Origin of the sequence: Vibrio sp. 10N.247.311.14 (genome assembly GCF_041467715.1) — a bacterium.
Taxonomy (GTDB): Bacteria; Pseudomonadota; Gammaproteobacteria; order Enterobacterales; family Vibrionaceae; genus Vibrio; species Vibrio crassostreae_C.
This window is the reverse complement of record NZ_JBFSVE010000031.1, coordinates 1-57671: the sequence shown is the minus strand read 5'-3', so window position 1 is coordinate 57671 and position 57671 is coordinate 1. Positions and strand designations below refer to the sequence as shown.

Below are 57671 nucleotides of genomic sequence, written 5' to 3'. Positions count from 1 at the left end.
CAGGGCGAACACCTAGTTGAACACGCACATCGAACCATACAAATTGGCGATGAGGTTCGTGACTCAAGCGTCTATCTGATAAAAAACACAGACAGCAAAGGCAACATCGACCTGCGCGTCAAATACAACCCGCAAGAGCTGGATGAAAACGAAAAACTGATCGATGAAATTGAAGAGTTTACGCGCACTGAGTATCGACTAAGAAATTATGCAGAAAGCTTCGATCCATCGTCAGTGAAAGTCAATGAAAAAGACAACGGCGACGTGACCATTAGCTTCAACTATTCGAAATACGGCTTACCACAAGACATCGCCTATTTCCGTTTCTTGAATGTTGATATTGAACTTGTAGGCGGCACACCAAAACGCATGGTAATCACCAACGACAAGCCATTTAATCTTGGTAAGTCAAAAGTCGATACCTATTACCAAGTGATTGATTTCCAAACGTTAGACTCTGGTAAAGTCGTTATTGAACGTAAGACAACTAACATCGAGGGTACGTCTAAAACGAAACCGATGACCATGAGCGCTGTAACTGAACCCGTCGCAATTTATGAAGACGACAACGGCGTTAATGTCCTGCATGAAGAGCGTCTAAAAGAAGTTTCAGATCCTCGTATGCAAGAAGCGAGTGTTAAGTTAGATCGAGTATTCCCTTTAATGGGTGACATGGTGCGTCGTCAAGGTATCGATTTGCCATTACCATTCGGTGTTTCAGTTGCTTATCGCAATCAAGACATGAACCTTCCTATGACCGATTACGTGATTGGCGGTGTGCGCTTGAATGACCTGTTCGACCCTGAAGATAGCGTTGCAACGGTTAAAGCAGAAAGTCTTTCAATACGTGGTGATGTGAATATTCTGCCGTTCTGGAATGTATTCGGATATGTAGGAAAGGTAAACGTTGACGCGAATGTTGATGCCTCTTACACCGGCGCTGCGGGAGAATATCTACAAGATAAACTCAATAACAAATTACCTGGTCTAGGCGACAAACTGTGCGAGGGCGTATCAGCACTGTGTAACAGTGGGCGTTTAAATGTACCACTGCATCTCGAATATGACTTACGCGGTGCGGGTACAACACTATCTGTTGGTTACAAAGAGTTCTTTGCATCACTGACCGGCACCTATTCACAAACCCGTCTGAAAGGGATGGATGATTGGGGTGACGGCATTGTCACGATTCAGCCAATGTTGGGCTACCAATTAGTTGATTATCGCGCTCAATTCTTCGTTGGTGCTGAATACCAAGGTTTAGATTCACGTATGCAAGGTACTGTAAAGACAGACGATATTGAGTTTGATTACGACGTTGGTGTCGACATTAACCAGTGGGCATTTTTAACCGGAGTCAACAAACAGATTGGCAAGCATTACAACATGACCGTGTTGTACAACAAAGGTGAAACTCGTTCGGCTGTGACATTGAACCTTGGCTATCGCTTCTAGAACGTTTGATCTTCTAGACCTAATAAGCTCTTAGCTCATTGAACTCTGATATCGGTGTAAATCTCACGTTTACTTGCGCCGACATCATACCAACGACATTGCGCCCCCTTGTTTTCAACAGAGAGCAAGTGAAATAAACAACCACGTCAAACGCACCAATGATGGAGCGAATCACCTGATGGAAGGACAGGTTTGACGGTATCGATGCGCTGTTCGTTACTTTACCAAATTTTATTGTGGACACCTTTTTTATGACTATTGCATATCGTTCTCTCATCGCGCTCGCTATTGCGGCCGCTCTTGCTGGTTGTGACACAGACGTTGAACCAACGGTTCCAATGCCAGACAAACCTGAACCTCTCGTACCTGCCCCTGCGGAAACCTTTACTATTCAAATCGGCGACGCAAGTATCAAAGCGACCAAAGAAGAGCTGGTTATTACGTCGAATACCGAAGACGACAAACTGGCTTCAGTTGAGTCTTTTAAAGGCATTAAATTTGCCGATGCAGAGCGTTTTGAGCACAGTGAAATGGTTGATCTTGGGAGTGACATTGATGCCACTTCGTTTGGTGATGCATGTCCTCAATTGAAGACCGTTTCACAGACACAATCTGAAGACTGTTTGAACCTTAACATTTGGCGCCCAGTAGGCGTAGATGCTGATGCAGACCTACCGGTTTATGTATTCATTCACGGTGGTGACTTTGAATATGGCTCAGGTTCTGAAGCACTTGTGCACGGTGATACCGTGGTTGCTCAAGGAAGCGACGATGGTAAGCCTTTCATCTATGTAAGCTTTAACTACCGTCTTGGTCAGTTAGGTACTCAATGGATTAAAGGCGCGAACGAAGATGGCAACTATGGCCTAGGTGACCAGAAGCGCGCCTTAGAGTGGGTACATAACAATATCGCTGACTTCGGTGGTAATGCTCAAAACGTAACCGTTATGGGTCAAGGCTCTGGTGCTATGTCTATTGGTTTCTTGCAGCAAGATGACGATATCGCAGGTCAATATTTCCAACGTGCAATCATGCAAAGCAACCCTTATGGGTTCGAGTATCCAAGTTATGACGTTGCTAAGAGCCGCAACAATAACTTCGATGCAGACACTTCGGTCGACGAGATCATGGCGTCGCAAGAAACAGCTTTGGATGGTATTGAACAGCTAAAAAATTGGTTGTTAGGTTCTTTGCAAATCCCAATTCTGAGCCCAGCCGCAGATGAGACGCCAATGTCAAACCTGATGCCTTATGCTCCTTACATATTGTGTGAAGAAACTTTCCTTGGTAGCTGTAGAGAATCAGCAAAATCACCAACGCAAGCAGGCTTATCAGTACCAACTGTCCTAGGTGAAAATGCACATGAAGCGAACAGCTTTGGCATGCTATTTAGCGCTACGTTCTTAATCCCGACGGTCATCGAGTTATTAACAAATGATGAACCTGAACTGCTTACTAACGAAGATCCAACAAAGCTAGCTCTAGCTATGGTTAACTGGTTAGAAGATGAAAACAACATCGTTCTTCTGAAACAAAAACTATCTGAGCAAGCAAGTGATGAAGTTTCAGCAGATCTTGTATTGCCAAGCAGTGCGTACAGCGCAGTAACGGGCTTATTTTATGGTGCCAAGCTAGAAGGTGATCTACTTGAAATGACTGGATGCATTGATACCAACGATATTGCGGGTACCGTAGGTTGCTTGGTCGACATTGTTGAGATCACTAGCCACCAGCAAACCCAAGATATTCTGGCTCTAACTGATTTCTACCCTAACTCAGAATCTAGCTTTGGTGGCGCTCTTGACAACATGAAGCAATTTAAAACCTTGCTAAATGACACCTTGTTCAATGGTCCAGCTCGTCACATGGCAGCAAACAGCGGAGTAGAAGCAACGCTATACCACTTTGAGCACAAACCAAGCTTTAACATGTGGAACTATAAAACAGGTCTAAATGAAGAAACGGGCGAATACGACCAACTGTCAATCATTGATCTATTCAAAACGATTGGTTGCATCAGCGGTGCATGTAACGGTTCAGAACTGCCATTTATGTTCAACAAAGCTGTACGTTTTGATGGAAGCGAAGTAAATCCATCAAGCAAAGATAAAGCCCTTATGAACGAAATGTCGCGTCTTTGGTTTAGCGATGAATTGTTCCAGAGCTACCAGTACAGCGATGCTACCGACAATGTGCTTGTCATTGATGGTGCAGGATTCAGCGACAACAGCACTACCTTCGACTGGGACTATGTCACAAACCCAGGTGTTGATCCTAAGCTTCGTGAAGGTCGCTTAACGGGTCTAACAGAGCAAGGTCTTATGCCTTGGGACTGGTACCTAAACTAAACATATTCAACACCCTTCCTACTTTAACGGCCAGCTCGCTGGCCGTTTCTATATCCAAATTTTATGTTTAAACGCAGGTTAGTTATGACACTTAGCAAACTAAAAACAGCATGCACAATAATGTTGATTGCTTTGGTCACAGGATGTGCCCAACCTTACCCCGATGTTGAACCTGACTTCGAAGCTAACTGGCAAAGCACAGAACATCAAGCCGAAGTCTATTTGATCCCGAGTGCGCCTGAAGCCTTTGCGCGCCGCATTGATCTGGTTCGCCAAGCAAAACACTCGATTGATATGACTTACTTCTCTTGGGAAAACGACACTCTGGGTCTGATGCTGTTAAACGAGCTGAAACACGCCGCTGACCGCGATGTGGCCGTGCGCCTCACACTGGATGACTTGTTGGTATTCAATGACAAATGGCTTGCGGAGTTGGACTCACACGCCAATATTGAGATTCGACTGTTCAACCCTTTTGAGTCACGTAAAGCTGGCTGGATTGGTCGTGCGCTCAACTTCTCTACTCATCAAAAACAGTTAGATAATCGACTGCATGAGAAATACTTTAACGTTGATCACCAATCGATGATCCTCGGTGGGCGCAACATCGGTGATGACTACTTTGGCTACAGCGAAAGTGCCAACTTCTTTGATATGGATGTGCTGTTTAAAGGCGACGTGATTGCTGCTTTCGACCGAAACTACCAAGCGTTGTGGAACAGTGAGCATGTAGTGCCAATTCAAGAACGCATTAAAATCAAAGAGAAAGAGCAATACCAAGCGTTCACCAAAGCGTTGAACAAAGGTGAAAAGAATCAAGCATTGATCACGTCTGAAGTCGAAAGGCAGATAAAGAGCTTAAACCAACCGAAGTTCATTTCAGCCTCTGTCACGCCGGTATTTGACTCACTGGAGAAACTCAATGACAACAAGCCCTACTTTCGCCAACGTATTGAACACTTGATGAAGCAAAAAGTACCGACACCTTCTAAGGTTATTATTTCTACGCCTTATATGGTGCCAAGCGATAACAAGTTTGTATTCGTCGATGCACTTAGAGAGAGCGAAGCCGAAGTCACCTTACTGACGAATTCATCGGCTTCTAATGATTCGGGCTTTGTGCCTGCGTATTACGAAAAACACCGTGAGACTCTACTCGACAAGGGCGTAAGTATCTATGAGTACAAAAGCCAAGCGATCAATGATGATCACTACTTTCATGTTGATACCTACTACCACAACAAGACAGTAATTTTAGATGAGCGTGTCACCTATATTGGCTCTTCTAACTTCGATCCAAGATCAGACTTTCTCAACGTTGAGTTTGGGGTGTTGGTTGACAGTGAAGAGTTTGCGAAGCAAGTGACACACTACTTAACACGTCAGAAAGAGGAGTTGTTCTGGGCTGTGTCGCGAGAACAATCAGGTGACACCATCTGGGCTTCAGAGGAACAAATCCATACTAAGAACCCGAACTACAGCTCATGGAACAAGGTACCTGATTGGTTATTTCGAAAAATGAATGGCGAGTTCGAGCTTTAAGTGTTCAGCTTCGAATCTTAATTTTTAATTTTCTCCAGTCCAAATGTAAAAAAGCCGCGTAATTCGCGGCTTTTTCATGTTTCAAATACACGTATCTGAGCTTATAGACGGTAGGTCATCGCTCTTTGGGCTACGTAGTTCACCATATCAAGCGTTGTGAAGATCGAATTAACATCATTAATGTTGTAATCCACATGTCCACGCTCCACATATTGCTCAGCGAGACGGTAAATATCAACGACACGCTCAGCTACCGCTTCCATAGGATCATCAATAAAAGTGACTGTTGGAAATGCTGTTTCAAGTTGCTTTCTAACCAAAGGAAGTTCCGTGCATCCCCAAATAACCGTATCAACGCCCTTCTCTACGATGGATTGAATCGCTACAGCAAGCAGTGCGGCATTACGCTCAAACTCGCCCGCTTTGATCCCGTTGGTTTCTCGGATTGCTTGTCCACACTCTGTCATCTCACCGGTTACTTCACCATAGATAGCACTATGCACGTTATGCTCTTGCTCAAAGGAATCTGGCTTAACGAACACCAGATTCGCGTCCGTTAGGTAACGATCATAGATTCCCGAATTGTATGTGCCGTTGGTACATAAAATACCAACAACAGATTCAGAGTTCTGCTCTTTGATTTGATCAACGGTGGTTTGAAGCATGTCGACGATATAAACGTTGGTGTGCTTTTGAACCTCAGGTCTAAAGTAATGAGCGGTGTTACAGGTCATTACGCCAAACTGAACATTGGCATGTTCTAAAATGCACGCTGACTCAATCAGTTCAGGCACAGGATCGGTACCGCCTTCGTTAATCACTTCAGATCGATCGGGGATATCTGAGTTTTTCACCACTATCATGGCCATGTGGTCTTAGTCTTTAAGTGCGCCGTGTTCAATTTCTTTCTTGGCGACGATATCTTGGAACAGAGCATCTGCTTCAGGGCCCATATTACCAAATACACCGAATCGTAGCTTTTTCATTGTTTGTACCTTTGTGTTTGCTAAAGCACAAAGGTTATTACGCTCTTTCGATTTACTTGAATCCTATTAGATGGTTCGCATCCTCGCGAGTGCATAAACAGCGTACAAAAATCAGAATTGAGTACCCAAGGAAAAATGAATACGAAATTCGTCGCCTTCAGGCGCATCTAAGCCGTAAGCAAAATCGAGCTTAACTGGCATTAACTGTGAGTTCCAAATCAAACTCACGCCCGTCCCACGCTTCCAATCCGCTTGTTGATCAAATGCATCACCCACATCAAGAAATGCGCCCAACCAAATTGAACGATAGACTTGATGCTGATATTCGAGCCCAGCAGTTAACATATAACGTGCCCCCGTTAGTTCACCATTCTCGTCTCTAGGGGAGATAGATTCGTAACCATAACCTCGCAGGTTTCCATCGCCACCAGCAAAATACCGCAGTGACGACGGCACATCAGATAATGATTTGGCAATGTTGATGCCTACGTTGGAGCGGAAATGGAGCTTCTGCCTGTCACTAATATCCCATGAAAGGACACTGTTTCCTTCCAACCGCAACAGCCTTGAGTCAGAGAACAGACTAGGGTCAGAATACTCGACAGAATAGATGTGTCGATGATTGAGCTCCAACTGATCATTTTTACGATCAACCTGAGAAAAACTGATGCCAGGTAACAGCAATTGCGATTGCTCTTCCTCAGACGCCTGACGGTACTGTTCGTGCAAGTATCTGACATAAATGGTGCTTTGCCAATCACTGTCTAATTGCCAGTAACGTTCGAACTTAAGATCGTTTGTAAAGCTATTGGTGTCTCGATGATCAATTCGTTTCGATTCAAACTGAATACCAAAGTAATCCGTTGTGACTTTCTCTGTGGGGATTTTGTACCCCAACTGAAGTGATTGCTCCTGTTCAGACAAATATGTCTGTGTTTCAAAGCTGTGGCCTCTCCGGTTATACCAAGGCTTTGACCAACTGAGAGAGGCGCGCAAACCGAGATCAGTAGAATAGCCGCCACCGACCTGCACGATATTTCGAGAACTTGGCTCGGCAATGATTTCAATTGGAACTTCTAGGTTGTCATCAAGTTTGTCAAAGTCACCATGTACGATGACACTTCGAAACCATTGAGTGTCTGACAAATCAGATTGCAGTTCACCTAACTTGATGGTGTCAAAGTCATCACCTTTTTTAAAGGTGGGTATTTTCTCGATACGAGTAGGGTCAACCCCATCATCAGGAATACTTATAGAACCGAACTTGTAGCGTGGACCACTTGCAAAATACAAGTGTATATTCGCGATGTTCTCGCTAGGAATAACTTCAATCTTTGACTCGATAAACCTGCCGTCAAAATAACCTTTCCGCTTTGCTAAAGAGAAAATCGCACGCTTAGTTTGGTCGTATTCTTGGTGAGACAAAGTTAAACCTGAGCCTAACTTGCTTTGATTGAGTATATTGATGAACTCCGCATCTAGGCTAGCTTCACCTGTTATTTTTACTATCGATTCTGCGATGCGCATGACAGGACCAGAATCGATGTTAATGATCACGTTATCAGAATCATTGAGGTCGATATCGAGCTGTGGGTGATAATAACCATAAGGGTTGAGTGCATCTTGAATACGTTTAGATAGCTTCGTTTTCGATAGCTGTGATGCAGGAACATCGGCTAAAGGTTCTAAATATAATTCTACATTTTCGGTGAGAGTTTTATTAACCCCTTTAACCTCAAATTCAGCAGCACTAGAAGAGTGTTGGGTAAACAGGAAAAATGAAGTGGCCAGCACTAATTGTTTAATCGAGGTCTTCACGCGGTTACCCAATTGCTCAAAACCCGAACAGGTTATAAGCAAAGCGTTAAATCGCTGAATCTCTTATGTAGGACGCTATCCTTCGAACGGATTATCGGGTTGTTTAACACCGCAACAGTCGTTTATTAACGACTCAAATCCCAGCCCTACAGACACAAAAAAGGCGCAATTAAGCACCTTTTGAATGTCTATTACTTATTGATTTATATGGCTTGCTGACTCAAGATCAGTTGTTGTTCAGCCACACATCTTGGTTTTTTGGAGCTTTCTTCTTCTTTTTCTTCTTGCCAGTACCGGCCGGTGGCGCAACAGGTTTTAGTGCTGCGATCAGTTCAGCTGTCGCTTCGTCATCCACTTCAAAGCCTTCAATTTGCTCACGCTCAAGACGAATCTTGTTCTTCTTCTCGATGATTTTGAAGTGGTGGTAATCTTCGTGATCGATCAGAGATAACGCAAGACCAACTTCACCTGCACGACCACTTCGGCCGATACGGTGCATGTAGTCTGACGGGCTACGCGGTAAGTCAAAGTTGATTACCACTGGAAGCTTCTCAATATCCAGACCACGTGCCGCGATGTCTGTCGCGATCAGAACGTCAATCTCGCCAGATTTGAAATCTTCTAGGATACGAGTACGTGAACCTTGCCCTTTATCGCCGTGGAATACTTCTGCGATGATACCGCGCTTGTAAAGCTTGTCTGCTAGGTGCTCACAGCTGTTCTTCGCATTAACGAAGATCAGAGCTTGGCGCCATTCATGTTGTTGAATTAGGTGTGCGAGTAACGCTGTCTTGCGACCTTTTTCTACTTCGAATACACGTTGAACCAGTGTGCTCGCATTGGCACTTTGAAGTTGAACTTCAATTGGATCGCTTAGAAGTTCGTGAGTCAGCGTTTTAACTTGCTCTGGGAAAGTTGCAGAGAACAACAAGGTTTGTTTTTTGCTCGGCAAGAGCTTCAAGATTGCATCAAGTTCTTCGGTAAAACCTAGGCTTAGCATTCGGTCAGCTTCATCAAGCACTAACGTTTTCACTTTATCTAGTTTGATAGCGTTACTTGAAATAAGGTCAAGCAGACGACCCGGTGTTGCCACCAAAATATCAGTGCCGCCACGTAGCGCCTGCATCTGAGTGTTTACCGATACACCACCAAACACACAAACCGTTTTAATCGCGCCATTGAAATGCACAGCGTAAGACTTAACGCTGTCAGCCACCTGTTTAGCAAGTTCACGAGTAGGAACCAAGATAAGGCCAGAAACAAAGTTACCTTTGCCTGAACGACGGTCCAGAGGGGCATCTTCATGAATCTTTTGTAACAGTGGAAGAGCAAATGCTGCGGTTTTACCTGAACCGGTATTTGCGCCTGCAATTAAATCGCGTCCTGCTAACACACTTGGAATAACTTGCGCTTGGATAGGCGTTGGCTGTTGGTATTCAAGCTCAGATAAACGAGCCATCAAAGGAGAGATTAAGCCAAGATCAGAGAAGTTGGTTGGTGTAGTGGTGTTAGTCATTAATTGCAGGAACTCAAAGCTAAAATAATAGCGCGCTATATTAACGTATTTCAGCAGTATTACGTAACTAAATCGCCCTTTCGCTTCTATTTCACTGATTAATATCCGTCAGAAGCGAAGTTATCGATGTGAGAACCTCGATACTCGCCGTACCAACTTCGTCTAAGAGTATTCCAGCTACACAATTGTCGTGGGTTGCAGTTAGTTCAGCCAACCTGCTACCGTTTGTTCCGGTGCATACGAATTCGGCTCGGTTAACCAAACAGCGACTGCGTCTGGTGTAGCGACAAGTGGCTCAAAATTGATATTAAATTGCCATTCAGACTCACCACGCTGATAACCATCGTAAACCACAACAAAATCATGTTCGAGTTTCTTACCCCTGTTCTCGCCCGCCTTAACGCTGGTGACTTCGTTCATCGCCAGCAAAGCTATATGAGCAACATAATCCCCTTTGCCTTCGTAACTTACGCTGAACGTATCGCCTTTATAGTTGACCGTTAGCTTGGGGTTATTTTGTTGTTTGAGCGAAGGCAACGTTCTGTCTAACCAGTTAAAGTAACCGCGCCACTCTTTTCCATCGACAACAAAGCCGGGTGTGTAAACCCCACTTGTTACTCCATAAGCTTTGTACAAGCGTTGCTTCTGACTAAACGCCTTACTCGCGAACTTGTCGCCCCAACCTAAGTAATCCCAATAATCGACGTGATAGGCAAGCGGAATAACTTGTGTCCACAGTTGTGGGTCATCTTCAAATGTACTTAGATACGCATCAGCGGGAGGACAACTTGAACAACCTTCAGAGGTGAAGAGCTCGATAACCTGTGCGGGCTGGCCTTCATTACTCCAGGTTTGTGCAAGCGACACTGAGGAATAGAAGCCGATCGGTAAGGCAAATAAACAAAGTTTAATCAATGATGAATTGCGTTTGGCGTGTGACATACCGAGATCCTTGTACAAAGCGAATTGAATGACGCTCAAATACAGACCGTTATGCCTAGGTTTTTCTTTCAGGTGCTTAGTTTACGAAGAGATTGAGTTTATTTCAGATACAAAAACGCCAGCTTTAGAGGCTGGCGTTTTCTTAAAATTCTATATTTACATGTTAACGCTGAGATTAACGGTTAATACCGATATCGCGTTGCATGTGACCAGATAGGTCGCTTGCGTAGTAACTACGTGGAGAGTTGTCTACGAAAAGAATATCGAAAATGTGTGCAATCAATCCTTTGAAGTTAACCGAGTAGGTTTTCTTATCCATAGAGTTAGGAACAGCGATAGTATTCATTTGTACTGCTTGAGCCATGATTGCCTCTCTATAAATTTATTAATGTGTTTCGTTCTGATGACAAGAATAATAGGTGATCTTTTGCAGGTTAAAAAATGACTAAAATTAGATTTTGGGATTAGTTTTTCTAATAAAACAAACCATTAACAATGCCACAAAATAGATATGCAGATTATGTGAGTACAAATTCAATATAGTGTTTAAATCATGCATTTAGTACAAATACCCCGTAAACAACAGTGGCCAATATCACAGAAAATTTACATAAATAAATTTTCCACTTCATCAGCCACGTGTTCATTATCGACTTTTCGATAAGTTATATTTGTTTTTAATTTACTTGTTCAATGCCTGGCTTCTTCGCATAAACCGACGCTATAACCGCAATCGTCATCGTAGAAACCAATACCGCCAATGACCAGTAAGTTGGGATAGCCCACTCGCTATCAACCAGAAGCATTTTCACACCAATGAACACCATGATGAATGAAAGCGCGGGTTTCAAATAGATGAACTTGTCCATCATACCTTGCAGTACAAAATACAACGAGCGAAGACCAAGTAACGCAAACACGTTAGCCGCAAGTACCAAGAACGGTTCTTGTGTTACCGCAAAGATCGCAGGGATAGAGTCTAATGCAAACATCACGTCCATGACTGCGATCGCACCGATGACCAACATCATTGGAGTGAATGCCCATTTAGCCCCCTGTTTAACCATTAATGCAGGGCCATGGAAGTCCTCTGTTACCGGCATCACTTTACGAAGTAGCTTTTCAGGCAGAGTATTCACACTCTCCTCTTCGCCCTTGTCTAATGCCAGCTTAATACCTGTACCAATCAAGAACGCAGCGAACACGTAAAGCACCCAGTGGTATTCCGCCAATAGCTGTGCGCCTAGTGCGATCATAATTGCACGAAGCACCAATGCACCAATTACGCCCCAAAGAAGCGCACGAGGTCTTAGATACTCAGGAACTTGGTATTGAGCAAAGATCATCGCAAAAACAAACAAGTTGTCTACGCTAAGGGATTTTTCTAACAAGTAACCCGTAATGAATGACACGGTTGCTTTTTGCGCTGTGTAGTCACTGTTCGGCGCATAAATGTCCCAAAATAGGTAAATCGAGCCAGCAAACAAAAACGCAAGAACAAACCAGAAAACACTCCAGATTGCCGCTTTCTTGATAGTAACGTTACCGCCACGAGTCTGATAGATATCAATAGAGACGAGAATAACCGTTAGCAGGAAAAAGCCCGCATAAGTCGTCATGATTGGCGATGAAAAAAAGGATTCACTATTTGTAGATAATAGAGATTGAGTTGAGTTCATTATTCCTCCGGGCGGAAGAACTGTACAAAGACCTTCCGCAAACAAAGCATATCAAGCTCCATTACGGATCTTGACTGTGATTGCGTTGGTCTCGTTGAAGTGAAATATGGGATTTCACCTTTACATACCGGATAGACTCTTGGCCTAACGAGATGACGATATGTAAACTTGCGCTAACTACTCCCCAAACGCGTGGATAATAATCCTCTGGTTGTGTTTCGTCTATATAAATTTGCACGGAAAAAGCAAAAAAGGAGCAAACGCTCCTTTCTGATTGATGCCACTTTGTCAAATAGACACGCGAATTGATTATAAGAATAAATTCGCAAGTCAAACACACTATTGCACTGCGTAATGAAGTTGCAAAAAGAGCAATTTACAGCCCTGCGGCAGGTATTAAATACACTAACGCTGACCAAACTGATACCCAACCGACAACCGCTACCGCATCTAACCAATCTTTCTTATCCATGCATATCTCCACAAGAAGGCGACCTGCAGAGATAAAGCATAAACAATGCCAATTTTATAAATAACCCAAAGTAATAGTGTTAAATATCAGTATCAGCTTTAGTTATCTAAAACACTCCATGCAATTCAACGGTTCATTGAGGTGAAGCGACTCTGGGTGGTCTTGCAGAAACTCGATGAAGCAGTCTGCCATAGAGTCAGTGGTGACCGTGCCATCACCGATCATATCCAACACAGCGTTATAGCCCTCTTTGCCTTTCATTGTATAGGCTGACGACGCGCCCCGGTAAATACGGTTGCGAGAAACAGCTTGCCAACCTGAATCATCAGAGCGAATTTCTAGATGGTGAATCCTGTGTCCTATAGGCGCTTCTTTGTGGTAACAAAACCTCAAATTATGTGTATAAGGAAAGCTACCTGAACCTGTGCCCACGACACCATTATCAATCGCGTTATTGATTGCACCTTCAAGCATGCCAGCGATCGTTTCACCTTTTACTTCATACACACCAATAGGTACGGCAAACGGTAGTAGTTTTCCGGCAATATCGGCAACAGAGACATCGCCGCTGTTCAGTGAATTTCTTACACCACCGGCGTTGTGAATGGCAAAGTCAACCTGATGCCCTTTCTTGTTCATTAGATGGTGAAATGATTCAGCAACCAAGGGGGCTAGTTGACTCGGGCCTTTAGCATCTGGAATACGTACATGGCGAAGTTTAGTGTCTGCATGAGCAATCACTTGTTGCTGAAGCTTTCGAACTCGCGGCTGGTATTTATCCGTCAGAATGCTCTGCAGCTCAGGATCTTTCTTACACACTGCAATATTAGGGTGATTGTTTAAAAACTCACACGCCATATCGTGGGCATCGTCTTGCCCTACTTCACTCAGTTTCGCGTCTATAAAGAGTCGACGGCCTAATAACAGTTCGTTTTTACCATTGAAGTGCGTCACTTTGCCTTGAGAATCGAACTCGATTTCGCAGTGTCCTAAGCTCATGGCGTGGAAACCCGCTTGCACAACATAGGTATCGCCAATTTTCACACCGTATTCATCATCTTTAACTAAGCCGATATCAGAGAAATCACCTTGTAAGCGATGACTATGACCACCAACGATGACACCAATACCTGTTACGTTGGCTGCTAACTCTAAATCAGCTTCGTAACCAAGATGGCTAAGTAACACAATCTTGTTGATACCTGCTTGATGGATTTGCTCAATGGTCGCTTTTGCTGTTTCCAAAGCATTTTCAAACGGTGTATCGATATCTGGGTTAGCGATGCCTGCCATCTTGTCGATGCTTAAGCCGAATATTGCGACCTTCTCGCCATCAAACTCTTTCGTTATAAAAGAAGCACTTCGTGTTTCAGGCCGATAAGGCTTAACAATGTCGTTGTCCGCTAGCGTATGAGTTTTATTGATATCCTCATTCGATAGATTCCAGTTACCGGCCAACAGCGGGAATTTGATTCTTTTCGCGAAAATCGCAACGGGCTCATTACCCATGTCTAACTCGTGATTACCGAGCGTCATGGCATCTATATTAAGGGCATTCAACAAATCGGCATTGGCTTTTCCCTTGAATAAGGAAAAGTACAACGTGCCCTGGAAGCAGTCACCAGCGTGCAAGAACAAGGTTCCAACCTTCTGACGCTGGGCATCTTGTTCTATTTGTTTGAAGCGTGTTGAAATTCGAGCAAAGCCACCAGCACTGACATAAGGTTCAATGATGTGGTTGTTCATTTTAAGTGATAGCTGTAACGAGGTTGGTTCAAAGTATGAGTGGGTGTCGTTGATGTGTGCCAACACTATTTTTGTCGGCTTATTCTTTTTAGTCATATTTTCTTCTCTCTTTGTCCCTTCATACTAGGTCGAGAATCATGACAGAATCGTGAATTTTATGAAACTGCACTGCAAAAAAATACTCGAGATAGATCAAAAATCTCATTTTGCACCGTATTAATAAACAACGGGTTTTGTGACAGGTGAACATACCGGATTTGGATTTTTCGATTATGATTAAAGATATCTGTTAGCTTTCAAATAATTAGCAGAGCCTTCCGTTAGGAGTAAGCCTATGCAACTAGAAAGAATCGAGATTTCTGGCTTTCGAGGTATCAAGCGCATGTCACTCGCGTTTGACGAGCTAACCACGCTTATTGGTGAAAATACTTGGGGTAAGTCTTCATTATTGGATGCCCTTTCCGTCATTCTGCCCTCAGACGGTGTGCCATATCTCTTTGAAATGACCGATTTTCATGTCGATTACTCTGTTTCACACCCGCAGTCTCAACATCTTCAAATTGTTCTCGCTTTAAAAGCTAACGATAAGAGCGAACTTAACGCAGGTCGTTATCGCAAACTCAAACCTATTTGGGTTCAAGATGAATTTGGCGTATTTCGCATCTACTATCGCATCAGCGCGACGTTAGAACAGTATGAGACAACAACACACTATGCATTTCTTGGTTTGGACGGTAATCCGCTCAAACTCCATCACTCAGAAAAGCTCGCTCAAGAATTAATGACCTTACATCCTGTGATCCGTTTACGAGACGCAAGGCACTTTGATCGCCCTTTCAACGGAAATTCACTCAACCACAATGCTCACCTGCCGACTAATGTTCACGCTAATAACGGTCACGCTAACAATGCAAACGGAAATGGGAACAACAATCCAAATAACGGGCATGGGAACGGACATAATCACACAACCAATGGTCATGGCACGAATGGAAACGCCAGCAACGGCAATGGCAATGGCCGTCAGGCAAGAATAGAAAAGCGCATCGACAACACCTGCCGCCGTCTTATGGCGATACCCGGACATGTTAATAAAGGTGAAATGCGCAGTAGCCTAGAGTCGATGCAAAGTTTGATTGAGCACTATTTTTCTTTCAAAAGTACTTCTCGTCGTAACCCTAGAAAACAGCGAGACGGATTGCTTTATTCTGCGGGTACCAATGATCAGAGTATTCATCAACTCGTCGAAGAGACCAAGAACAAACAAACTCGCTTATTATTCATGGGGTTACTTAACGCTTATCTACAAGCTAAAGGACCAAACGACTTAAGGCGATGTGCGCGCCCTCTGTTGATCCTTGAAGATCCAGAAGGTCGATTGCACCCAACACACTTGGCAAGGGCTTGGAGCTTGATGCAGAAATTGCCCATGCAGAAAATCCTGACCACCAACAGTGGCGACCTACTTGCGGCGGTCCCACTTCAATCGATTCGTCGCTTGGTTCGTCAGTCAGACAAAACCATCGCCAATCAACTCAACATGAACCATTTCAGTAAGGATGAACTTCGACGAATTGGTTTTCATATCCGCTTCCACCGCTCTGGGGCACTATTTGCTCGCTGTTGGCTATTAGTAGAAGGTGAAACCGAGGTTTGGTTGTTCAATGAACTTGCCAACCAATGTGGCTATAACCTAGCAGCAGAAGGTGTGCAGATTATTGAGTTCGCCCAATCAGGACTTAAGGCACTGATTAAGGTCGCGCAAGAGTTTGGCATCGATTGGCATGTGGTAACTGACGGCGATGCGGCGGGTAAAAAATACGCAGCAACGGTGCTATCGAAGCTTGGTAATGATCAGGAAAGACATCGACTCACGGAACTGCCAGATAAAGATATCGAGCATTACCTATATATGAATGGGTTTGAGAGCTTTTTCCGTGACATGGTTAAGATTCCATACGATCACCCTATCCCTCCAAAGAAAGTGGTTGCCAAGGTATTGAAGAAACATGCAAAACCCGACCTTGCACTCGCCATTGTTTCTCATTGCGAGAATCAAGGACAAGAATGCATTCCGCTTTTATTAAGGTGGACATTAAAACGCGTGATCACCATGGCGAATGGAAATACCTAAACATAATTTGTTTTATAGATGCTATCAGTTGCTCTACTGATGAAATATTTATCTAGTCGCCTCAACCAAAAAAGGCACACCAAACGGTGTGCCTGTATAAATCGATATACAAATTAATTGGGGGTTATCTTGCAAGAGTTCACAGTGACTAACTAAGGTTAGGTTAACGAATTAAGCCTTTGCCTGTTTAGCGTGTTGTTCAACAACTTCCGAAGATTGAGTCGATTTCTCGTGAAGCCATAGCCCCGTTGCTTTCATCAAGTATCCAAATACACCACCAAGCAGTAAAGATGGCACTACAAGTTGCCAATCACCACCTGCAGCAAACGTCGCACAGCAACCAATGAAGGTGCCTGGGATATAACCTAGCCACGCTTGTTTCGCTTGAATACACATAAAGAAAGCCACAATAGCAGTAATCATGTAACCTAAAATCTCTAACCCTGCGAAGGTTGAGCTTTCGATAATCACCATTGCCCAGAATACGCCAGTCATGTTGGTCAATAAGCTACCTGCTAGTCCTTTAACGCCGCCTGTTGGCGAAGCAAAGTAACTGGTGCAACCTAAGAAACCTGCCCATGACAATAAGCCGAAAGAGATAGCAATCCATCCCCATAGACCTGACAAAATACCTGTTGTTAATGAAATCGCGACTAATGTACTCATACTATTTCTAAAGCCTAATTACGTAATTGAACGCAACCGGATTTAGCCTCACTTAAAATCAAGTAAGCATACTATGGGAAGATAGCCCTTATTTAGCCGATCAAGATCACATTAATAATGTATGCAGATGTGCATTTATCACTAGATAGAGACCGAAATCGCTTATTCAACATATTTGGTTATCAGTATTTTATCAAATCTACGTTACAGAACCGACCGTTTGCCTTTCATCATGCGCTTACCTTCACGCTTGATACATTCAGCAAGTGGGTTCTCAGACATATCTGCACGCCAAATAAAGGACAAGGTTCTTTCCATTTCAAGCTCAGGGACATTTAATGTGACCAGTTGACCAGACTCAACAAACTGTTCGACATCGAGATAAGGTAAACACGTTAAATATGGGCCGTTTGCAACCAAACTTCTTAAAACAGGAACGTGTTCATACTCTCGCCAAACATCAAGATCACCAATTAAATGGTGAATAGAGCTATCAAAAACTTTGCGAGTACCCGAACCATGTTCACGTAATACCCATTTTGCTTGTTCTAATTGCGCCAAGCTTACTCGTTCACGCTTCGCAAACGGGTGATGAGCCGATGCAACCACCGTTAAATGGTCCGTACACCACACTTCTTGGTGAACTCGGTTGTCATCACAACGACCTTCGATAACACCCAAGTCATATTGATAATCTAATACGCCATCAATAACCGCATCGGTACTTTGTACGCCGAGCGAGATTCGCATCTCAGGAAAGTCGTTATCAATAATACTGATGAGGTCAGGAACTAGGTGTTCCGCTGGTGTTTGGCTTGCACCGAGTTTGAGCTCTCCACTTAGTAAATGCTGCTCATAAAAACCCATCTCAATTTGCTGCGCATCTTGCAGTAAACGCTTCGCTTTAGGCCTTAGCCACATTCCCCAATGAGTAAGAGCCATTTGCTTGCCCTGCCTTTCAAACAAAGGCCTGCCGAGCATTTTTTCCAACTGTGCAAGAGACATACTTGTCGCCGACTGAGTCAACGCCAATTTGTCTGCTGCCTGACTAACGCTCCCGGAGTCTGCTACTGCATCAAATACCGCGAGTTGCTTTAATGAATAACGCAAAATTCATCCTTAATGCTTTTAATTATTTGTGTCCTGATGCTCGTTTTTTATAAAGCCAATGAGCAATCAATTTCATTCTACGCGTAACCAAATCTATATCAATAAATTTGATGTGGTTTCTAAAAATTATCAATTTTACCTCTACCCCTCAACGCCCTAATCTGGAATGGCAGGACACAACGAGCCCTGCAAAACATTACTGATTAACCATTACGGATTAACCAGGTCATTAACACTAGGAATTACACATGACGGATTGTTCAAGGGGGGGATATGGCAACCAGCACTTCTGAAAATCATCAACTGTTCTCACCAACAGAAATGATGGCGGAAGCAGAGAAGTTTGCATTAAGTAAAGCAAATAAAACCAGCAGCATGACATTGAGTTTGGCAATCATGGCTGGCGCATTCATCGGGCTTGCTTTTTTGTTCTACATCACGGTAACCACGGGCAGCGCTGATGCTGGATGGGGACTGAGTCGCTTAGCCGGCGGTCTTGCCTTCAGTATGGGTTTGATCTTGATTGTGATTTGCGGTGGTGAGCTATTTACCAGCTCAGTGTTATCAAGCATCTCATGGGCTAACAAGCAAATCACCTTCACGAAGATGCTGTCTATCTGGGGCAAGGTGTATGTCGGCAACTTTATCGGTGCCATGTTCCTATTGGCTTTGGTAAGCGCAGCAGGCTTGTATCAACTGGATGGCGGGCAATGGGGCTTAAACGCTTTAAACATTGCTCAACACAAGCTACACCACACCCCAGTTCAAGCGTTTGCTTTGGGTGTGCTTTGTAACTTGTTGGTGTGTTTAGCGATTTGGTTAACGTTCAGCTCTGCTAACGCAATGACCAAAGCAATGATGACCGTGTTACCCGTTGCAATGTTCGTAAGCTCAGGCTTTGAACACTGTGTGGCGAATATGTTCATGGTTCCGCTAGGCATCACGATTCAAGCATTCGCACCAGAAAGCTTCTGGATGCAAATCGGCGCAACACCAGCCCAGTATGCAGACCTAAACGTCATGCAATTTGTCACCGCAAACTTAATACCAGTGACAATCGGCAACATCGTAGGTGGTTCAGTATTGGTCGGCTTAGCGAACTGGAGCATCTACCGTCGCCCACAACTTAAAGCAGCAAAAATTACCGCTATTACACAAACAACAGAAATTACGTCAGTTAAGGAAATTACTATGAACACAGCAACTACTATCAAGCAAATCATGAACACTCAACCAATTACACTGAGCGTAGAAATGCCAACATCAGTCGCGATTGATACACTTTTAGACGCGCAACTTGTTAGCGCTCCTGTTTGCGATGTTGAAGGTCGTCTAGTGGGTATCTTCTCTGTTCATGACGTAATGGTTGACCTTTGGTGCCAAGATTACATCCCAACTAAAGGCCAAAAAGTTGTAGACCTAATGAGCCGTGACGTTGTGGCAATCGACGCAAACGACAAGCTAGTGGACGTTGCTGAGTTCCTATGCATCGACAAAGAGCAACTGTACCCGACGACAAGCATGGGCTTCGCAACTCGCCTGACATCTCTTTCTCTAGAAGAGCGTGCAAAAGCGATGAAAGTAAGCCAACCACATATGCTTCCAGTGTTAGAAAACGGCGTAATGGTGGGTGTGTTGACTCGCATTGAAGTGATGCAAGCACTACGTCCAATCTACGGTGACCGACTAAACGTGGTTCCACAAGCTGAACTAGAAACGGCTTAACTAATCTTAAGTTGAACTATTAGGGATTAGTAGTTCAATTAGATAACTCAGTCATGGCAACGTTGACTGGCTAGAGGTAAACGGTGGCTTTTAACGTACTAAACGGTTTGACACAAAACAGACCTAAACGCGTTGCCATTTATCTCAATAAAAAAGGCGCAAAGTGAAAACTTTGCGCCTTTCTCTATTTCTAAATACTGACCTATTTAGTATCGACCAAACTTTTGATGTCTCTAAAAAATGTTGATACCTGTCAGAGAGCTAGAAAGCTAGATTACTTCTTTACACCTTCAACGTGTAGATCCATATCTACATAGCTTGAAGCGCCCATTACTGGAATGTTGAAGTCAGCAAGTTCTAGACGAGTTGTACCAACAAAACCTGCACGCTCACCGCCCCATGGGTCTTGACCAGCACCGATGAATTCAGCTTCGATAACGATAGGCTTAGTTACACCGTGAAGTTTAAGGTCACCCATTACTTCAAGTTTGCCGTCGCCTTTATCAACAACTTTCGTGCTGTTGAATGTCGCATCAGAGAACTTACCAGCATCGATGAAATCGCCGCTACGGATATGCTTATCACGTTCTGCGTGGTTTGAATCAAGGCTTGTAGTATCAACCGTTACGTTTACTGTAGACGCTTCAACGTTGCTTTCATCAAATGAGAAGTCACCTGAGAATGTGTTAAAACGACCTTGGATAAAGCTGTAACCCAGGTGGCTAACTTTAAAGTTAACTGAAGCATGCGCACCTTTTGTATCAATCACGTAATCAGCGGCGTTCGCAGCGAAAGGCATTGCCATTGCAAATGCTAATCCTGTAGCGATAATTGACTTTTTCATTTTGAAGCTCCTATCATTTTTCGTAGCGTATCGTCTTTGTCGATAACGTGGTGTTTTATCGCCGCTAAGGCGTGTACTGATGCCATGATGATCAGTACCCATGCAGCATAGTAGTGAATCGTTCCTGCGAGATCAGATTGGTTTGCAAACAGTTCACCCATACTTGGTACAGTGAACCAATTGAATACGTCGATCCCGCGGCCATCTGATGTTGAAATCAAATAACCTGAAATAAATAAAACCGCTAAGTTAATGTACATAAAGCCGTGAGCGATCTTCGCTGCTGCAACTTCATAGCTTTTACCTTCTACTTTAGGTGACGCGGTAACTAGTTTCCAAACCAAGCGGATAACAGTAACAGTAGCCAAAAGAATGCCTACCGAGCGGTGATAGTCTGGCGCTGTTTTATACCACTCGCTGTAATATGAAAGATCAACCATCCACAGGCCCACACCAAATAAGCCAAATACTGCGAGAGCTGAAATCCAATGCATTGCTCTAGCTAAAGGGTTGTAATTTCTAACGTTGTTGTCCATGCATCTCTTCCGAATGTTAACGAATCGTGTAGTTTTGAAAAGCGTACCCTACACTAAGTTTGTGTAACATATTATTTACCAAGCTTTACAATAGTTACATCATTGCAAATTAAACGAGTTATTCAAATTATTTGAACAAGTTTGGGCTAAACGTTAAATTTCAACAATTTGCTCGATCTCGTAGAGCTCATCTGAGATGTCTAACATTTTGCGTTCCATCACTTTCTGAGCGTCTTCTATCCCTTTGTTGTAGTAAACAGCACCAAACTTTTTGCTGATGAAGTCGACCAAGAATTCCGTGTCGAACTGACCAAGCTCCACATCAAGTTCATCTTGCAGATACTTTTGGAGCGTATGAGTAAGCTCAGACTTTTGTTTCGAATCTAATTGAATGGTCATGAATGTTTCCAAATAAAGAGTAAGTAGATCAATTGTGATTTGCTGACTAGACTATAGTCGAGGTAACTAGCTAGAATTCCTCATAATTTAGAATACAGACCTGTAGAGCGCCAGTGCTATCCATAAAATCACTCAGCAATGGTTAATTTTGATAGAGAGATCAAGAACTCGCACTTTGACGATAGGTAACGGAACCGCAATTACCGTACTATTGCCCATCAATAAGATAGTAGCTGTGTATAAGGGACTTCATTGTTATTAGATCTAGTGATTAAAAGCGTTAATCAATTTCAAGACGATTGCCTAAAGCTCTGTGAACGCCACTACCCTACTGTACACAATCAAGGGATCAGTGAGCACCATATAGGTAAGGCATTTGCCCGCCGAATGGAGCACACCTTCGTTAGCTTTAATCATGCAAGCAACATCAGCCCACTTGAAATGCTTTCCTCTAGAGAAACGCCTCGACACTTCCGAATATCTTCCGAAATCGGTACCGTTTGGATGATCAGTCATCATATGGTGAGTGCCGGGAAAACCTGTCGTAGAAAGTTGATGTTAGACATCCATAATTGGCAACAAGAGTATGGATTTTCCATTCAACCCAATGACGTTTTGATCATTGTCTCAGACCATTGGATTAGCCGAAGCAAAAACAGCGGTGAATTATTGCATTGGTGGATGGGTGAACTCCCAGACGAGATCACGGAATATAGCCAACAAGGTATCACGCTAAGAGAGAGTGATTCTCAATTCGCTACTGACTTAAATAATAATTTTAAAATCAGCCCTTGCTTCATTAAATTTGGACACCCTTTAAAGCGGTCAGGAAATCAACAACTGGTTCGTAAATACCTGCAACTTTACGCAGTACTTCAATGGCAGTAAGAATACGGGTCAACTTTTTTAATCAGTCTTGAAAGTAAATAGTTAGACCTCCATCCCAATATTTTATAAAACCCAACTCAAGCCCTACCCAATAATCAATCAAAATTTATCTTCGATAAAATAATAACTTATCAGCTCATCGTTCATATTTTGAGAAGTAGATATCATTTATATGCAAACAGAGTTGTTTGTTAATAATGTAACTTTGACATTCCCCCATAACCTGAGGCTTTATCCTTACTTTCACCTGGTGTATTAGCGTTGAAAGCTTATATTGATTGGTGTTGATATAAGATAGATTACTCAGAGATTAAATTCACAATAGTCATTATTAATGGTGAATGATAAGTAATTTTAATGACTAATATCAATTATCATGCTGTTTTTTCGTTAATTATATTTATTTAAATATTGACTCTACAAATGAGTTTTATTAATTGACAATTTACTTACACCTGTCAATATTGTGACAGCCGCGACATGTACGTCCGCCATTGAATAAGCCCTCTTTACTAGCGACTATGATTTTATCAGACAGAAGTGAATTTATTAGCTGTATATCTGTGGATGCCGATATGCAGTTTATTGCGAAATATCAAGACCTAACACTTAGAAGTGTCTACCAACCTATATTTGATTCTTCTATGACTCAGATAGGTGTAGAGGCTTTAGTTCGAATTTCGAACAGCAAAGGTGCCATTGTTCGCCCTGATCACTTCTTTCATTCCGACGAAACCTCATGCACAGACAAAATTAATGTAGAGAGGCTGAGCCGAGCCATTCATATACGCAACTTCGCACAGTCGACTATTCGTCATTTACACCTATTCTTGAATGTTCTTCCTAATGTTGGCGAGTTATTTGCCGCAGAGAAAGTGAGCGATAGCTTGTTAGCTAAGCGCCTGCATGAGCTTAACTTATCGTGCGAACAAATTGTGATGGAGTTGGTCGAGCTTAATGTAGAGAGTGAAGAACGTTTGAAAGACGCAGCCCATTCATTAGCGGAAAATGGTTTTCAAATCGCTGTTGATGATTTCGGAACACAAGCGTCAACCGAACAGCGCGTTCGTCACATTAACCCTCATATCATCAAGATAGATCGCTCGGTTATGTTGGACTTTGAACAAGGCGACACTCGAGAAATGGAGTTAGTACTTGATCTTGCAAACCAAATTGGCGCAAAGACAGTGATTGAAGGTATTGAAACCCAACAACAACTCGAAGCGATGCAGGGCTTAGGCTTCAATATGTATCAAGGCTACCACTTAGCCATGCCAAAGCCGATTGAATTAGACATACGGCTAGCAATTTAGAATCGCCCTATTGTTCTTAAAGCCGCTTGCCCATTGGGTAGCGGCTTTTTTAATGCTTATCTATTCGTACCTATTTGCCGCTCTCACGTGTAAACACATTTCAGGACGGGACAACAGGTATAAAAAAGCCCAGTCGAATTTGACTGGGCTGGCTTAAAAGAATCTGTTTTATATCATTCCCTAATAACCCGCAGTGGACGGTTTGATTCTATATAAAATAGCGAACATCACCGGTACTACTATTAGTGTTAGTACGGTAGCAAAGCCTAAGCCTGCCATGATGGTAATCGCCATCGAGCCGAAAAATGCATCGAATACCAAGGGAATCATGCCCAAGATAGTTGTTAGTGCTGCCATAGATACCGGTCGCACACGACTGATCGCGCTGTCGACAACCGCTAAATATGGGTCTTTACCTGTTTGTAGCTCACTGTTGATCTGGTCAAGCAGTACGATACCGTTCTTCAAAATCATGCCACTTAGACTCAATAGTCCTAAGAACGCTGTGAAGCTGAATGGCATATTAGTACCTAACAGACCAATCGAAACACCAATGATAGAGAGTGGCACCGTAAACCAAATCACAAGTGGCTTACGAACCGAGTTAAACAGAAGCATAGTGATGATAAACATCAGCAAGTAACCCATTGGCAGTGAACCAAATAGAGATTCTTGTGCATCTTTAGAACTCTCGTACTCACCGCCCCAACTAATGTTGTAACCTGCTGGTAAATCGAGTGCTTCAACCTTTGGTTTTACGCGAGCAAACAAGCTAGCTGGTGTTTCATCACCTAATACATCGTGATCAGCCAGAACCGTTAGCGTACGCTTTCTGTCACGACGTTGAATCAGTGGCTCAGACCATTGAAGCTCAACCCCATCAATCACTTGTTCTACAGGAATGTAGGTTTGCAGTGATGGGCTCCAGATCTTCACATTGTTTAGTGATTCAAAATCAAAACGCTCTTCTTCAGGCAGGCGTGCCACGATAGGTAACATATGAGTACCATCACGCAGTAGGCCGATGTTGTAACCGCCAAACGCCATCTGTAATGTCTCAGACAAGTCAGTTTTTGAAATGCCTAGGCGACGAGCCTTAGATTCGTTGAACAGTGGTACAAGTTCTTTAGTGCGTTCACGCCAGTCATGACGAACATTTCGAGAGCCTGGATCGGCAAGCAAGATGTCTTCGACTTCAACTGCAATGTTACGCAGTACTTGTGGATCGGCACCGATAATACGCGCTTCAATTTTTGAAGCGGGTGACGGACCAAATTCAATCAACTTGAACTGGAACGTCGGTTGTTCAAATTCGTTTGCTAAGTCTTTGTCTAGCGTCTCTAACGCCTTAAACATGGTGTCGCGGTCAGTCGTTCTTACTTGTAACTGAGCGTACGCTTCATAGCTTTTCTCTGGTTGGTATGTCAGAGCGAAACGTTGCATGCCCTGCCCAACCGTTGTCGTTACAAACTCAACGTTGTCTTGCTGGCGAATGTAGCTTTCAACCTTTTCAGTCTGCTTGATGGTTTCACGAACATCTGTGCCTTCTGGCATCCACATGTCTACATAGAACATTGGCGTATTTGATGGCGGGAAGAACTGCTGCTTCACCATACCAAAACCGACAACGGAAACCGCTAATAGCGCGACCATACTTACTACAGTAAGCCATCTAAATCGAAGCGCTACTTTCAGGCACGCACCAAATACAACGAACAAGATGCCTTTGTAAGGGTCTACGTTTTCATCAACCTTGTCTTCTTCTTTAAGCAACATCTCGGCAAGGAATGGCGTTAGTGTTAGTGCAGTTACCCAACTCAAAAACAGTGAGAAACACAGTACCCAAAACAGTGAACCCATGAATTCGCCTGTCGCATCCTTCGACAAACCAATCGGTGCAAACGCTGTGATAGCGATAATGGTCGCACCTAACAGTGGCCATTGTGTTTGCTTGACGATGTCTTTCGCTGCTTGAAGCTTGGTTTTGCCTTTCTTCAAGCCCACCAAAATACCTTCAACGACAACAATCGCATTATCCACCAGCATACCCAGCGCGATGATCAGTGCCCCCAGAGAGATGCGGTGCAGTTCAACATCGTTGTAATCCATCAGGATGAAGGTACCGAATACCGTCAATAGAAGAACCAAACCGATGATCAAACCACTGCGTAAGCCCATTGCGAACAACAATACAATGATAACGATGGCTACCGCTTCAACTAGGCTGATTAAGAAGTCAGCCACAGATTTGTCTACTTCTTGCGCTTGGTTGTAGAAGTAATTCAGTTCTACACCCGCTGGCTTAATGCTTTCTAGGCGATCCAGTTCCGCATCCAGTGCTTTACCAATCTCAACCACGTTTACACCAGAAGAGAACGCAATACCCAAGTTGATTGCTGGTTTACCGTTGTACGTTAATACATTGCCCGGCTTTTCTTGAATACCACGAGTTACTTCAGCGACATCTTTCAAGCGAATTAGGTTACCCGTGTCGCGACCATGAATGATTAAGTTTTCTAACTCTTCAACCGTACTTAAAGTGCCGTTCGGTTTAATCGTTAGGTTTTGGCCATTGAGCATTACCTCACCGGCTGACACCACACTGTTTTGTTGTGATAGCAGTGACGTAACCATCGACATATCTAGATTCAGCGCGGCTAAACGCTCAAGTGACATCTCAACAAACAATTGCTCTTGTTGGTCACCTGCAATGCTTACTTTGCCTACACCGTCGACCAATTCGATTTCACGGGTTAGATAATCAGCATATTGTTTAAGCTCAACGTAATCGTAGCCATCACCCGTCAGCATGATCATCACGCCAAACACATCACCGAAGTCATCAATGATCTGAACTGAGTTAACACCACTAGGAAGCGTGGGCTGTAGATCGTTGATCTTACGACGCATTTCATCCCAGATTTGTGGTAGCTCGTCTGGACCGTAGTCCATCTTCATGCTCACCATAATTTGAGACATACCATTCGACGACGTTGAGGTAATCTTGTCGATGTACGGAAGCTGTCTTATCTCTTTTTCAAGTGGGTAAGTCAGCTCTTCTTCAACTTCCATTGACGTAGCGCCAGGGTAAGTTGAAATAATCATTGCATCTTTAATGGTAAAAGCTGGGTCTTCTAAACGGGATAGATTACCAAAAGACGTCACACCGCCAATGGCCAAAATGACTAGAAACAGCCAGCTGATTACTTTGTTCTTTATTGAATATTCTGCGATGTTCATTCTGCTTTTCCTGACAATTGGATTCCGTCACGGAGTTTTCTTAAATTCGAATTTACGAGTAGCTCACCTTGCTCAACACCATGAGCGATGAGTGCGCCTTGGCCACTGATCTTGTCGACTTCTACTTCGCTTTTGAATGCTTGTCCGTCTTCCATTTTCCACACATAGAACTGATTCGCTTCAGAGCCCGCTTCTAGCGTTGTCATTGGTAATTGGTAGCCTTGAACATCGCTCAGGCCCGCTTTCGCCATATCTACATTGACCGTAACGCTCGTGCCCGGCAGAATTTCACTTTCAGGCTGCTGCATCTGCATCCAAAATTCGTAGGTACGGGATTGTGGGTGCAGTTCACTGGTGTGTTCTAGATACGTCAGTGGATATTGGCCTGTGTGACCGCCAAAGGTCGCCTCAGGACGATAGCTATTTGAACGCATGTCTGGACTGATTGATGCCAAGATCGAATCTGATACTTGAATTCGTACATACACCTTATCGTTCTGGTACACGCTTAATAGTGTTTCACCCGGTGTCGTGTTTTCGAAACGTTGCTTGTCCACGGTAGAAACGGTCCCGGAAAATGGCGCTAAAAGCTCTGTGTAACTTAGCTTGCGCTTTGCAGCCGCCAAATTCGCCGATGCCAGCTTATAGTTAGCCGTTAGTTGGTCTAGCTCTGACTGCGACAACATCTTGCTACCAAACATCTCCGTTCCACGGGCCAACTGTTTGTTTGCCAGTTTGAATTGAGATTGAGCATCAGTCAGATCTTGTACGTACGTTGCGTTATCTAAGGTGGCTAATAACTGGCCTTTTTCGACGTTGTCGCCGGCTTCTACCAAGACTTGTTGGATTTCGCCTGCGAGCTTAAATGCCAAGGGGGTCAATTCAGCGGGCATTACCTGACCGTTAAAACTTCTGAATTGATCAGTCAGCGGCGCGCCAACTTCAAAGGTAGAAACTAACAGAGGGGGTTGTTCACGATGTACAGCTTCACTGTTACAGGCTTGAAGTAACATAGCCGACGCGACAACAATTGATAATTTGGAAAGGTTCATTAAATACCGCCCTCACGTAACCAAGCTTTTACTTGCTGTCCATCGGATAACACATCCACACCCGCTTCAACGATAAGGTCGCCAGACGACAATCCATCAATAACCTTGCCTTGCTCATCAAGAAGGACTTGTACTTTAGAAATCAATTGAGAATCAGGGTTATAGCGCCATAGCTCACCATGGTCAGCTTCTTTGGTTAACCAAGCTGAATCAACAATGCCAATACCGTAGTCAGATTTATGCTTCTGAACTTCAACTTGCGCTGTCATCCCAGAAAGTAAATTGATGCCTTCCGGCTTTTCGATGGATACAACCGCTTGGTAGCTGTTGGTGTCTTCATCTGGTTGTGTAGAGATTTCTTTAAAGCGAGTCGGGATACGAATACCACGGTGGCTATCCATCACAACCCACATGTTTGAGCTCGTTAGGTCTTGAATAGAACGATCTTCAAGCTTTGATACTGGAATAGAAAACGTCACGTCCATCTCACTGTGATTCAAAATATTCAGTACAGGCTGCTTTTCTGCGATCAATTGATATTGTTTTCCAAACACCATCGATACCACGCCATCGAATGGAGCAACTAAGGTGGTGTAGCCAAGGTTTGTTTTTGCTTGGTCCAACTCAACGTCAGCGGCAGTAAAGGTGTTTACGGCTTGGTCGTAGTAATCGGTACTGACTAACTTTTTCGCGTACAACTCAGAAGCTTGTTTGTATTGGCTATTCGCAAGATCAAATTTGGCTTGTGCTGCATCAACCGCGATACGGTAATCCGTCGCGTCTAGTACGGCTAACACCTGACCCTTCTTCACTTCTTGTCCCATACGAACATCGAAGGTTTCTATATCTCCACCCACTTGGAAAGAAAGCGCAGCACGGTCAGTTGCATCCACTTTTGCAATGAAGCTATCAAGCTCGATATCCGTCTGCAAAGGAATCTCAAACAGCTTTACAGGCTTAACAACTTGAACCGTTTCTTCTGACTGAACCTTATTACATCCGGTCAAAGAGCCTGCGAGCAATAGTGCTGCAATCACAGCTCCCATGCGCTTGCTCGATATGGCATTGATAGACAAATTGGACTGCATGATGTCTCTCCATTTAATTATTATGATTTATTACACAGGTGGGCAGTATATTCAAAATTCCGTAATCCACAAGATTTACTTTCCACCTGTGCAGTATTTTTTATTTGAGTAAAAACAGTGTAGAATGTGGTAATCAGGTAAATGTGTGAAATGAAGATGACTGAAAAGAAACAAGGCAGAAGAAGCGCAAAAGACGCTGAAGAGACGAGATTTTTGATCATGGGTGTTGCTGCGGATATGTTCTGTGAGCATGGTTATGATAGCGTTTCGCTTCGTAACATCAGTGAGAAAGCAGGTGTATCGCATAGCCTTATTCGCCACCACTTTGGCAGCAAAGAAAAAATCTGGCATGCGATAAGCGATTGTTTACACGCCTATTTTCAGTCTTATATTGCTAAGATAGTGGAAGAGTTACCAAAAGGCGTCGCGCCAAACATTACTATCTATTTATTTAGTATGCGCCTTTTTAGCAACATGATTCACTCACGAAAACCGATGCAACTTATCACTGACTCTGTTCGCCAAAAAGACAACTTGGTCGATTATTTTATCGACAATGTTGGCGATGTCGAAAAAGAAATCAACATGTTAGCTGAACAATATAACGATGCGAATCCAGAGAATTTGATCAACATTTATGAGATTAAGTGGCAAATGATCATGTATGCGCACGGAGCGGTATGCCTAACTCCCTTCATGGAGAGCACTTGGAATGAAGGCGATATGGTCACCTCGCCCGAAGATGCCCTACTTAAGCATTGGCAGCTTTTCAACACGCAGATGGTCAGCAAGTTTAGAATAGAAGACCAATGGGTGCTAAACCCAACTAGCCTAGAAGAGCTAATTTATGAAGTGCCCTGTGTATGGAAGTGCAATCAAGAACATCATTAATCCAGTGTTTTTATTTTCCTTGGTCGTAAGTTGATTTACTTAAAACAAAAATGCGCCGTTACAGAACCAACTGTAACGGCGCATTTTTATATCTATAGATCTTTAAACTGGAGCTTTGTCCAGCTTGTTAGCGACGTGCTTTACCGCGGTTTTGGTGAATCTTAAGCTTCGCTTTGATCTTACGTTTTTCTGATGAACGACTTTTACTGCGCCCACCGCGATCAGGGGCTACATCTTTTTCTAGGCTTGGTTCAAAGCCCTCTAACCACTCTTGAGGCAAGCGAGTATCAAGTAAGCGTTCAATGTCACCCAATAGGTACGCTTCATCCTGACTCATCAAAGAAATCGCTAAACCAGTATTACCTGCGCGGCCAGTACGTCCGATGCGGTGAACGTAATCTTCAGCTTTAAATGGCATGTCATAGTTCACAACTTGTTCTAGCTGCTGGATATCAATACCACGAGCTGCCACGTCGGTTGCAATCAACGCTCTCACCTTGCCTGATTTGAAATCGTCCAGTGCTTTTTGGCGCGCACCTTGGCTCTTATCACCATTGATTGATGCCGCTTTGATGCCGTCTAACTTAAGCTCTTTAACTAGAGCATCAGTGCCCTGCTTAGTTTTCGTGAACACCAACACTTGTTGCCAGTTTTTTGAGCCAATCAAATAGGCCAATAGTTCACTTTTACGCGATTTATCAACCGGATAAACCATCTGGGTAACGGTGTCAGCGGTGCTGTTTTTTGGCGTAACTTGAATTTCGCTTGGTGACTGCATCATTCGATGTGCAAGTGCTTTAATTTTATTGTCGAACGTCGCAGAGAAAAACAGCGTCTGACGTACGTCATTCATGCGAGAAAGAATGCGTTTGATGTCAGGCATGAAGCCCATATCTAGCATGCGGTCAGCTTCATCCAGTACCAGTACTTCCGTTTGGCTCAACATGATGTTTCTAGTGAACATGTGATCAATAAGACGACCAGGCGTCGCGACCAGGATATCTGCACCACCGCGTAGGTTATCAGTTTGAACCTTCATGCTAACGCCGCCGTAAGCCACCACGACTTTAATGTCGGTGCCCTTTGCGTAGCTAGTTAAGTTATCGAAAACCTGTTGTGCCAATTCACGAGTTGGTACTAACACAAGCGCACGAACGAGCTTAGGGTTCGGAATAACATTGTCTTTTGTCTCGATTAATCTTTGAATAATCGGTAAACCAAACGCGGCCGTTTTACCTGTACCCGTTTGAGCACCAGCAAGTACATCTTTGCCTTCTAATACCAATGGAATCGCTTGTTCTTGAACACTGGTAGGAGCCGTAAAATTAAGCTCAGACAGCGTGGCAAGAAGATGCTCAGATAATCCTAGTTGGTTAAAAGATTTTGTAGATTCAGACATAGTATGATGCTCAAAGATTAAATAGGCGCGGATTGTAGCAAACCTGCATTACGCTGTTTACCTTTCCTTTTGATTTTTCTTCATTTGAAGCGCATTAAACTGCTTCGCTTCTTCTAAAACGTTGGGATAAAGCTCATTAAAGTGACACTGCAACGTATCGTAGTGACGTTCGAGGTCATCGTAACATGCCTCGAGCATACCGAGCTTAGGCCTTCTCAACGCCATTCGCTGCAATACCACCTCTATAGACGACATGTCTTGATAGCTCTCTAACCATCGATGCTCAGCCATTTTCTGATGAACCATAACGAAATTTTCTGGCCAGTGTGGCTCTTGATGTTCAAAGATCTGCTCATGGCTATCTAAACAAAAACGTTCTAATGTCTGCTGTGAAAACTGAGCCCAATGATTGGCTAAGCAGTGATCCCAAAACACATCGAGTGCGATAGGCGCAAAGCGTCGTGTTTGGTCTGAGAAAAGTGATTTTGCAGAACGAGATACATCATGACGATCAGTATAGCTATCAACAAATCGATGAAGCCTAATACCGTCAGAAAGGGAATCAGAATAGTGTTTATTAGGGTCGCCTTTAACAAAATCACCTAACAGGTTACCTGCTAAGTTACTGTTACAGTGCTTGGCGATGTGAAGGTGTGCGAGAAAGTTCATTGAACCTCATTAAAGTATCGAGAACTAAGTAACATGGTAAACGTACTCGTTTATCTTCGCGAACTTTAATGAGGATAGTTTTGGTATGACGTGTGAGCGAATACGATTTGCTCAGTTTAGAATTGTTTGCTTTGAGAAGCTTTAGCTAAGAAAACTTTTAGCTTTAAAACGTTTCAGTTGAAACTGAATTAAAGATCTTAAAAGCTTAGTTCGAAGACTTGAAAAGCTCTTCTGCTAACTGTTTCACTGTCTGCTCATAGTCAGACAAATCAATGCCAATTTCCATAGCATCTAACAACTCTAGACTTTCGTCATTATAAGATTGGTCACTCATTGTGCCCCCTCTATTCCTTGATGTGGACATGATGTCCGATTAACTAGTGCACCATCTTGGACTTATATTATGTCACTTTGATGAACGCACTCTACTCTACCCATTTCATATTCATAGCTTAAAGCTACTCGCGATCATTAACGCTTTTTTGCGTTAAAGGGTATACGCGAACGACATATGTACTGCCACCTTACACCAAGTACAACAAATTACTCGTAAATTTTGAAACCGATCATGGTCAAACGTTTGCTTTGCTCATTTGAATGCTGACACGCCCCTTTGTGTAAATATTAATTTACAGTGGATGTTTTTAATTACAATAAGAATTGCATTTGGAATTAAACTCAATCAGAATACTTCAAAATCGAGATATTCTTTGGGTTTATGCGCTTAAGCTAGAAGAATTACAATGAAAACACACCCTAACGTAAAGAATTATATACAATGAATAAATCAAAGGTTTTTGGTAGTACTTTGATCATTGCAGGCACAACCATTGGTGCTGGCATGCTCGCTCTTCCACTTGCTTCTGCAGGTATTGGCTTTTCAACTTCACTTTTCTTGATGCTGGGTTTATGGGCGTTAATGGCTTTTACTGCGCTATTAATGGTAGAGCTTCACCAATTCGCAGAATCTGACGCTACCCTACACACGTTAGCTCATACCATTTTGGGGACAAAAGGAAAGTGGATTGCGAGCTTCGCGGTGATGTTTCTTTTCTACGCTCTGTGTGCGGCATACATAGCTGGCGGCGGTGCGCAATTTAACCAACGAATTTCGGATATCGCGGGTATCGAACTTAATGCTCAAATCACCACGCTTCTATTTACCCTATTAGTTGCCGGCGTTGTTACGATTGGTACACACAGTGTTGATAAAGTTAACCGCGTTTTGTTTGGCTTAAAGCTTATCGCGATGGTTTTGGTACTCAGCTTCCTAGCGCCAAACATTACCTCTCAATACTTAATGAGCATGCCTTTACAGCAAGGCCTTATTGTTGCGGCTATTCCGGTTGTGTTTACCTCTTTTGGTTTCCACGGCAGCATCCCATCAATTGTTCGATACCTAGATGGTGACGTTCGTTCTTTACGTAAGGTAATGATTATTGGCTCGGCACTGCCTCTGGTTATCTACGTTTTCTGGCAAAGTGTTACTTTGGGCGTGATTAGCCAAGAGCAGTTGTTGTCTGACACAAGCTTGGGCGCGCTATTAGTCTCGCTATCGCAAACGGTTCATCAATCCAACCTAAGCGTGATCGTCGGTGTGTTTGCAGACCTTGCACTGCTGACATCTTTTATTGGTGTGAGCTTGGGCTTATTTGAATTCATGGGCGACTCACTGAGCAAGAAACTAGGTAACGCAAAACGTGTTAAGACAGCTGCTATCACCTTCTTACCGCCACTGGGGTTTGCCTTATTTTACCCACAAGGCTTCATCATGGCTTTAGGCTACGCAGCCATTGCACTTTCAGTGCTCGCGATTCTGTTACCAACAGTGATGGTCTACAAGGTTCGTTACACTGATTTCTCTGTCAAACCACAATCTTCAGAAGCCAGTTACCAAGTGTTAGGCGGTAGCAAAGCATTGTTTTTAGCAGGTAGCGTTGGCGTATTTATCATTGCGATTCAAGTTCTTATTTCAGTAGGGTTACTGCCTTCTTTAGGCTAATAAACCTATACAGAACTAATTTACTTGATTCAGATCTCATAAATGACATATCACTATCATTAATTTTCACAATTAGTCGATTTAAGTCACATTTTTATTGAGGTCGGTTATTTAGAGTCCACGGTAAAGGATTTACCGTGGAGTTTTTATGAAAGAAGTACAATTTCGAACGATAGACAAACTGTTTATTAAGATGTCGATCAACGACAAGTTTTGGGTCATTTTCTTAATCTTTTTTGCCGCTCTGGCAAGCCTAGCTGGACTGAACTACGTCAACAAAATGGAACACATTGACGTAACTGCAAAACAGCAGGTCGAGTATCAACTGCAAGGCATTTTATCAGCATCAGATTCCCCGGCATCTGTTCGCTCTGTTAGCCAGCAAACTCGCGCTCAACAAACCACTATTTCAAATAATGGTTCTGTGACTGCCACAGCACTCGCACAAGATGGCAACTACTACTCACTTACCGTTTCAACTAACGATATACAGAATCAAAAGCAGCAAGCACTGTACACTTTATTACTGAGCTTCTTGTGGTGTGTGCCTTTTGGTCTTTTCTGTTACTGGGTAGCGACTTTCCTAGGCGGCGCACTTTGGGTTCTTTATTCAACGACTCAAAAGATTGGTGATGGTGACTTAACATCACGCCTTGGCTTCCACCCTGGCCGTGATGAGTTCGGCACGATTGGTTGTGCGCTTGACCGTTCAATGGACACGCTTAGTGAGTTAGTCAACAACGTAAACCACAGTGCAGCAACGCTAAGCGAAACATCGGCTTCTTTCGAAACTGAGATGAAGCGCAGCGAAACACAAATCATGAGCCAAAATGCCTCTCTAGACTCTGTAGCGACAGCAATGGATCAGATGACAGCTTCGGCAAATGAAGTCTCTAACATCTCTGCACGCTCAACTGAACAAACAGAACAAGACGCGCAGCAAATCAACGATAGCCATGCGAAGGTTCAACAGGCAATCTCGGAAATCACCACCCTTTCTTCTTTGATTGAGCAAACCTCATCTTCTGTTACTAGCTTGAATGTGAATACGAGCCAAATTAACGAGGTCATCACGACGATCAATGCTATTTCAGAGCAAACTAACTTACTTGCTTTAAATGCCGCGATTGAAGCCGCTCGTGCGGGCGAGCAAGGCCGAGGTTTCGCTGTTGTTGCTGATGAAGTAAGAACACTGGCAAGCCGCACTCAGTCGGCTACTGTAGAAATCCAAGCGATGATTGAACGCTTACAGCAAGAGAGCCAAAATATCGCGAAGATCACCGAACAGACGGTTGACCAAGCGCAAACCAGTAGCCAGTTGATTTCAAACATTGGTCACGACGTAAACTCGATTGCAGATTCAGCTCAAGCACTAATGGACATGAGTATCCAAATCGCAACATCAGCCGATGAGCAAAGTAACGTTGCCAATACGATTGCAGCAGAGCTTAACGATATTCGAAGCCAATCCGATGTGATTAAAGACGTGGCTCAGAATTCTTCAAATGGCGTATCTAGGCTAACAGAAGCGTCGGTTTCTCTATCTCAGACATTGGCACGCTACCGAACTTAAGGATCAACTGGTGAACTAGCGGCGTGAATTGAAAACAAACTAATGAGGACTCGTAATGGGTCCTTTCTTTTTGGCTTTTGTTTAATAACATTACAAAAACCATGGTCAATAACGATGACATTATCAATTACCATGAAGCAAGTCGCAAAGGAGAGATTAAGAAGTGTCAGAACTGTCTAATATTCGAGCTTAGGAGTAATCTAATTGAACGGGTCTTTTTTCGCTTACCCCCTTGCTGCAGGTGACACATAATGAATAAAACAGAAACACCAAACACCGACGACATTACATGCCCTTTATGCCAACACGACGAGTATCTGCTTTCAGAAAGTGGAGAAAAGTTTACTTGTGCATCTTGCGGTTTCCACACCAAACAATTTAGTAAGGTAGTCAGCCTTCAACTAAGCTCTACCCCACCAAAGCTGCAGAATTCGATATACCACCATTTGAGCAGTGCTTGCCATTAATCCAAACTGAAATTTCTTCTAAACTGTAGATATCCTGAGCCGCGAGTTCTGCTGAGTCGGCTTCGGGATCTACGATTGCTTCATCAATACTCGGGCGTAATCGAAACGATTGGATACCCGCGCGAACACCAGCCTCAATCCCTTTCAACGTATCATCCACGTAGATGCACTCATTTGGCAGAAAGCCCATGTTCATGGCCGTGTACATGATTAGATCAGGCTCTGGCTTCCAGCTGTTAGCATCAAAAGCTGAGAACACTTTGCCTTTGAAGTCGTCTAGCATGCCTGTCATCGCCAATGAAGATTCAACCCTAGATTTCGGTGCATTGGAAGCAATACAAAACTCGATGTCTTGTTGTTTGAGGAATTCAATAAGTTCGATAGCGCCATCCATCGGTTTTAAATGACGCTGGAACAGTGCTTGTAATTCATTGCGATATAACGGCTCAAGTGTATCAATCGAGATAGATAACCCAAGACGTTCTTGTGTATCCATTAAGATGTCGGCTAGCTTTCCGCCTTGAAAGTGCGCATAGCAGTCGTTGACGTTTAGCTCCGCTCCAAAGCCAGTGAAAACGTTCACCAAAGCTTGGCAGCACAGCTTTTCACTATCGATAAGTGTTCCGTCACAATCGAAAATCACACATTTAGTCTGTTCTAACCGCATAGGTATCTCACTCAGATTGAATCCAAGTTTTATCCTATAGTGTTCTTTCAATGCGCGAGATGATTGAGGTAACAGTTTGCAGATACAGGCTTATTTCTCTTCGCGAAATATGGAGTTGATCACTTTATCGCTCGACATAAGCAACAGTTTTCATCAAATGACCCCAGATTCTACGAAATCAAAGACTGCGAGGTTTACATAAGTGACTCAATTTCAGGGGAAATATAAATCACTACTTCCTAGCCGGATCGTGGTGAATAGATAAAGAAGCCAAGACGTATAGGCCACTCAGATAAAGCAACGGTTAGCTAACAACCGACTCTTCTAAGACCTTAGCTTCAAACGAAGGTGAAGACGCATATTCTACAGTTCCAGTATCGGGGTACGAATCTCGGATAGCGACAAACTCGGATAAGTGTTTCAGTAGCAATTTAGTTAGCTGAGGATCAAACTGGTAGCCACACTCTCGCTCAAACAAATCGACCACCATATCTAACGGCCACGGTTCTTTGTAGCAACGTGCACTAAGCAGCGCATCAAACACATCGGCTACGGCAGTGATACGAGCAAACAGGTGTATTTCATCACCCACTTTTCCATTCGGGTATCCAGCACCATCCCAACGCTCGTGATGTTCGTTAGCAATGATTGCCGCGAGGTTGGTAATATCACCCGCTCCGCTCTTTAGTAAGTTATAGCCAGCCGTAGTATGAAGCTTCATCACCTCCCACTCTTGGTCGGTTAATTTCCCAGGTTTATCCAAGATTGATTCAGGGACTGAAATCTTACCCACATCGTGCATTGGGCTGATGATCTCAATCATCTCGACCTCGCGATGGCTCAAGCCACGATACTTAGCAAGCAGTGCAGACAACTTGGCTACACGTTTAACGTGATTACCAGTTTCGCCAGAGCGGGTTTCAATTGCCTCTCCGAGAACATGAATCATATCCTTTTGGATATTCAAGGTCTGTTTCTGAAGCTTTAAGATTCGTTTGTTCTTATTCGCCAACTCTTTCTTTTGGCGCAGAGTGACAAATTGCATCAAGATGATCAGGCTCAAACCCGCAATCACCATCGACAGCCCCAATAACAACTGGAAGTTTTTGCGAATAAAGGATGAAGGCTCGTTAATGAAAACCGCTTCGTCAGGTAACGCGTTTCCACTAATCCCGTATCTCTTCATTGCAGGGTAATTGAATACAAAACGTTTGTTGTCTCCGGGAGTTAACGGTGTAGTAAAACCAAGTGGAAGGTATTTATCCAACGCATCGACGGCCTGTTCACCCATGCTTTGTGAGTGATTAACGTAACCACCGAGTACATCACCCGAAATATAGAACTGCCATAAAGCAAACACCGGAGCAGCACTCGCTTTTGACAACGTATCCGCAATCTCTTGGTAAGTGTGATAAACCCCTTGCTTTAACTCGGTGTTGTAATGACTGAGCAATACCGCATCGTCCGCAGAGATCCCTTCCAAAAATTGGCTCGTATGCTCCAGCGACAAGTCGCGAATTTCTACGAGATTGATATTTGAAAATTCAGCCATCATTTTGTTCATTTCTTTATGAATCAATTCAGACGTGACACTGTAATCATTTACAAAATAGAGATTCTTTAGATTAGGTCTTAATTTGGAGATCAGCTTAATATTAACGTCTATCTGATCGTTCTCGTAAAGCACAGTTGCTCTGTCAGACACCGCGTACATGTCGGTGCTGAAATCATTGATGCCGGCTGCAACGACAGGTGTGGAGCGATCAATCAAATTAGGCAGAGATTCAAGAAAATTGGCTGCGTTATCGTCCGTCGCAATTACGCCATCAAATTTATAACCTGCATACTTCGCACGTAAGTAGTTCGCGAGAGAGTCGTAATACTCTGGGCTGTGGACACGCTTTGAATCCAAATACTCTATTGAGAGTTTAACTTCGGTTTGAGACTGGCTGAACGCACTGTCTATCCCTTTTTGGAAGTCAGCAGTCCATTGATAAGAAGGTTCGTATGAGTGTAAAACTAGGATGCGTTTAATATCCCAGTCGTTAGCAAAACTGAGTGAAGAATAAGCGCTAACACATAATACAGCGATTGATATCAATAGCTTGTACATACAATACCCTTTAAATAAGACGGGGTATTGTACTTAGATTAACGCTTTGTCAAAGAATCTTTAGTTCTCGATCCATACTTTATCGCAAGAAGCATGATCTTGTGCCCAAAAATCGTGTAACTGCTTAGCAAAGTTGTTGATACTTTGACCATTTTCAGCAACGACATCCGAGATCAATAGGGAACCATCCGCTTCTGTGACGATAGCGCTCGCCACAACTTCACCGTTTTGAGTACCAATATATAATACATGATCGTCAGAAAGCATAATTTGGCTCAAGAACTCAAGCATGTGTGCCCTTTCGATTTCATCTTGGTAAACGCTTGCTTGGTTGAGTGAAAATAGCACGGTCAATTTATGGAAATCGACTTTATGCAGTTCATCAATTTGGGAAGGAGTTTGATCTTGTGCTAGGAGTTGGTATGTCTTGGATGGAAGTTTGCTTTGATAAAGTTCACGGCCGAGGAGGCTCTCTTTTGCGGGGTAAGCAATATCGAGCTGACTAAATAGCCATTGGTTTTTCTTGTGTGCAATTTCAGGTATTTCGTTATTCATTCTTTTAGTACCTACGGTTAGTATCCCCAAATATCGCAGTTATTTGGAAGACATACGGTCGGCTGAGGTGCCGAGCTACAAGCAGAGAGCATACAGAGCATGACCAAGGCCAACAAGTACTTTAAATGCTTCATATTTTTCAATATCCAACAACATCCTTTAAGAACTTAACGAAAAGCTCTACACTCGTATCCAAGCTTTCAATATCCTTATAGTAAACAGAACTATATAAATAAAAAGGACTTCTTATGAAAAAAGCCTTAATAGCAGCAGGTATCGTGACAATGTTAGCTGGCTGTTCGGACAACGAGGTTGGCGACGTCTCACTGGGTTTCTTCACAATGAAGGATATCAAGATGTCTTCATTAGATGACGATAAGATCGCGGGTGTTACCTGTCATATCGCATCAATCGAAGCAAACCTTAGCCTTTCTGATCCAAGTGATAGCTCTATATCTTGTCGTCAAACAGGTGAAATTACACCAGAAATGATTGCTCAAATAGACAAGAGTAAGTCTGGCGAAGTGGTATTCAAGCAATCGAAAAGTATCTTCTTTAAAACAATGAAGGTTCGTCGTATCTACGATGCAGAGAATCAGTCGCTGCTTTACTTGTCTTACACCACCAAAGAAACAGAAGGTAGCTTCAAACACAGCCTTTCAACTGTTCCACTATGGGGTACAGAGGCTTACGTTGATCCAGCGACGTTAGTACAGCCAACCGAGTAGTTTCAAACATATAGTTAGTTGAATCACCTGTACAGACATTGTGCAGGTGATTCAAAATGTAATAAAAATGAAAGAAACAGAAACAAAATGTGATATCATGCGGCAAAATTTTTTCACTGTATTTTTCATATGAAGTTTCCTGGACAGCGTAAATCTAAGCACTACTTTCCAACTCACGCACGTGATCCGTTGGTCAACCAAATTCAACAAACGCCTAAGCTTCACCGCGCAACGATTGTGGGTGTTGGCCAAACGATTGTTGATATCGAAGCCCGTGTTGACAACGAGTTCCTAGAAAAATACGAGCTGAGTAAAGGTCACTCACTGGTATTGGAAGAAAGTAAAGCAGATGCGCTGTATGAAGAGTTAGTTGAGCGCGGTTTGATCACGCATCAATATCCTGGCGATACTATCGGCAACACACTGCACAACTATTCCGTACTTGCGGACAGCAAATCTGTCCTGCTTGGCGTAATGTCTAAGAAGATTGAAGTTGGCTCATTTGGTTATCGTTACCTTTGCCGCACTTCTTCTCGTATGAATCTAAACCACCTTCAAACTGTTGATGGTCCAATTGGTCGTTGTTACACGCTGATTTCTGAAGATGGCGAACGTACGTTTGCAATCAACGAAGGCCACATGAACCAACTTCTTCCAGAAAGCATTCCTGAAAAAGTCTTCGAGAAAGCTTCTGCATTGGTTGTGTCGTCATACCTAATGCGTGGCAAACCTGAAGATCCGATGCCAAAAGCGGTACAAAAAGCGATTGAATACGCGAAAGCGCACAATGTGCCTGTTGTACTAACACTTGGTACTAAGTATGTGATCGAAGGCAACGCTGAATGGTGGCAAGAATACCTGAAAGAAAACGTAACCATCGTCGCGATGAACGAAGATGAAGGTGAAGCGCTAACGGGTGAAAAAGATCCTCTATTGGCTGCTAACAAGGCACTTGAGTGGGTTGACCTAGTTCTATGTACTGCAGGTCCTATTGGTCTATACATGGCAGGTTACACTGACGAACCAGCGAAACGCGAAACCACACTGCCATTATTACCGGGTAACATCCCTGAGTTCAATAAATACGAATTCAGCCGAGCGATGCGTAAGCAAGACTGTAAAGACCCAGTAAAAGTGTACTCTCACATTGGCCCTTACCTAGGTGGCCCACTTGAGATTAAGAATACCAATGGCGCTGGCGATGGTGCACTTTCAGCACTACTTCACGACATGGCAGCAAATAGCTACCACCACGTGAATGTACCAAACTCAGAGAAACACGAGCACACTTGCCTGACGTACTCTTCACTGTCTCAAATTTGTAAGTACGCAAACCGTGTGAGCTACGAAGTGTTGACTCAGCACTCTCCTCGCCTTTCTCGCGCACTACCTGAACGCGAAGATAGCTTAGAAGAAACATACTGGGATCGTTAATCGACTATATTAGGCAGTTACCTCTTAAAGGTTAACGCCAAGTGAGATTACCCATTCCTTAAAGGGCTGCTATATGCAGCCCTTTTTGTATACAACGCCAATATAACTGCAGCTCAAGGTAATCAGATCGAATATTTTGCTCGTTTAAGATTTGATCTCGCGCAATGACTCTTTAGATCTGTTATCTTCCAGCACATAATTCGTGTGGTTTGCCTTTACTTGGCAAATTTATACAGTACTATCGCCACGCAAACGTTTACGTACCACCTTTTCGGTTCTGATATAAGGATCAAATATGCTGTCTGATATTGATATTTGTCGCTCTACTCCCCTTAAAAACATCAGTGAGGTTGCCAAGCAAGCTGGCCTGCACCACAACGAACATCAGCCATTAGGGCAATTCAAATCAAAAGTGTCTCTCACATCACTTGAACGCCTCGCCAACCAACAAGATGGTAAATTAGTCGTAGTCACGGCGATCACACCGACACCTCTTGGTGAAGGCAAAACCGTCACTACTATCGGATTGGCACAAGGCCTCGCAAAGATTAACCAATCGGCCATGGCCTGCATTCGCCAGCCTTCAATGGGTCCGATATTTGGCGTAAAAGGCGGTGCTGCGGGTGGTGGTTACTCTCAAGTAGCCCCTATGGAACAATTAAACCTGCATCTGACAGGCGATATTCATGCTGTTACGGCCGCTCACAACCTCGCCTCTGCCGCCATTGACGCACGTTTGTATCATGAGCAGCGTGAAGGGTTAGAAGCCTTTGAAGCGCGCTCAGGCTTAAAAGCACTGAATATCGACCCAAGTAGAATCGTTTGGCGACGTGTACTTGACCATAATGATCGCGCATTACGCATGATCACGGTTGGCAAGAACGAAGCAGACAAAACAATTAACGGCTTTGAGCGAGAAGATGGATTTGATATCTCAGCCGCTTCAGAGCTAATGGCCATTCTTGCTCTAGCCAATGACCTTCAAGATTTGAGAAAGCGCATCGGACGAGTGGTACTTGCTTACAACAAACAAGGCTTGCCGCTAACCGCAGATGACTTCAACGTTGCAGGCGCAATGACCGTGACCATGAAGGATTCTATTGAACCAACATTGATGCAAACCCTTGAAGGCGTTCCTACCCTAATTCACGCCGGGCCTTTCGCGAACATCGCACATGGTAACTCTTCAATTATTGCCGATAAAATAGCGTTAAAGCTGAGTGACTTTGTGGTAACTGAAGGTGGTTTCGGCTCAGACATGGGCTTTGAGAAAGCGTGCAACATAAAAGCGAAAGCGTCGAACAAGAAGCCCGATTGCGCTGTGGTTGTCGCAACCTTACGTGGATTAAAGGCTAACTCTGGTTTATACGATTTGAGACCGGGCACTCCGTTACCTGATTCAATCTTTAATGATGACCAAGACGCGCTTGTTGCAGGGTTTGAGAACCTAAAATGGCACATCACTAACGTTAAGCAATACCAAGTGCCTACAGTTGTTGCGATTAACCGATTCCCACAAGACTCAGCTCAAGAGCTCGATGCTTTGAAACAGATGATCACCGACTTCGATCCAAGCGTTAGCGTTGAAGTAAGCGAAGCATTTGGTCAAGGTGGCGAAGGGGCAACTCAACTGGCTCACGCCGTGGTAAAAGCTTGCCAAAAACAGAGTGGATTTAAGCCTTTGTATCACTCAGAGCAAAGCCTAGAAGAAAAGCTGATGGCAGTTGCTGAAGTTGGCTATGGCGCGGCAAGTATTTCGCTATCTCCACTGGCTAAAAAACAGCTGGCTGAATTCAAACTTCATGGCTATAGCGACCTATCGGTTTGTTTGGCAAAAACACCACTATCAATCTCGACAGAAGCACACATTAAAGGTGCACCAACCCAATTTGACGTGCCTGTTAGAGAACTAAAATTGTGTGCTGGTGCTGGCTTTATTTACGCGTTGTGCGGCAATCTGATGACCATGCCAGGCTTGCCTGACAAACCGGCATTCATGTCGTTAGATATTGATAGTAATGGAAATATCGTTGGCCTAAGCTAGCTGCCCTTAGTTAGATAATCGGCAATTAATCGCGATTAATTTAGCTTAGGTTTCGGAGCAGTGTTCTATATTGAGTAATCATTTACTAACGAAGTGATTGCTCAACAATCAAGCTTAAATGCAAAAAGTTGCACTTAAATCGTAGTTATATGCGAATCTTGTCTTAACTTCTCGGTCAAGATCACATTAAAAACCTTATAAAATATATAGTATTGCGCTGATTCTTTGAGGACAGCGATGAATACAAGTATAAAAAAACTAGTCAGCCAATTTCTATGTACCATCTTTGCCCTAGGACTAGTCCCTGCCCTCTACATCAATTCTGAACTTGACAGAATTGATGCTCAGCACACTCTAAATATTAAGCAGTCTAGCCAAAATCAAATCGAATACAGCTTTCATGAACTCGCTGTTATTGTTGAGCAAATATCTAACTCTGTTCCTTCAATCGCCGACTCTCAAACACTACTCCGAGCGATTCGAGAACCTTCTATTATCCATAAAGAAACCCTGCAAGATCTTTGGGTGATGTTAGCTCGTGGCCAAAAATACTATTCCCAGCTTCGTTACCTCGATCTAGCTGGCAACGAAGTGTTTCGCGTTAATTATAAAGACAATCAAGCAATCGTGGTTCCAGATAGTGAACTGCAGAACAAGTCTTCGCGTGATTACTATGAGGTACTACAGCAATTAAAGATTGGTGAGATTAGCTCTCGCGGTATTGATCTTGAAGTCGAAAACGGAGAGATCGTTCGCCCTTTGATTCCAGCACTACGCATTATGACGCCAGTCGCTGAAAACAACCGCATTATTGGTTACTTCATCGCAAACCTGAACATGCTTGAGATTTATAAGCGCCTTCACTATCAAATTGGTGCATCTTCTGCTGTTCCTATTATTCTCAACAAAACCGGACACATAATCATGGGGCCGGATCCTACGGAATCTTTCGGACATGTAATTGAATCACGTTCAGAGCAGACTTACGCAAAGTTATACCCTGAGCTTTGGACTGCGATTCAAGACAAGACATCTTCGAGCTATTTCGATGGTGAGAACTGGTATTTTCATTCCGACATCAGCCCTAAAATCAAACAGTTTGAAGGCCCTATTTACATGGTTCTTCACATTGAAAATCAGCAGTTCAGCAGTCAATACCGACAAGAAAAACAAGCGATCGTCGTTCAGATCATCACCTTGTCTTTCTTGATTTCGATGATCTCCGCTGGCTTCGTATTGTGGAACAGCAACCACAAGAAGAACAGTATCGAGAGCCAACTTGCTAAGGCCGCAATGAATGGCATGTCTGCCTTGGTGATTACCGACAGAAACAACCGAATCATCAAAGTAAACCAAGAGTTCACCCGTGTGAGTGGCTACGAGTTAGAAGACGTAAAAGGCCGCCAACCGTCCATGTTTGCCTCTGGTCGCTACAACGAAGAGTTCTACATCAAGATGTGGAGCATCATCAAAGAGAAAGGCATGTGGGAAGGCGAAGTGGTTAATCGTCGTAAAGACGGGTCTTTGATCACGGAAATATTGCGAATCCAAACCATTAAAGACTCGAAAGACGTGATTCAGTTTTATGTCGCTTCATTTGTGGATATAAGTAAACACAAAGAGCTAGAAAACAAACTGAGAAACCTGAGTGAAAAAGATGCCTTAGCTGGGTGTTGGAACCGCCGTAAATTCGATCTTGAGCTGCGAGATGAGTGCTCTCGTGTTAATCGTTACCCTACTCGCGAACAGTCTTGTTTAGCGATTTTGGACATAGACCACTTCAAACGCATCAACGACAGATTTGGTCACGATTATGGAGATCGCGTCATTCAAACCGTTGCTCAAGTATTACAACGAGAGTGCCGAGAAACTGATTTTGTGGCTCGTATTGGTGGCGAAGAGTTTGGCGTTATTCTGCCTCATACCACAACAGAAGAAGCTGAGTATGTACTTAACAGATTGAGAATCGCAGTCAGTATTGAGCTCGATAACGTGGTGACGGTCAGTGGTGGAATTACCAACCTGACCAACGACCCTGCTCTTAGCTACAAGTGCGCCGATTTAGCACTTTATGAAGCCAAAGCAGCAGGTCGAAACAGTGTGTGCCTGTTCCTAGACAGCGAAATGAGCGAAATCGCCTAACAGAAAATCAGTATTGTTCCGCTAGGCTATTAGTTTGGCGGTTTAACAACCCAATCCTTGCAATCAGCTTGGTGCAGGATAGAACTCTAGTTTGTTCCCCTCTACCACTAGAATACAATCCATGTTCGCAGCATGAGCAGCCTGCTTACCTAGGTTCGTATCTTCAAACACAACACACTGCTTTGGCTGCAAACCCATACCAAAACACGCATCTAAGAAAGTATCCGGATTTGGTTTGTGATTCTTAACGTCTGTTGCTGTCACGAGAATATCGAGCTTACTCAAGATCTCTGTCTTATCCAGTAACTGTTCGGCACTTTTACGTTGACTGCCCGTTCCGACTGCAATCTTCTTGTTACCCAGATGCTCTAACAACAGAGAGTGAGTACAAGGGATAACGTCTCCTTTGTCTTCGATAGCCGCAAACGACGCCATTTTAAACGTAGAAACCGCTTGTGGGTCGAGCGATAAACCGTATTTGCTGTTCACCTCACCGGCTATCTTATAACTCGGCATGCCACCTAAGCTATGCAGCCAAGACGCTTCAAAATGAAAGCCAAACTCTTCAGCCGTTCGCTCCCACGCCTTTACATGTGCAGGCATTGTATCGATCAACGTACCGTCCATATCAAAGATTAATCCTTCATATGCCGTTAAATCTATTTTCATCACTACTACCACTCTTAAATAAAGTTACTGATACCATAACCAATATTCAGTATCATGGCGCCATATTACCGTTCAAAATGGATGTTTATGTTACAAATATCTAACTCTGTTTCGATTCAAGACTGGGAACTCCAGTTAACAGCGATCAGAGCACAAGGAGCCGGCGGTCAGAACGTCAATAAAGTATCGAGCGCGATACATTTACGTTTTGATATCAAGCACTCTACCCTACCTGACTTCTATAAAGAAAAGCTCCTCGCACACAAAGATAGCCGCATCACCAAAGACGGTGTGATTATCATTAAAGCGCAACAGTATAGAACTCAGGAACAAAACCGAGATGATGCTTTAGTGCGCTTGAAAGAATTGATCTTGGAAGCGACAAAGGTTCAAAAAGTAAGACGAGCAACTAAGCCGACGCGTGGCTCTCAGAAAAGACGTTTAGAAAGCAAAAAACAAAGAAGCACCACCAAACAGCTGCGTGGAAGAGTGAGCTGATGGCTTCATGCCCTCAGAGAACACATTACCCTAGAAGTATCTGTCAATTTGACTAACGAATCGATCTATTACGCTGTTTATTTGAAAGAAAGACTACTGCTTCTTTTTGACCGACAAAATCAGCTTGATCAACAACAGGCGCTCTTCGCTGGTCAGCAGACGACTGACCGCAGCTACATCTTCCGCTGTTACTTGTGATGCGCCAACAATATCAAGCACCACATCCAAATCCGTCACTTTTAAGGTTCTAGTGATTGAACGATACTGAGACATCTTGATGTCCGCCTCTCCGCGTTCAATCCTTTGATAGGTTTTTAAGCTCATTCCTGCACTCGAGGCTAACTTTTCTTGAGACAAGTTGGCTTGTTTCCTACGCTCAATCAGCGCCAATATTATGGGTTCTTGTGACATAAGCTCATCCTCAAAAGACAGTTATGTCCTAAATTCAGCAAGAAGCAGACCATATTGACTTGTGATGGTTTACATAAGCCATCAAAGGCATATTATTCGCTTGATAAAACCGTTACGTTTCATAAACCTTCACACTGATATCAGTTGTGAACGTACAGGCTAGGTAACTTGAGTATTCAAGTGTTGGGAAATAATAAAAATTGCATATTGCGAATAAGAAAGACGTCAAATTGGAAATTGCGAATCGCTATACATTGGCATTTCCTTGCATTAGTCACGCATTAGAATCAGACAATCCCCGCCCAGAAATTATTGCAATACAACATAAGCTACTCACTTACAAAGAAGTGCTGCTGCACGGAAGTATGTTGGAAGAGAAAGAATTGAAGCAGGCCTTTTCTGCTCTGAACCAAAATGAAAAAGGTGTGGCTCAAGGTGGGATTAAAAGCATCAATGCTGCGATAAAAGAGATGGATGAGATTCTAGAAAGATACAGCCGTAAAGCGGTTATCGAGCTGAGTAACTAGTTCTACAAGCAACTAACCAACTGCACACCTGCAAAAGTAAAAAATAAAAAGTCGACGCTATCTTTAAATAAAGCGTCGACTTGTTCAAAACATTGAAGATCTAACGTTTAACTGCTTTTCTAACACCAGCAATCAACATCAGCAACCCTAGCAAACCAAATGAAATACCTCCGCCACTGCTACCAGAGCCAGTTGACGCACTTGTCCCAGCAACAGCAACTCGTTTTGCCTCTGTCGCGGTAAACTGGACAGTTTCCGTGCTATCATTTACCCCTTTAGTTACATCCGTAATCCAATCTTTATAATCATATACCTCTGTAAATACAGATGTTACGCCGATGTCATCACCGCAAGTAGTCGGCCCAAAACTCGTTATACCGACCTGTTCATATGTAGAGCCATTTTTCCAAAACACCGGACCACCAGAATCGCCTTGGCATGTACCCCCGTATAAGCCATTATTCGGTCCGTTACCGTTGAAACAAATTTGTTTATCAGTGACTAACGGACCGAAAACAGCTTTACAATTAAGAGTATCAACATATGTCAGGTCAACTTGTTGTAGCAATGTCGTACCATCAACATCAGTCTCGATGTCACCATGGCCAACTGCAACGAAATCATTCGCAGCATTAAGGTATGTATCAAATTGAGGGATAACAGTTTCAGCTGAGGATTGAAGGTTAAGAGAAGCTTCTAACTTTAAAATCGCAATATCATTTCTTAATAGTTGATTGATACTGTTTGAATAATCCGTTCGATAATACACCTCAGATACTCGTACTTTCTGGATGCTACCGTTAGGGAATAGAGAAGTATCTTCCAATTGAGGAACAACTACCGTGAAAAGTTGAGCATTCTCATCACCATAAATACAGTGTGCAGCAGTCAGTACATGATAGTTATCTAAAATTGTCGCACCACAGTAAGGGCCTGTTGAGTAAACACCGTCATAATCAATACGATCAATGAACAAGCTTGCCATCGAAGGAAATTCCGTGACTGAAGCGTCGCTACCATTCACAATATAGGGTGTTACACCCACATCAGGAGTACTTTCGTCCGTGTTTTCCGTTGCCATAACACTTGATGTGTAAATTAATGGCGCTAAAAGCCCTAAAACGGCTTTACGAACCGGACTCATTGTATGGTTTACGTTCATAGTTAACTCCTTGTAACCCCTACTACTTATTTACAAAAATGATGAATCATCACCATAACACGTCACAATCGTGATTATAGTAAGTATTTGTAACGATATCGCCACATATCTCATTTTATAAACGAATTTTAAGTAACCGTTGTTAGTGGGTAACGTTAAAAGCAATACGTTACCAAAGACATACGCTACCAAAATCAAAAAAGCCTACCGTTAGGCTTCCCAATAAAGAGAAGCAAACAATAGGCTTTCATTTAGCTTAGTGGTTTCTCTTAAAAGAGATTAGCCACGATAGTAACGCTGAGGTACGAATGGCATTTTTTCTACTGTCATTGGTAGCTTCTTGCCACGAACTTCAGCGAATACTTCAGTGCCAATAACCGCTAGGTCAGTACGAACGTAAGCCATAGAAACAGGCTTGCCCGCGTTAGGACCCGCAGTACCACTTGTTACAACGCCAATCTTGTTGTCTTCAGCATCGAACAGCTCAGCGCCTTCACGTACTGGTGCTTTAGTCTGACCAACAAGACCAACACGCTTGCGTTGAACGTCTTTAGTCGCGATTTGCTCAAGGATGATATCAGCGCCAGGGAAACCGCCTGCACGTTCACCGTCAGTACGACGCACTTTTTGGATACCCCATAAAAGGCTAGCTTCTACCGGCGTTGTTGTTGTATCTAGATCGTGACCGTACAGACATAGACCACACTCAAGACGAAGTGAGTCACGAGCACCAAGGCCAATCCACTCTACTTCTGCTTCTGATGTTAGTTTACGAGCAAGTGCTTCAGCGTGATCGTTCGGTACTGAGATTTCGTAGCCATCTTCACCGGTATAACCACTGCGGCTTACGATGCACTCTACGCCGTCGATATCGACTTTTTGAACATCCATGAACAGCATGTCTGCAACGCTTGGTTGGAAACGAGCCAGAACTTCAGACGCTTTCGGACCTTGAAGTGCTAATAGAGCGCGGTCATCAATCACTTCCATTTCTACGTCTGCAGGAAGGTGAGCCGTTAGGTGGTCGATATCTTGTGTTTTACACGCCGCGTTCACAACAACAAATAGGTGATCGCCAAGGTTAGCAACCATAAGATCATCCATGATGCCGCCCTGTTCATTAGTAAAGAAGGCGTAGCGCTGCTTACCAGAAGGCAGGTCGATAATATCTACTGGAACCAGAGATTCTAAAACAGCGGCTGCATTTTCACCGTGTAGACGCAGTTGCCCCATGTGAGAAACATCAAAAAGACCAGCAGCGTCACGAGTGTGTAAGTGCTCTTTCTTTACACCTAGTGGATACTGAACTGGCATGTCGTAGCCAGCAAAAGGAACCATTTTTGCGCCGACTTCAACGTGAAGTGCATGCAGAGGTGTTTTTAGTAGGTCTTGATTAGCGTGTTCTTGAGTCATTTTATTCTCCATGAAGCGTTGCAGGCTTTCCAAATCGAATCTGCCGCTTATATCTCTATTTAGAGTCGCCCTAACGATAGTGATTACCGTTAGAAACAGTAGATAGTAAAAAGTGATGTCTTTTATATAGGTTTATAAAGCTAGCGTTATAAAAACAGACAGCAGTACAAAAACTCTACAACTCACTTTCTAAGAATTCACTTCAGTAAACTTCAATCAACATGAGTAAACCGTGTTCACTATAGTAAACAAGCCTGAGTCAGTTTTACACCCTTAACAAGATTAAAACAGCTCAAAATGTGATATTTAACAATTTAAAAACAACTTTCAGTCGCATACAAAAACGCGATATTGATGCTTTTCAAACCAACATCGCGTCTTTTGGCAAACGTTAGAAACAAAAGCAAACGTTTGCATTCACTATAAGAAATTCTAACTTTGTTAACTTATTTTGCAGTCACCCACAAAATCAGTGCATCTTCTGTACTAGTAGAAATCAACATATGCCCCATGTTGGCGTCGTAATACATGCTGTCACCTTCGCTCATGGGTACCGGCTCATAGAATTCTGAGTAGAACATCACATCACCAGAGATCACCATCAAGAACTCCTCACCATCGTGGCGAACCCAATCGTTATACTCTTCAAAGGTGCGTGCTCTCACTCGGCTCTTGAACGGCATCATCTTCTTATTCGAAAGTTCTGTCGCGAGCAGTTCATGCTCGTAAGTCGGAGTTGGGTGAGGTTTGCCCTGACCTGCTTTAGTTAAGTCACGACGTCCTGTGGCAACCTTTTTTCTTGGTGGCTCAAAGAGTTGCGGCATATCAATTTGCAAACCCATAGCCAATTTCTGCATCGCTTGGAACGTCGGTGAGATTTGTTCGTTCTCGATTTTACTCAGCGTAGAGCGCGCCAAACCAGTACGTTGGCTCGCCTCTTCTAACGTAATGCCCAGCTTGCTGCGGATATCTTTAATACGCTGGCCGAGCCTAAGTGGTTCGATATTCTGATCTAACGTCTCTTTCGCCAACGTTAAAGATGGGTACTCATCATAAATGTCTTCTGACATAGGTCCCTCATTCATTTCTTACTTCCTGTCTATTGATTTCATTGTTGCATGAAGCGCTTTGTTGATTAAAGAGCACACAGGGAAATAAAGCGTGCTCCCTGTAGCAAAACGAGAAAATCTGTTTCCTATTGGAAATTTTTGTTGAAAATTGATTTTATCGGAGCTATGTTATCGACTTGTTAGATGAAGAGATGCTACTTCAGCTTGCAGCAAGTGATAGATTTAACATTTGTAAGAGCTGTTTTTTACCCGAAATTTTTGGGAACCAATTCGTGCTGCATTGACCCTACAACGATCGCTTTGACGCTATGGTCGTATAAATAAGAAGCAACGCACTATTTATACACCTATATAACGCAAACGATACCGATGCAGAAATCAACGTAAGACCTAATGGACTATAAAAACAATCACCATTAGCTTAATGAAAGGTCTCGACAATGAACGCTTATCAAAACCATAGCTTAGACAGTTTTTTCTCTACGAACCTATCTGCGACTGACGACGCAGTATTTGCTGGAATCCAAGCAGAGAACACTCGTCAAAACGAACAAATCGAACTTATTGCTTCTGAGAACATCGTTTCTAAAGCAGTAATGCAAGCTCAAGGCACTTGCCTTACCAACAAATACGCAGAAGGCTACCCAGGTCGTCGTTACTACGGTGGTTGTGAGCACGTAGATACAGTAGAAGCTATTGCGATTGAACGTGCTAAACAGCTATTCAAGTGTGAATACGCGAACGTACAACCTCACTCAGGTGCTCAAGCGAACGGCGCAGTTAAACTTGCCCTACTTCAACCTGGCGACACTATCCTAGGTATGTCTCTTGACTCTGGTGGTCACCTTACACACGGTGCACGTCCTGCAATGTCTGGTAAATGGTTCAACGCAGTTCAATACGGCGTAGACCGCGACACTCTTGAAATCGATTACGAAGCAGTTCGCGCTTTAGCTATCGAAAGCCAACCTAAAATGATTATTGCTGGTGGTAGTGCTATCCCACGCGTTATCGATTTCGCTAAGTTCCGTGAAATCGCTGACGAAGTTGGCGCAATCCTAATGGTCGATATGGCACACATCGCGGGTCTTATTGCGACAGGAGCTCACCCTAGCCCACTACCACACGCTCACGTTGTTACGACAACAACGCACAAGACACTTCGTGGCCCACGCGGCGGTATGATTCTGACTAACCACGAAGACATCAACAAAAAGATCAATTCTGCAGTGTTCCCTGGCCTACAAGGCGGCCCACTAATGCACGTTATCGCGGCTAAAGCAGTAGCATTTGGCGAAGCACTTGGCCCAGAATTTAATACTTATATTGATTCAGTGATCGACAACGCAAAAGTTCTTGCTGAAGTGTTGCAAACTCGCGGTTGTGACATTGTGACTGGCGGAACAGACACGCACCTAATGCTGGTTGACCTTCGTCCTAAGGGCTTGAAAGGTAACGTAACTGAAGAGGCATTAGAGCGTGCAGGGATCACATGTAACAAAAATGGCATACCATTCGATACAGAGAAGCCTTTGATTACTTCTGGTATCCGTTTAGGCACGCCAGCTGGGACCACTCGTGGTTTTGGCACTGAAGAATTCAAACTTATCGGTGAATGGATCGGCGATGTACTTGATGGCTTAGTTGAAAGCCCTGAAGGCAATGCTGAAGTTGAGCAACGTGTTCGCAAGCAAGTTAAAGAGCTTTGCAAGCGCTTCCCTCTTTACCGTTAAACCGTTTTTAAGATTTAAATTAAAACCTCATAAATTTTTGGAGAATAAGCAATGGACAATACACTAAAGTTTGCAGACAGCCACGAGTGGGTAAAAGACAACGGTGACGGTACTGTAACTATCGGTATTTCTGAGCACGCTCAAGAGATGCTAGGTGACGTTGTGTTTGTTGACCTGCCTGACACTGACGACGAAATCGAAGCTGGCGAAAGCTTCTCTCTAGTTGAGTCAGTGAAAGCTGCTTCTGATATCTACGCACCAATCTCTGGCGAAATCGTAGAAATCAACGAAGAATTAGAAGATAGCCCAGAGCTAATCAACGAAGAACCTTATGAAGGTGGCTGGATTGTTAAAGTGAAGATGTCTGATGCGTCTGAACTAGACAACCTTAAAGATGCGGAAGAATACCTAAGCTCTATCGAAGAAGACTAATAGGTAACCTCATTACGATAAAGCTGCTCTTTTGAGCAGCTTAATTTTAGGGGCTAGCTCACGGCTCCAGAGAGAAAGTAGAACATATCATGACTGAATTACTTCAAAGCCAATTACTGAAAGACCTGGGTACTCAAAACGAGTTTGTTGCTCGTCATAACGGCCCAAATAAAGCAGACCAGCAAAAAATGCTTGAAGCGATCAACGCGACTAGCCTAGACGCACTGATCGACGAAACGGTTCCTGCACAAATCCGTCTTGAAAAACCAATGACACTTGCTGCGCCACTAAGCGAAATGGACATGCTGGCCTCTCTTAAAGAGATCGCTAACCTAAACCAAGTGAAACGTACTTTCATTGGCCAAGGCTACTACAACACATTCACTCCAAACGTTATTCTACGTAACGTTTTAGAGAACCCAGGCTGGTACACAGCTTACACACCATACCAACCAGAGATCTCTCAAGGTCGTCTTGAAGCTCTACTAAATTACCAACAAATGGTAATGGACCTTACAGGTATGGAAATCGCAAACGCATCACTTCTTGATGAAGCGACAGCGGCTGGCGAAGCAATGACACTGTGTAAGCGTGCTGGTAAAAGCAAGAGCAAAGTATTCTTCGTTGCTGACGATGTCCACCCTCAAACACTAGAAGTTGTTAAAACTCGTGCTGAGTACATCGGTTTTGAAGTAATGGTTGGCGCTCTTGAAACACTTCCAGAGCAAGACGTATTTGGTGCATTAGTTCAATACCCTGGTACAACGGGCGAAGTTCGTGACCTAACAGACATCATTGCGAAAGCTCAAGCAAACAAAACTCTAGTAACCGTTGCTACTGACCTACTCGCATCTGCTCTACTTAAGCCTGCTGGCGAAATGGGCGCAGACGTAGTAATCGGTTCAGCACAACGTTTCGGCGTTCCTATGGGGTACGGCGGTCCACACGCTGCATTCATGGGTACTCGTGAAAAGCATAAGCGTACAATGCCAGGTCGTGTAATCGGTGTTTCTATCGATACTCACGGTAACCAAGCGCTACGTATGGCAATGCAAACTCGTGAGCAACACATCCGCCGCGAGAAAGCGACATCGAACATCTGTACAGCTCAAGCACTTCTAGCAAACATGGCGTCTTTCTACGCGGTTTACCACGGTGCAGAAGGCCTACGTACTATCGCTCGTCGTACACACCACATGACAGCTATCCTAGCGGCTGGCCTGACTAAAGCGGGTTACGAGCTAACAAACAACAGCTTCTTCGATACCATCACAATCAACTCTGAAGAGAAGACAGATGCACTGTACGCGAAAGCACAAGCAGCAGACATCAACTTGCGCCTTCTTAAAGGTAAGATCGGTATCAGCTTAGATGAAACAACCACAGTCGACGACGTGAATGCCCTATTCGCTATCTTCGACGTAAAAGAAGACGTTCAAGCGCTATCTTCTGACATTGCATCAAATGAGTTTGCGGCAATTCCAGAAAACTGTCGTCGTGAATCAGAGTTCCTAACTCACCCAGTGTTCAACACGCACCACAGCGAAACGCAAATGATGCGTTACCTAAAACAGCTTGAGAACAAAGACTTCTCACTAACGCACGGCATGATCCCACTGGGCAGCTGTACGATGAAGCTGAACGCTGCTGCTGAGATGATTCCAGTAACATGGCCTGAGTTTGGTTCAATTCACCCATTCGCACCTCTAGAGCAAGCGGCGGGTTACACAGCACTAGCAAAAGATCTTAAAGAGAAGCTATGTGAAATCACCGGTTACGACGATTTCTCACTACAGCCTAACTCTGGAGCATCTGGCGAATACGCAGGTCTAATCGCGATTCAACGCTACCACGCAAGCCGCGGTGAAGGTCACCGTAACGTTTGTCTGATTCCAAGCTCGGCGCACGGTACTAACCCTGCAACAGCATCAATGGTTTCAATGAAGGTAGTGGTTGTTAAGTGTGATGAAGATGGCAACATCGACATGACAGACCTAGCAGCGAAAATCGAGAAGCACAAAGACAACCTATCAAGCATCATGATCACTTACCCTTCTACGCACGGCGTATACGAAGAGCAAGTGAAAGAAGTGTGTGAACAAGTACACGCAGCGGGCGGTCAGGTTTACCTAGACGGCGCGAACATGAACGCTCAAGTAGGTTTAACTTCGCCTGGCTTCATTGGTTCAGACGTATCCCACTTGAACCTACACAAAACATTCTGTATCCCACACGGTGGCGGCGGTCCGGGTATGGGTCCAATCGGTGTTAAATCGCACCTAGCACCTTTCCTACCAGGCCACATCGAAAATGGTGTTCAAGGTTCTGACTACGCAGTATCAGCAGCAGATTTAGGTAGTGCGTCAATCCTACCTATCTCTTGGGCTTACATCGCAATGATGGGCGAACCTGGCCTAACAGACGCGACTAAAGTAGCGATTCTGAACGCGAACTACGTGATGGAAAAACTGCGTCCTCACTACCCTGTTCTTTACCGTGGCACTAACGGCCGCGTAGCGCACGAATGTATTATCGATATTCGTCCACTTAAAGAAGACACAGGCATCAGCGAAGAAGATATTGCTAAGCGTCTAATGGACTTCGGTTTCCACGCGCCAACTATGTCTTTCCCAGTAGCTGGCACGCTAATGGTAGAGCCAACTGAATCAGAAGATTTAGAAGAGCTAGACCGTTTCTGTGAAGCGATGATCGCAATCCGTCACGAAATGGCAGCAGTGAAAAACGGTGAATGGCCACTAGACAACAACCCTCTAGTGAACGCACCGCACACACAAGTTGATCTAGCTGGCGCAGAATGGGATCGCCCTTACTCTCGTGAACTTGGTTGCTTCCCATCGAAAGCAACCAAGAACTCGAAGTACTGGCCAACAGTTAACCGTGTAGACAACGTATACGGCGACCGTAACCTAATCTGTTCTTGCCCAAGCATCGACAACTACGAAGACTAATTCGTAGCGGCGCTAAGCAGTGAAACATAACAAAAGGCGAACCAAATGGTTCGCCTTTTTGTTTTCTGAAATTCGACGTAAACAAATGCATTGACCTTACCGTAAGGTAAAGGTTTAAGGTGAAATGAATCTAACGATGAATGAGGAAACGATGATGGGATGTTGCAATAAAGCGCCAAAAGGTGGAGCCCCTCTTGGCTTACTTCTAAAGGTCACGCTTGGGATTGGGCTTTTTGTGTTTCTGCTGGCTTTGTGGCAGTAGGAACCTGATATGGCATTAGATTTCAAACGAAGACGTGAAAGTACTTAAGAGTCATGTAGTTACAAATTGCTATTGGCGCCATAGTTGCGTGTTAGATGTTTACCCTACTGGTCTACACGTTCCCAAGAACGTACTTTGATACTTGACGTAATACCTAGTAAAAATGCTACGCATTGAGAATCAGTCTTAAATGTCAGTTATACAAAGTTACCCACCCAAGTTGCCAAATAAGTTCATTAGCTGGTTCACCGACCCAAATTTGGTTAGGGCTTCGCTTACTAATTTCGAACGTAAGCGTGTCACGAACCCCGCATTCTAATTAACCAGCACGAAGAATAAGAT

At 43.6% G+C, this 57671-nt stretch carries 45 protein-coding genes (1 of these 45 running past the window's edge); 19 read left to right on the top strand and 26 right to left on the bottom strand.

The genetic code is table 11. The features are described 5' to 3' along the window. The 3 genes from AB6F11_RS12945 to AB6F11_RS12935 form a co-directional block, all read left to right on the top strand. Positions 1–1455, top strand: the 3' portion of a protein-coding gene (locus tag AB6F11_RS12945) for a hypothetical protein (protein WP_104216369.1). It extends 204 nt beyond the left edge of the window; only the last 1455 of its 1659 coding nucleotides appear in the window; the start codon falls outside the window, past its left edge; it ends in the stop codon at positions 1453–1455. Positions 1456–1706: 251 nt separating this feature from the next. After that, the gene (locus AB6F11_RS12940; protein ID WP_104216368.1) at positions 1707–3803 is read left to right on the top strand and encodes a carboxylesterase family protein; all 2097 of its coding nucleotides are present in this window, start codon (positions 1707–1709) and stop codon (positions 3801–3803) included. Positions 3804–3887: 84 nt separating this feature from the next. Then, positions 3888–5345, top strand: coding sequence for a phospholipase D family protein (locus AB6F11_RS12935; protein ID WP_029235238.1), 1458 nt, complete (start codon positions 3888–3890; stop codon positions 5343–5345). A 101-nt stretch (positions 5346–5446) separates the two neighbouring features. On the opposite strand, the gene AB6F11_RS12930 is transcribed toward AB6F11_RS12935, so the two are convergent. The 7 genes from AB6F11_RS12930 to AB6F11_RS12900 all read right to left on the bottom strand — a co-directional run bounded on the left by AB6F11_RS12930 (position 5447) and on the right by AB6F11_RS12900 (position 14600). Then, a complete protein-coding gene (locus tag AB6F11_RS12930) occupies positions 5447–6214 on the bottom strand; it encodes an aspartate/glutamate racemase family protein (protein WP_104216367.1) in 768 nt (255 codons plus the stop codon). Positions 6215–6442: 228 nt separating this feature from the next. Next, complete coding sequence (locus tag AB6F11_RS12925) at positions 6443–8161, bottom strand: autotransporter assembly complex family protein (protein ID WP_029235664.1); 1719 nt, start codon at positions 8159–8161, stop codon at positions 6443–6445. Positions 8162–8375: 214 nt separating this feature from the next. Continuing rightward, complete coding sequence (locus AB6F11_RS12920; protein WP_104216366.1) at positions 8376–9665, bottom strand: DEAD/DEAH box helicase; 1290 nt, start codon at positions 9663–9665, stop codon at positions 8376–8378. Between the two features lie 201 nt (positions 9666–9866). After that, positions 9867–10607, bottom strand: a complete 741-nt coding sequence (locus AB6F11_RS12915) for a DUF1223 domain-containing protein (RefSeq protein ID WP_104216365.1) — start codon at positions 10605–10607, stop codon at positions 9867–9869. 175 nt (positions 10608–10782) lie between these two features. After that, positions 10783–10971: a hypothetical protein gene (locus AB6F11_RS12910; protein WP_017059812.1), complete on the bottom strand. Its 189-nt coding sequence runs from the start codon at positions 10969–10971 to the stop codon at positions 10783–10785. 313 nt (positions 10972–11284) lie between these two features. Next, positions 11285–12286: a TerC/Alx family metal homeostasis membrane protein gene (locus AB6F11_RS12905; protein WP_104216364.1), complete on the bottom strand. Its 1002-nt coding sequence runs from the start codon at positions 12284–12286 to the stop codon at positions 11285–11287. Between the two features lie 574 nt (positions 12287–12860). Then, positions 12861–14600, bottom strand: a complete 1740-nt coding sequence (locus tag AB6F11_RS12900; RefSeq protein ID WP_104216363.1) for a bifunctional UDP-sugar hydrolase/5'-nucleotidase — start codon at positions 14598–14600, stop codon at positions 12861–12863. A 238-nt stretch (positions 14601–14838) separates the two neighbouring features. On the opposite strand from AB6F11_RS12900, the gene AB6F11_RS12895 reads away from it, so the two are divergent. Then, positions 14839–16638, top strand: a complete 1800-nt coding sequence (locus AB6F11_RS12895; protein WP_104216362.1) for an ATP-dependent endonuclease — start codon at positions 14839–14841, stop codon at positions 16636–16638. 171 nt (positions 16639–16809) lie between these two features. On the opposite strand, the gene AB6F11_RS12890 is transcribed toward AB6F11_RS12895, so the two are convergent. Together AB6F11_RS12890 and AB6F11_RS12885 are read right to left on the bottom strand one after the other, a co-directional pair. After that, a complete protein-coding gene (locus AB6F11_RS12890; RefSeq protein WP_017059817.1) occupies positions 16810–17304 on the bottom strand; it encodes a DUF1097 domain-containing protein in 495 nt (164 codons plus the stop codon). A gap of 204 nt (positions 17305–17508) precedes the next feature. Further along, positions 17509–18414, bottom strand: a complete 906-nt coding sequence (locus tag AB6F11_RS12885; protein WP_104216361.1) for a LysR substrate-binding domain-containing protein — start codon at positions 18412–18414, stop codon at positions 17509–17511. A gap of 273 nt (positions 18415–18687) precedes the next feature. Here AB6F11_RS12885 and focA point away from each other — a divergent pair, with 273 nt between their 5' ends. Beyond that, positions 18688–20139 carry a formate transporter FocA gene (focA, locus tag AB6F11_RS12880; protein WP_050650436.1) on the top strand — a complete coding sequence of 484 codons (1452 nt, stop codon included), beginning with the start codon at positions 18688–18690 and terminating at the stop codon, positions 20137–20139. Positions 20140–20413: 274 nt separating this feature from the next. Here the strand turns inward: focA and AB6F11_RS12875 are convergent, their stop codons facing one another. The 3 genes from AB6F11_RS12875 to AB6F11_RS12865 all read right to left on the bottom strand — a co-directional run bounded on the left by AB6F11_RS12875 (position 20414) and on the right by AB6F11_RS12865 (position 21918). Further along, complete coding sequence (locus AB6F11_RS12875; protein ID WP_017059819.1) at positions 20414–20983, bottom strand: YceI family protein; 570 nt, start codon at positions 20981–20983, stop codon at positions 20414–20416. After that, positions 20980–21519, bottom strand: a complete 540-nt coding sequence (locus tag AB6F11_RS12870) for a cytochrome b (RefSeq protein WP_017059820.1) — start codon at positions 21517–21519, stop codon at positions 20980–20982. Before AB6F11_RS12870 ends, AB6F11_RS12875 begins: the two co-directional genes overlap by 4 nt. A 153-nt stretch (positions 21520–21672) precedes the next feature. Next, complete coding sequence (locus AB6F11_RS12865; RefSeq protein WP_017059821.1) at positions 21673–21918, bottom strand: DUF2164 domain-containing protein; 246 nt, start codon at positions 21916–21918, stop codon at positions 21673–21675. A 252-nt stretch (positions 21919–22170) separates the two neighbouring features. Here AB6F11_RS12865 and AB6F11_RS12860 point away from each other — a divergent pair, with 252 nt between their 5' ends. Further along, positions 22171–22806, top strand: coding sequence for a hypothetical protein (locus AB6F11_RS12860; RefSeq protein WP_017067365.1), 636 nt, complete (start codon positions 22171–22173; stop codon positions 22804–22806). Positions 22807–23381: 575 nt separating this feature from the next. Beyond that, on the top strand, positions 23382–24119 hold the full coding sequence (locus AB6F11_RS12855) for an EAL domain-containing protein (RefSeq protein ID WP_104216360.1): 738 nt from the start codon (positions 23382–23384) through the stop codon (positions 24117–24119). Between the two features lie 180 nt (positions 24120–24299). Here the strand turns inward: AB6F11_RS12855 and AB6F11_RS12850 are convergent, their stop codons facing one another. The 3 genes from AB6F11_RS12850 to AB6F11_RS12840 are packed head-to-tail and all read right to left on the bottom strand — an operon-like array spanning position 24300 to position 29499. Continuing rightward, entirely contained in the window at positions 24300–27359 is a 3060-nt protein-coding gene (locus tag AB6F11_RS12850; RefSeq protein WP_104216359.1) for an efflux RND transporter permease subunit, read from the bottom strand. Further along, positions 27356–28411 (bottom strand): efflux RND transporter periplasmic adaptor subunit, encoded by a 1056-nt coding sequence (locus tag AB6F11_RS12845; protein WP_104216358.1) that lies wholly within the window; start codon positions 28409–28411, stop codon positions 27356–27358. Before AB6F11_RS12845 ends, AB6F11_RS12850 begins: the two co-directional genes overlap by 4 nt. Then, on the bottom strand, positions 28411–29499 hold the full coding sequence (locus AB6F11_RS12840) for an efflux RND transporter periplasmic adaptor subunit (protein WP_076645376.1): 1089 nt from the start codon (positions 29497–29499) through the stop codon (positions 28411–28413). Before AB6F11_RS12840 ends, AB6F11_RS12845 begins: the two co-directional genes overlap by 1 nt. Positions 29500–29649: 150 nt before the next feature. Between AB6F11_RS12840 and AB6F11_RS12835 the strand changes: the two genes are divergently transcribed. Next, positions 29650–30390: a TetR/AcrR family transcriptional regulator gene (locus tag AB6F11_RS12835; protein ID WP_017081129.1), complete on the top strand. Its 741-nt coding sequence runs from the start codon at positions 29650–29652 to the stop codon at positions 30388–30390. A gap of 127 nt (positions 30391–30517) precedes the next feature. On the opposite strand, the gene AB6F11_RS12830 is transcribed toward AB6F11_RS12835, so the two are convergent. The 3 genes from AB6F11_RS12830 to AB6F11_RS12820 form a co-directional block, all read right to left on the bottom strand. Beyond that, positions 30518–31789 carry a DEAD/DEAH box helicase gene (locus AB6F11_RS12830; protein ID WP_104216357.1) on the bottom strand — a complete coding sequence of 424 codons (1272 nt, stop codon included), beginning with the start codon at positions 31787–31789 and terminating at the stop codon, positions 30518–30520. Positions 31790–31846: 57 nt separating this feature from the next. After that, the gene (locus AB6F11_RS12825; RefSeq protein WP_048612524.1) at positions 31847–32458 is read right to left on the bottom strand and encodes an ACP phosphodiesterase; all 612 of its coding nucleotides are present in this window, start codon (positions 32456–32458) and stop codon (positions 31847–31849) included. A gap of 205 nt (positions 32459–32663) precedes the next feature. After that, positions 32664–32792: a hypothetical protein gene (locus tag AB6F11_RS12820; RefSeq protein ID WP_017059831.1), complete on the bottom strand. Its 129-nt coding sequence runs from the start codon at positions 32790–32792 to the stop codon at positions 32664–32666. 444 nt (positions 32793–33236) lie between these two features. On the opposite strand from AB6F11_RS12820, the gene AB6F11_RS12815 reads away from it, so the two are divergent. Further along, positions 33237–34460: an aromatic amino acid transport family protein gene (locus tag AB6F11_RS12815; protein ID WP_017059832.1), complete on the top strand. Its 1224-nt coding sequence runs from the start codon at positions 33237–33239 to the stop codon at positions 34458–34460. Between the two features lie 148 nt (positions 34461–34608). Further along, the gene (locus tag AB6F11_RS12810) at positions 34609–36033 is read left to right on the top strand and encodes a methyl-accepting chemotaxis protein (protein ID WP_017064641.1); all 1425 of its coding nucleotides are present in this window, start codon (positions 34609–34611) and stop codon (positions 36031–36033) included. 408 nt (positions 36034–36441) lie between these two features. Here AB6F11_RS12810 and AB6F11_RS12805 read toward each other — a convergent pair whose 3' ends face one another. From AB6F11_RS12805 to AB6F11_RS12795, 3 genes are all read right to left on the bottom strand, one after another. Next, on the bottom strand, positions 36442–37167 hold the full coding sequence (locus AB6F11_RS12805) for an HAD-IA family hydrolase (protein WP_017059834.1): 726 nt from the start codon (positions 37165–37167) through the stop codon (positions 36442–36444). A 304-nt stretch (positions 37168–37471) separates the two neighbouring features. Further along, positions 37472–39280 carry an HD domain-containing phosphohydrolase gene (locus AB6F11_RS12800; RefSeq protein ID WP_102393229.1) on the bottom strand — a complete coding sequence of 603 codons (1809 nt, stop codon included), beginning with the start codon at positions 39278–39280 and terminating at the stop codon, positions 37472–37474. Between the two features lie 60 nt (positions 39281–39340). Continuing rightward, the gene (locus AB6F11_RS12795) at positions 39341–39835 is read right to left on the bottom strand and encodes a hypothetical protein (protein ID WP_017064644.1); all 495 of its coding nucleotides are present in this window, start codon (positions 39833–39835) and stop codon (positions 39341–39343) included. Between the two features lie 248 nt (positions 39836–40083). Here AB6F11_RS12795 and AB6F11_RS12790 point away from each other — a divergent pair, with 248 nt between their 5' ends. The 4 genes from AB6F11_RS12790 to AB6F11_RS12775 all read left to right on the top strand — a co-directional run bounded on the left by AB6F11_RS12790 (position 40084) and on the right by AB6F11_RS12775 (position 46183). Beyond that, entirely contained in the window at positions 40084–40563 is a 480-nt protein-coding gene (locus AB6F11_RS12790; RefSeq protein WP_017064645.1) for a CreA family protein, read from the top strand. Between the two features lie 129 nt (positions 40564–40692). Continuing rightward, on the top strand, positions 40693–41997 hold the full coding sequence (locus AB6F11_RS12785; protein WP_017069885.1) for an inosine/guanosine kinase: 1305 nt from the start codon (positions 40693–40695) through the stop codon (positions 41995–41997). Positions 41998–42292: 295 nt separating this feature from the next. Next, a complete protein-coding gene (locus AB6F11_RS12780; RefSeq protein WP_102393228.1) occupies positions 42293–44041 on the top strand; it encodes a formate--tetrahydrofolate ligase in 1749 nt (582 codons plus the stop codon). Between the two features lie 237 nt (positions 44042–44278). Then, the gene (locus AB6F11_RS12775; RefSeq protein ID WP_102393227.1) at positions 44279–46183 is read left to right on the top strand and encodes a diguanylate cyclase; all 1905 of its coding nucleotides are present in this window, start codon (positions 44279–44281) and stop codon (positions 46181–46183) included. A gap of 63 nt (positions 46184–46246) precedes the next feature. On the opposite strand, the gene AB6F11_RS12770 is transcribed toward AB6F11_RS12775, so the two are convergent. Then, on the bottom strand, positions 46247–46852 hold the full coding sequence (locus AB6F11_RS12770) for a beta-phosphoglucomutase family hydrolase (RefSeq protein ID WP_017069882.1): 606 nt from the start codon (positions 46850–46852) through the stop codon (positions 46247–46249). Positions 46853–46939: 87 nt separating this feature from the next. Here AB6F11_RS12770 and arfB point away from each other — a divergent pair, with 87 nt between their 5' ends. After that, on the top strand, positions 46940–47350 hold the full coding sequence (gene arfB, locus AB6F11_RS12765; RefSeq protein ID WP_017059842.1) for an alternative ribosome rescue aminoacyl-tRNA hydrolase ArfB: 411 nt from the start codon (positions 46940–46942) through the stop codon (positions 47348–47350). 93 nt (positions 47351–47443) lie between these two features. Here arfB and AB6F11_RS12760 read toward each other — a convergent pair whose 3' ends face one another. Then, positions 47444–47761, bottom strand: coding sequence for a helix-turn-helix transcriptional regulator (locus AB6F11_RS12760; RefSeq protein ID WP_017059843.1), 318 nt, complete (start codon positions 47759–47761; stop codon positions 47444–47446). A 200-nt stretch (positions 47762–47961) separates the two neighbouring features. On the opposite strand from AB6F11_RS12760, the gene AB6F11_RS12755 reads away from it, so the two are divergent. Then, a complete protein-coding gene (locus AB6F11_RS12755; protein ID WP_102393226.1) occupies positions 47962–48288 on the top strand; it encodes a hypothetical protein in 327 nt (108 codons plus the stop codon). Between the two features lie 100 nt (positions 48289–48388). On the opposite strand, the gene AB6F11_RS12750 is transcribed toward AB6F11_RS12755, so the two are convergent. The 3 genes from AB6F11_RS12750 to AB6F11_RS12740 form a co-directional block, all read right to left on the bottom strand. Continuing rightward, positions 48389–49450 (bottom strand): trypsin-like serine protease, encoded by a 1062-nt coding sequence (locus AB6F11_RS12750; protein WP_102393225.1) that lies wholly within the window; start codon positions 49448–49450, stop codon positions 48389–48391. A gap of 279 nt (positions 49451–49729) precedes the next feature. Further along, entirely contained in the window at positions 49730–50863 is a 1134-nt protein-coding gene (gcvT, locus tag AB6F11_RS12745; RefSeq protein WP_017072174.1) for a glycine cleavage system aminomethyltransferase GcvT, read from the bottom strand. A gap of 446 nt (positions 50864–51309) precedes the next feature. Next, a complete protein-coding gene (locus AB6F11_RS12740) occupies positions 51310–51933 on the bottom strand; it encodes a helix-turn-helix domain-containing protein (protein WP_017059847.1) in 624 nt (207 codons plus the stop codon). A 440-nt stretch (positions 51934–52373) separates the two neighbouring features. Between AB6F11_RS12740 and AB6F11_RS12735 the strand changes: the two genes are divergently transcribed. The 3 genes from AB6F11_RS12735 to gcvP all read left to right on the top strand — a co-directional run bounded on the left by AB6F11_RS12735 (position 52374) and on the right by gcvP (position 57067). Next, on the top strand, positions 52374–53666 hold the full coding sequence (locus AB6F11_RS12735) for a serine hydroxymethyltransferase (RefSeq protein WP_102393224.1): 1293 nt from the start codon (positions 52374–52376) through the stop codon (positions 53664–53666). A gap of 51 nt (positions 53667–53717) precedes the next feature. Continuing rightward, on the top strand, positions 53718–54098 hold the full coding sequence (gcvH, locus tag AB6F11_RS12730; RefSeq protein ID WP_017072176.1) for a glycine cleavage system protein GcvH: 381 nt from the start codon (positions 53718–53720) through the stop codon (positions 54096–54098). Positions 54099–54187: 89 nt separating this feature from the next. After that, complete coding sequence (gcvP, locus tag AB6F11_RS12725) at positions 54188–57067, top strand: aminomethyl-transferring glycine dehydrogenase (protein WP_102393223.1); 2880 nt, start codon at positions 54188–54190, stop codon at positions 57065–57067. The last annotated feature ends 604 nt before the right edge of the window (positions 57068–57671 follow it).

Bases quoted from the DNA above. Each gene is read 5' to 3' on its own strand.
- AB6F11_RS12840 (WP_076645376.1), bottom strand. From the start codon at position 29,499: ATGCAGTCCAATTTGTCTATCAATGCCATATCGAGCAAGCGCATGGGA.
- AB6F11_RS12780 (WP_102393228.1), top strand. From the start codon at position 42,293: ATGCTGTCTGATATTGATATTTGTCGCTCTACTCCCCTTAAAAACATC.
- AB6F11_RS12850 (WP_104216359.1), bottom strand. From the start codon at position 27,359: ATGAACATCGCAGAATATTCAATAAAGAACAAAGTAATCAGCTGGCTG.
- AB6F11_RS12900 (WP_104216363.1), bottom strand. From the start codon at position 14,600: ATGACTAAAAAGAATAAGCCGACAAAAATAGTGTTGGCACACATCAAC.
- AB6F11_RS12795 (WP_017064644.1), bottom strand. From the start codon at position 39,835: ATGAATAACGAAATACCTGAAATTGCACACAAGAAAAACCAATGGCTA.
- AB6F11_RS12920 (WP_104216366.1), bottom strand. From the start codon at position 9,665: ATGACTAACACCACTACACCAACCAACTTCTCTGATCTTGGCTTAATC.
- AB6F11_RS12750 (WP_102393225.1), bottom strand. From the start codon at position 49,450: ATGAACGTAAACCATACAATGAGTCCGGTTCGTAAAGCCGTTTTAGGG.
- AB6F11_RS12910 (WP_017059812.1), bottom strand. From the start codon at position 10,971: ATGGCTCAAGCAGTACAAATGAATACTATCGCTGTTCCTAACTCTATG.
- AB6F11_RS12895 (WP_104216362.1), top strand. From the start codon at position 14,839: ATGCAACTAGAAAGAATCGAGATTTCTGGCTTTCGAGGTATCAAGCGC.
- AB6F11_RS12735 (WP_102393224.1), top strand. From the start codon at position 52,374: ATGAACGCTTATCAAAACCATAGCTTAGACAGTTTTTTCTCTACGAAC.
- AB6F11_RS12785 (WP_017069885.1), top strand. From the start codon at position 40,693: ATGAAGTTTCCTGGACAGCGTAAATCTAAGCACTACTTTCCAACTCAC.
- gcvP (WP_102393223.1), top strand. From the start codon at position 54,188: ATGACTGAATTACTTCAAAGCCAATTACTGAAAGACCTGGGTACTCAA.
- gcvH (WP_017072176.1), top strand. From the start codon at position 53,718: ATGGACAATACACTAAAGTTTGCAGACAGCCACGAGTGGGTAAAAGAC.
- AB6F11_RS12790 (WP_017064645.1), top strand. From the start codon at position 40,084: ATGAAAAAAGCCTTAATAGCAGCAGGTATCGTGACAATGTTAGCTGGC.
- AB6F11_RS12855 (WP_104216360.1), top strand. From the start codon at position 23,382: ATGCAGTTTATTGCGAAATATCAAGACCTAACACTTAGAAGTGTCTAC.
- AB6F11_RS12835 (WP_017081129.1), top strand. From the start codon at position 29,650: ATGAAGATGACTGAAAAGAAACAAGGCAGAAGAAGCGCAAAAGACGCT.
- AB6F11_RS12890 (WP_017059817.1), bottom strand. From the start codon at position 17,304: ATGAGTACATTAGTCGCGATTTCATTAACAACAGGTATTTTGTCAGGT.
- AB6F11_RS12825 (WP_048612524.1), bottom strand. From the start codon at position 32,458: ATGAACTTTCTCGCACACCTTCACATCGCCAAGCACTGTAACAGTAAC.
- AB6F11_RS12940 (WP_104216368.1), top strand. From the start codon at position 1,707: ATGACTATTGCATATCGTTCTCTCATCGCGCTCGCTATTGCGGCCGCT.
- AB6F11_RS12820 (WP_017059831.1), bottom strand. From the start codon at position 32,792: ATGAGTGACCAATCTTATAATGACGAAAGTCTAGAGTTGTTAGATGCT.
- AB6F11_RS12870 (WP_017059820.1), bottom strand. From the start codon at position 21,519: ATGGACAACAACGTTAGAAATTACAACCCTTTAGCTAGAGCAATGCAT.
- AB6F11_RS12805 (WP_017059834.1), bottom strand. From the start codon at position 37,167: ATGCGGTTAGAACAGACTAAATGTGTGATTTTCGATTGTGACGGAACA.
- gcvT (WP_017072174.1), bottom strand. From the start codon at position 50,863: ATGACTCAAGAACACGCTAATCAAGACCTACTAAAAACACCTCTGCAT.
- AB6F11_RS12865 (WP_017059821.1), bottom strand. From the start codon at position 21,918: ATGACCATTCAATTAGATTCGAAACAAAAGTCTGAGCTTACTCATACG.
- AB6F11_RS12875 (WP_017059819.1), bottom strand. From the start codon at position 20,983: ATGAAAAAGTCAATTATCGCTACAGGATTAGCATTTGCAATGGCAATG.
- AB6F11_RS12800 (WP_102393229.1), bottom strand. From the start codon at position 39,280: ATGTACAAGCTATTGATATCAATCGCTGTATTATGTGTTAGCGCTTAT.
- arfB (WP_017059842.1), top strand. From the start codon at position 46,940: ATGTTACAAATATCTAACTCTGTTTCGATTCAAGACTGGGAACTCCAG.
- AB6F11_RS12815 (WP_017059832.1), top strand. From the start codon at position 33,237: ATGAATAAATCAAAGGTTTTTGGTAGTACTTTGATCATTGCAGGCACA.
- AB6F11_RS12930 (WP_104216367.1), bottom strand. From the start codon at position 6,214: ATGGCCATGATAGTGGTGAAAAACTCAGATATCCCCGATCGATCTGAA.
- focA (WP_050650436.1), top strand. From the start codon at position 18,688: ATGGCAACCAGCACTTCTGAAAATCATCAACTGTTCTCACCAACAGAA.
- AB6F11_RS12905 (WP_104216364.1), bottom strand. From the start codon at position 12,286: ATGAACTCAACTCAATCTCTATTATCTACAAATAGTGAATCCTTTTTT.
- AB6F11_RS12770 (WP_017069882.1), bottom strand. From the start codon at position 46,852: ATGAAAATAGATTTAACGGCATATGAAGGATTAATCTTTGATATGGAC.
- AB6F11_RS12810 (WP_017064641.1), top strand. From the start codon at position 34,609: ATGAAAGAAGTACAATTTCGAACGATAGACAAACTGTTTATTAAGATG.
- AB6F11_RS12760 (WP_017059843.1), bottom strand. From the start codon at position 47,761: ATGTCACAAGAACCCATAATATTGGCGCTGATTGAGCGTAGGAAACAA.
- AB6F11_RS12740 (WP_017059847.1), bottom strand. From the start codon at position 51,933: ATGTCAGAAGACATTTATGATGAGTACCCATCTTTAACGTTGGCGAAA.
- AB6F11_RS12935 (WP_029235238.1), top strand. From the start codon at position 3,888: ATGACACTTAGCAAACTAAAAACAGCATGCACAATAATGTTGATTGCT.
- AB6F11_RS12915 (WP_104216365.1), bottom strand. From the start codon at position 10,607: ATGTCACACGCCAAACGCAATTCATCATTGATTAAACTTTGTTTATTT.
- AB6F11_RS12845 (WP_104216358.1), bottom strand. From the start codon at position 28,411: ATGAACCTTTCCAAATTATCAATTGTTGTCGCGTCGGCTATGTTACTT.
- AB6F11_RS12830 (WP_104216357.1), bottom strand. From the start codon at position 31,789: ATGTCTGAATCTACAAAATCTTTTAACCAACTAGGATTATCTGAGCAT.
- AB6F11_RS12775 (WP_102393227.1), top strand. From the start codon at position 44,279: ATGAATACAAGTATAAAAAAACTAGTCAGCCAATTTCTATGTACCATC.